This window comes from Variovorax sp. OK605, assembly GCF_900115445.1.
Lineage (GTDB): Bacteria > Pseudomonadota > Gammaproteobacteria > Burkholderiales > Burkholderiaceae_C > Variovorax.
This window is the reverse complement of record NZ_FOWL01000005.1, coordinates 169722-225080: the sequence shown is the minus strand read 5'-3', so window position 1 is coordinate 225080 and position 55359 is coordinate 169722. Positions and strand designations below refer to the sequence as shown.

At 69.1% G+C, this 55359-nt stretch carries 55 protein-coding genes (2 of these 55 running past the window's edge); 20 read left to right on the top strand and 35 right to left on the bottom strand.

Annotated features, from left to right (window positions below; all coding sequences use genetic code 11):
• From BM013_RS15335 to BM013_RS15325, 3 genes are all read right to left on the bottom strand, one after another.
• Window positions 1-48: the 5' end (the start) of an aspartate/glutamate racemase family protein gene (locus tag BM013_RS15335; protein WP_093128432.1), read on the bottom strand. Its footprint begins 600 nt before the window's first position; only the first 48 of its 648 coding nucleotides appear in the window; its start codon is at window positions 46-48; its stop codon lies beyond the left edge, outside the window.
• A 24-nt stretch (window positions 49-72) separates the two neighbouring features.
• Complete coding sequence (locus BM013_RS15330) at window positions 73-984, bottom strand: transporter substrate-binding domain-containing protein (protein WP_093128431.1); 912 nt, start codon at window positions 982-984, stop codon at window positions 73-75.
• Window positions 985-1051: 67 nt separating this feature from the next.
• Window positions 1052-2386 (bottom strand): aspartate aminotransferase family protein, encoded by a 1335-nt coding sequence (locus tag BM013_RS15325; protein WP_093128429.1) that lies wholly within the window; start codon window positions 2384-2386, stop codon window positions 1052-1054.
• A 147-nt stretch (window positions 2387-2533) separates the two neighbouring features.
• On the opposite strand from BM013_RS15325, the gene BM013_RS15320 reads away from it, so the two are divergent.
• Window positions 2534-3400: a MurR/RpiR family transcriptional regulator gene (locus tag BM013_RS15320; RefSeq protein WP_093128427.1), complete on the top strand. Its 867-nt coding sequence runs from the start codon at window positions 2534-2536 to the stop codon at window positions 3398-3400.
• A gap of 24 nt (window positions 3401-3424) precedes the next feature.
• On the opposite strand, the gene BM013_RS15315 is transcribed toward BM013_RS15320, so the two are convergent.
• On the bottom strand, window positions 3425-4111 hold the full coding sequence (locus BM013_RS15315; RefSeq protein ID WP_177225477.1) for a GntR family transcriptional regulator: 687 nt from the start codon (window positions 4109-4111) through the stop codon (window positions 3425-3427).
• A 461-nt stretch (window positions 4112-4572) separates the two neighbouring features.
• Here BM013_RS15315 and BM013_RS15310 point away from each other — a divergent pair, with 461 nt between their 5' ends.
• Complete coding sequence (locus BM013_RS15310) at window positions 4573-4938, top strand: SPW repeat protein (RefSeq protein WP_093128725.1); 366 nt, start codon at window positions 4573-4575, stop codon at window positions 4936-4938.
• 94 nt (window positions 4939-5032) lie between these two features.
• Here BM013_RS15310 and BM013_RS15305 read toward each other — a convergent pair whose 3' ends face one another.
• The 4 genes from BM013_RS15305 to BM013_RS15290 form a co-directional block, all read right to left on the bottom strand.
• A complete protein-coding gene (locus tag BM013_RS15305) occupies window positions 5033-6508 on the bottom strand; it encodes an efflux transporter outer membrane subunit (RefSeq protein WP_093128423.1) in 1476 nt (491 codons plus the stop codon).
• Between the two features lie 13 nt (window positions 6509-6521).
• A complete protein-coding gene (locus tag BM013_RS15300; RefSeq protein ID WP_093128421.1) occupies window positions 6522-9782 on the bottom strand; it encodes an efflux RND transporter permease subunit in 3261 nt (1086 codons plus the stop codon).
• A 94-nt stretch (window positions 9783-9876) separates the two neighbouring features.
• Window positions 9877-12993 (bottom strand): efflux RND transporter permease subunit, encoded by a 3117-nt coding sequence (locus BM013_RS15295; protein ID WP_093128420.1) that lies wholly within the window; start codon window positions 12991-12993, stop codon window positions 9877-9879.
• A 37-nt stretch (window positions 12994-13030) separates the two neighbouring features.
• A complete protein-coding gene (locus BM013_RS15290; RefSeq protein ID WP_093128419.1) occupies window positions 13031-14569 on the bottom strand; it encodes an efflux RND transporter periplasmic adaptor subunit in 1539 nt (512 codons plus the stop codon).
• 238 nt (window positions 14570-14807) lie between these two features.
• Between BM013_RS15290 and BM013_RS15285 the strand changes: the two genes are divergently transcribed.
• The 5 genes from BM013_RS15285 to BM013_RS15265 are packed head-to-tail and all read left to right on the top strand — an operon-like array spanning window position 14808 to window position 18725.
• Window positions 14808-15419: a DUF6622 family protein gene (locus BM013_RS15285; RefSeq protein ID WP_371280145.1), complete on the top strand. Its 612-nt coding sequence runs from the start codon at window positions 14808-14810 to the stop codon at window positions 15417-15419.
• Window positions 15420-15464: 45 nt separating this feature from the next.
• Entirely contained in the window at window positions 15465-16484 is a 1020-nt protein-coding gene (locus BM013_RS15280) for a sterol desaturase family protein (RefSeq protein ID WP_093128415.1), read from the top strand.
• Window positions 16481-16774, top strand: a complete 294-nt coding sequence (locus tag BM013_RS15275) for a 2TM domain-containing protein (protein WP_093128413.1) — start codon at window positions 16481-16483, stop codon at window positions 16772-16774. The genes BM013_RS15280 and BM013_RS15275 overlap by 4 nt, the downstream gene beginning before the upstream one ends.
• Before the next feature lie 53 nt (window positions 16775-16827).
• Entirely contained in the window at window positions 16828-17850 is a 1023-nt protein-coding gene (locus BM013_RS15270; RefSeq protein ID WP_093128724.1) for a sensor histidine kinase, read from the top strand.
• A 20-nt stretch (window positions 17851-17870) separates the two neighbouring features.
• Complete coding sequence (locus BM013_RS15265) at window positions 17871-18725, top strand: LytR/AlgR family response regulator transcription factor (RefSeq protein ID WP_093128411.1); 855 nt, start codon at window positions 17871-17873, stop codon at window positions 18723-18725.
• 81 nt (window positions 18726-18806) lie between these two features.
• On the opposite strand, the gene BM013_RS15260 is transcribed toward BM013_RS15265, so the two are convergent.
• Window positions 18807-19151, bottom strand: a complete 345-nt coding sequence (locus BM013_RS15260; RefSeq protein WP_093128409.1) for a hypothetical protein — start codon at window positions 19149-19151, stop codon at window positions 18807-18809.
• A 149-nt stretch (window positions 19152-19300) separates the two neighbouring features.
• Between BM013_RS15260 and BM013_RS15255 the strand changes: the two genes are divergently transcribed.
• Window positions 19301-21127, top strand: coding sequence for a glutamine--tRNA ligase/YqeY domain fusion protein (locus BM013_RS15255; protein WP_093128407.1), 1827 nt, complete (start codon window positions 19301-19303; stop codon window positions 21125-21127).
• A 69-nt stretch (window positions 21128-21196) separates the two neighbouring features.
• Here BM013_RS15255 and BM013_RS15250 read toward each other — a convergent pair whose 3' ends face one another.
• Window positions 21197-21502 carry a hypothetical protein gene (locus BM013_RS15250; protein ID WP_256221516.1) on the bottom strand — a complete coding sequence of 102 codons (306 nt, stop codon included), beginning with the start codon at window positions 21500-21502 and terminating at the stop codon, window positions 21197-21199.
• A 295-nt stretch (window positions 21503-21797) separates the two neighbouring features.
• On the opposite strand from BM013_RS15250, the gene BM013_RS15245 reads away from it, so the two are divergent.
• Genes BM013_RS15245 through BM013_RS15235 form a run of 3 tightly spaced genes read left to right on the top strand, consistent with a single transcriptional unit; the run spans window position 21798 to window position 23680 of the window.
• A complete protein-coding gene (locus tag BM013_RS15245) occupies window positions 21798-22358 on the top strand; it encodes an rRNA large subunit pseudouridine synthase E (protein WP_093128404.1) in 561 nt (186 codons plus the stop codon).
• 44 nt (window positions 22359-22402) lie between these two features.
• The gene (locus BM013_RS15240; protein ID WP_177206425.1) at window positions 22403-23323 is read left to right on the top strand and encodes a M23 family metallopeptidase; all 921 of its coding nucleotides are present in this window, start codon (window positions 22403-22405) and stop codon (window positions 23321-23323) included.
• A 24-nt stretch (window positions 23324-23347) separates the two neighbouring features.
• The gene (locus BM013_RS15235; RefSeq protein WP_093128402.1) at window positions 23348-23680 is read left to right on the top strand and encodes a hypothetical protein; all 333 of its coding nucleotides are present in this window, start codon (window positions 23348-23350) and stop codon (window positions 23678-23680) included.
• Window positions 23681-23704: 24 nt separating this feature from the next.
• Here the strand turns inward: BM013_RS15235 and BM013_RS15230 are convergent, their stop codons facing one another.
• A complete protein-coding gene (locus tag BM013_RS15230) occupies window positions 23705-24106 on the bottom strand; it encodes a DoxX family protein (protein ID WP_256221515.1) in 402 nt (133 codons plus the stop codon).
• Between the two features lie 10 nt (window positions 24107-24116).
• A complete protein-coding gene (locus tag BM013_RS15225; RefSeq protein ID WP_093128399.1) occupies window positions 24117-25052 on the bottom strand; it encodes a M14 family metallopeptidase in 936 nt (311 codons plus the stop codon).
• A gap of 149 nt (window positions 25053-25201) precedes the next feature.
• On the opposite strand from BM013_RS15225, the gene BM013_RS15220 reads away from it, so the two are divergent.
• Complete coding sequence (locus BM013_RS15220; protein WP_093128722.1) at window positions 25202-26371, top strand: Fic family protein; 1170 nt, start codon at window positions 25202-25204, stop codon at window positions 26369-26371.
• Here the strand turns inward: BM013_RS15220 and BM013_RS15215 are convergent.
• Both BM013_RS15215 and BM013_RS15210 read right to left on the bottom strand, forming a co-directional pair.
• Entirely contained in the window at window positions 26361-27563 is a 1203-nt protein-coding gene (locus tag BM013_RS15215) for an ammonium transporter (protein ID WP_093128398.1), read from the bottom strand. The genes BM013_RS15220 and BM013_RS15215 overlap by 11 nt on opposite strands.
• 151 nt (window positions 27564-27714) lie before the next feature.
• Entirely contained in the window at window positions 27715-28674 is a 960-nt protein-coding gene (locus BM013_RS15210; RefSeq protein ID WP_093128397.1) for a LytTR family DNA-binding domain-containing protein, read from the bottom strand.
• A 165-nt stretch (window positions 28675-28839) separates the two neighbouring features.
• Between BM013_RS15210 and BM013_RS15205 the strand changes: the two genes are divergently transcribed.
• A complete protein-coding gene (locus tag BM013_RS15205) occupies window positions 28840-30099 on the top strand; it encodes an acyltransferase family protein (protein ID WP_093128395.1) in 1260 nt (419 codons plus the stop codon).
• Here BM013_RS15205 and BM013_RS15200 read toward each other — a convergent pair.
• Entirely contained in the window at window positions 30020-30457 is a 438-nt protein-coding gene (locus BM013_RS15200; protein WP_093128394.1) for a PaaI family thioesterase, read from the bottom strand. The genes BM013_RS15205 and BM013_RS15200 overlap by 80 nt on opposite strands.
• Window positions 30458-30627: 170 nt before the next feature.
• On the opposite strand from BM013_RS15200, the gene BM013_RS15195 reads away from it, so the two are divergent.
• Entirely contained in the window at window positions 30628-31962 is a 1335-nt protein-coding gene (locus BM013_RS15195) for a WD40 repeat domain-containing protein (protein WP_093128392.1), read from the top strand.
• Window positions 31963-31972: 10 nt separating this feature from the next.
• Here BM013_RS15195 and BM013_RS15190 read toward each other — a convergent pair whose 3' ends face one another.
• The 7 genes from BM013_RS15190 to BM013_RS15160 all read right to left on the bottom strand — a co-directional run bounded on the left by BM013_RS15190 (window position 31973) and on the right by BM013_RS15160 (window position 39878).
• Complete coding sequence (locus BM013_RS15190) at window positions 31973-34153, bottom strand: TonB-dependent receptor (protein WP_093128391.1); 2181 nt, start codon at window positions 34151-34153, stop codon at window positions 31973-31975.
• Between the two features lie 42 nt (window positions 34154-34195).
• On the bottom strand, window positions 34196-35701 hold the full coding sequence (locus BM013_RS15185; protein ID WP_256221514.1) for an ABC transporter permease subunit: 1506 nt from the start codon (window positions 35699-35701) through the stop codon (window positions 34196-34198).
• A 20-nt stretch (window positions 35702-35721) separates the two neighbouring features.
• Complete coding sequence (locus tag BM013_RS15180) at window positions 35722-37122, bottom strand: ABC transporter permease subunit (RefSeq protein WP_177206429.1); 1401 nt, start codon at window positions 37120-37122, stop codon at window positions 35722-35724.
• A gap of 1 nt (window position 37123) precedes the next feature.
• Window positions 37124-37831, bottom strand: a complete 708-nt coding sequence (locus tag BM013_RS15175; protein ID WP_093128389.1) for an ABC transporter ATP-binding protein — start codon at window positions 37829-37831, stop codon at window positions 37124-37126.
• Window positions 37832-37971: 140 nt separating this feature from the next.
• Window positions 37972-38121 (bottom strand): type B 50S ribosomal protein L36, encoded by a 150-nt coding sequence (gene ykgO / locus BM013_RS15170; RefSeq protein ID WP_093128387.1) that lies wholly within the window; start codon window positions 38119-38121, stop codon window positions 37972-37974.
• A gap of 141 nt (window positions 38122-38262) precedes the next feature.
• Entirely contained in the window at window positions 38263-38724 is a 462-nt protein-coding gene (locus BM013_RS15165; RefSeq protein WP_093128386.1) for a Fur family transcriptional regulator, read from the bottom strand.
• A 32-nt stretch (window positions 38725-38756) separates the two neighbouring features.
• The gene (locus BM013_RS15160) at window positions 38757-39878 is read right to left on the bottom strand and encodes a suppressor of fused domain protein (protein ID WP_093128384.1); all 1122 of its coding nucleotides are present in this window, start codon (window positions 39876-39878) and stop codon (window positions 38757-38759) included.
• A gap of 161 nt (window positions 39879-40039) precedes the next feature.
• Here BM013_RS15160 and BM013_RS41225 point away from each other — a divergent pair, with 161 nt between their 5' ends.
• A complete protein-coding gene (locus BM013_RS41225; protein WP_177225476.1) occupies window positions 40040-40906 on the top strand; it encodes a hypothetical protein in 867 nt (288 codons plus the stop codon).
• Between the two features lie 13 nt (window positions 40907-40919).
• Here the strand turns inward: BM013_RS41225 and ylqF are convergent, their stop codons facing one another.
• Window positions 40920-41903 carry a ribosome biogenesis GTPase YlqF gene (gene ylqF / locus BM013_RS15150; protein ID WP_093128381.1) on the bottom strand — a complete coding sequence of 328 codons (984 nt, stop codon included), beginning with the start codon at window positions 41901-41903 and terminating at the stop codon, window positions 40920-40922.
• Window positions 41904-42121: 218 nt separating this feature from the next.
• Between ylqF and BM013_RS15145 the strand changes: the two genes are divergently transcribed.
• The 3 genes from BM013_RS15145 to BM013_RS15135 all read left to right on the top strand — a co-directional run bounded on the left by BM013_RS15145 (window position 42122) and on the right by BM013_RS15135 (window position 43791).
• Entirely contained in the window at window positions 42122-42727 is a 606-nt protein-coding gene (locus BM013_RS15145) for a cell envelope protein SmpA (protein ID WP_093128380.1), read from the top strand.
• A 157-nt stretch (window positions 42728-42884) separates the two neighbouring features.
• Complete coding sequence (locus tag BM013_RS15140) at window positions 42885-43313, top strand: CBS domain-containing protein (RefSeq protein ID WP_093128378.1); 429 nt, start codon at window positions 42885-42887, stop codon at window positions 43311-43313.
• A 118-nt stretch (window positions 43314-43431) separates the two neighbouring features.
• Complete coding sequence (locus BM013_RS15135; protein ID WP_093128377.1) at window positions 43432-43791, top strand: HPF/RaiA family ribosome-associated protein; 360 nt, start codon at window positions 43432-43434, stop codon at window positions 43789-43791.
• On the opposite strand, the gene BM013_RS15130 is transcribed toward BM013_RS15135, so the two are convergent.
• The 6 genes from BM013_RS15130 to BM013_RS15105 all read right to left on the bottom strand — a co-directional run bounded on the left by BM013_RS15130 (window position 43778) and on the right by BM013_RS15105 (window position 48586).
• Entirely contained in the window at window positions 43778-43990 is a 213-nt protein-coding gene (locus BM013_RS15130; protein WP_093128375.1) for a hypothetical protein, read from the bottom strand. The genes BM013_RS15135 and BM013_RS15130 overlap by 14 nt on opposite strands.
• Before the next feature lie 126 nt (window positions 43991-44116).
• Window positions 44117-45049: an SDR family NAD(P)-dependent oxidoreductase gene (locus BM013_RS15125; protein ID WP_093128374.1), complete on the bottom strand. Its 933-nt coding sequence runs from the start codon at window positions 45047-45049 to the stop codon at window positions 44117-44119.
• Between the two features lie 231 nt (window positions 45050-45280).
• Window positions 45281-45664, bottom strand: a complete 384-nt coding sequence (locus BM013_RS15120) for a response regulator (RefSeq protein ID WP_093128372.1) — start codon at window positions 45662-45664, stop codon at window positions 45281-45283.
• Between the two features lie 167 nt (window positions 45665-45831).
• On the bottom strand, window positions 45832-47391 hold the full coding sequence (gshA, locus tag BM013_RS15115; protein ID WP_093128370.1) for a glutamate--cysteine ligase: 1560 nt from the start codon (window positions 47389-47391) through the stop codon (window positions 45832-45834).
• A gap of 165 nt (window positions 47392-47556) precedes the next feature.
• Window positions 47557-47874, bottom strand: a complete 318-nt coding sequence (locus tag BM013_RS15110; protein WP_093128369.1) for a putative quinol monooxygenase — start codon at window positions 47872-47874, stop codon at window positions 47557-47559.
• 40 nt (window positions 47875-47914) lie between these two features.
• On the bottom strand, window positions 47915-48586 hold the full coding sequence (locus BM013_RS15105) for an alpha/beta hydrolase (RefSeq protein WP_093128368.1): 672 nt from the start codon (window positions 48584-48586) through the stop codon (window positions 47915-47917).
• A 186-nt stretch (window positions 48587-48772) separates the two neighbouring features.
• On the opposite strand from BM013_RS15105, the gene BM013_RS15100 reads away from it, so the two are divergent.
• Window positions 48773-49081, top strand: a complete 309-nt coding sequence (locus tag BM013_RS15100; RefSeq protein ID WP_093128367.1) for a hypothetical protein — start codon at window positions 48773-48775, stop codon at window positions 49079-49081.
• 6 nt (window positions 49082-49087) lie between these two features.
• Here BM013_RS15100 and BM013_RS15095 read toward each other — a convergent pair whose 3' ends face one another.
• The 5 genes from BM013_RS15095 to BM013_RS15075 form a co-directional block, all read right to left on the bottom strand.
• Window positions 49088-50098, bottom strand: coding sequence for a Bug family tripartite tricarboxylate transporter substrate binding protein (locus BM013_RS15095; protein ID WP_093128365.1), 1011 nt, complete (start codon window positions 50096-50098; stop codon window positions 49088-49090).
• A 74-nt stretch (window positions 50099-50172) separates the two neighbouring features.
• Window positions 50173-51366 (bottom strand): FAD-dependent oxidoreductase, encoded by a 1194-nt coding sequence (locus tag BM013_RS15090; RefSeq protein ID WP_093128364.1) that lies wholly within the window; start codon window positions 51364-51366, stop codon window positions 50173-50175.
• Window positions 51363-52553, bottom strand: a complete 1191-nt coding sequence (locus BM013_RS15085) for an amino acid aminotransferase (RefSeq protein WP_093128363.1) — start codon at window positions 52551-52553, stop codon at window positions 51363-51365. The genes BM013_RS15090 and BM013_RS15085 overlap by 4 nt, the downstream gene beginning before the upstream one ends.
• Window positions 52554-52579: 26 nt before the next feature.
• Window positions 52580-53560, bottom strand: coding sequence for a tryptophan 2,3-dioxygenase (locus BM013_RS15080; protein ID WP_093128361.1), 981 nt, complete (start codon window positions 53558-53560; stop codon window positions 52580-52582).
• Between the two features lie 99 nt (window positions 53561-53659).
• The gene (locus BM013_RS15075) at window positions 53660-54673 is read right to left on the bottom strand and encodes an AraC family transcriptional regulator (RefSeq protein ID WP_093128360.1); all 1014 of its coding nucleotides are present in this window, start codon (window positions 54671-54673) and stop codon (window positions 53660-53662) included.
• 122 nt (window positions 54674-54795) lie between these two features.
• On the opposite strand from BM013_RS15075, the gene BM013_RS15070 reads away from it, so the two are divergent.
• Window positions 54796-55272 (top strand): Fur family transcriptional regulator, encoded by a 477-nt coding sequence (locus BM013_RS15070; RefSeq protein ID WP_093128719.1) that lies wholly within the window; start codon window positions 54796-54798, stop codon window positions 55270-55272.
• A 33-nt stretch (window positions 55273-55305) separates the two neighbouring features.
• On the opposite strand, the gene zigA is transcribed toward BM013_RS15070, so the two are convergent.
• Window positions 55306-55359, bottom strand: the 3' end of a protein-coding gene (zigA, locus tag BM013_RS15065; protein ID WP_093128359.1) for a zinc metallochaperone GTPase ZigA. The gene runs 1140 nt beyond the window's last position; only the last 54 of its 1194 coding nucleotides appear in the window; the start codon falls outside the window, past its right edge — the gene reads right to left on this strand; it ends in the stop codon at window positions 55306-55308.

Below are 55359 nucleotides of genomic sequence, written 5' to 3'. Positions count from 1 at the left end.
GGGCGCGACCGAGTGCGACAGTGCGTGGATCAGGGCAATGCGGGTCATGGTTTTGCAACAGGCGTCAGGCGTTCAGATGCCCTTGGACGACGGGTTCGCGAACGCGTCCTTCGTCTCGGCATTGAGCGGGTAGTTGATGTTGATGCCCTTCGGCGGAATGGGCGACATGAACCACCTGGTGTACAGCTTTTCCATCTCGCCCGACTTCATCATGCCCGACACCACACGATCGACCAGCGCCTTGAAGGCCGGGTCGTCCTTGCGGAACATGAGCGACTGGTTCTCGGTGCGCAGGCTCTCGCCGGTGATGACGAAGTCCTTCGGGTTGCGCGCGTTCGCGAGCTGTCCGGCCAGCAGGATGTCGTCGAGCACGAAGGCCTGCGCGCGGCCGCTTTCCACCAGCAGGAACGAGTCGCTGTGGTCCTTGCCCGCGAGGTTGGTCACGTCGAGGCTGCGGCCGCGGTCGGCCTCGCGCAGCAGGCGGAACGAGGTGGTGCCGGTGGTGGTGGCCACCGTCTTGCCCTGCAGGTCGGCGATGCCCTTGATGCCCGAATCGGCCTTCACCAGCATGCGCACGTTGTAGCGGAAGATGTCCGGCGAGAACGCCACCTGCTTCTGCCGGTCGACCAGGTTGGTGGTGGAGCCGCACTCGATGTCGACCGTGCCGTTCTGCACCAGCGGCATGCGGTTGGCCGAGGTGACGGCCTGGTACTTGATCTCGATGGCCGGCATCTTCAGCTCGCTCTTCACCGCCTCGACGATGCGGTTGCAGATCTCGATGCTGTAGCCCACGGGCTTGAGGTTGCCGTCGAGGTACGAGAAGCCGAACGACGACTCGCGGTAGCCGAAGGTGATGGCGCCGCTGGCCTTGATCCTGGCGAGCGTGTCGCCTTCCTGCGCTTGCGCGGCGTGCGGCAGCAGCACCGCGAAGGCCACGGCGAGCGCGGCGGCGACAGACGAAAACAACGGACGTGGCTTGGGCATGGAACGCTCCTGTGAAGGACGGTGGAGGGGAAGGGACGCGAAAGAAAGGCGGAAGGAAAACGTGCGCTCAGCGCGCGGCGGCGCGCGTCACCGCATCGATCGATTCGGCAAGGCGCGCGGCGATCAGGCGCAGGTCGTCGCGCGTCGCGATGAACGGCGGCGCCAGCAGCACGTGGTCGCCCTGGCGGCCGTCGACCGTGCCGCCGAAGGGGTAGCACAGCAGGCCGCGCGCCATCGCGTCTTTCTTGAGGGTGGCGTGGAGCTTCAGCGCCGGATCGAACGGCGCCTTGCTGGCGCGGTCGGCCACCAGCTCGACGCCCCAGAAGAAGCCGCGCCCGCGAATGTCGCCCACGTGCGGATGCGCGCCCAGCGCCTCGGCCAGCATCGCGCCGAAGGCCACGCCGTCTTCGCGCACCTTGGCCACCAGCCCGTCGCGCCGGATCACCTGCTGCACCGCGAGCGCCGCGGCGCAGGCCATCGGGTGGCCGAGGTAGGTGTGGCCGTGCTGGAAGAAGCCGCTGCCCTTCGACATCGCCTCGACGATGCGGCGCTGCGCCAGCACCGCGCCCACCGGCTGGTAGCCGCCGCCCAGGCCCTTGGCGACGGTGATCAGGTCGGGCACCACGCCTTCCTGCTCGCAGGCGTGCAGCGAGCCGGTGCGGCCCATGCCGCACATCACCTCGTCGAGGATGAGCAGCACGCCGTACTTGTCGCACACCGCGCGCACCGCCTTGAAGTAGCCCGGCACGGGCGTGAGCACGCCGGCGGTGGCGCCGCCCACCGTCTCGGCCACGAAGGCGATCACGCGGTCGGCACCCTGCGCGAGGATGGCCACCTCGAGCTCGTCCGCCAGCCGCAGGCCGTAGAGCTCTGCGCTCTCGTCCGCGCGCTGTTCACGGTACGGATAGCACGGCGACACGTGCGTGGCCGGCACCAGGATCGGCGCGAAGGGCTCGCGCCGCCACGCGTTGCCGCCCACCGCCAGCGCGCCCAGCGTGTTGCCGTGGTAGCTCTGGCGGCGCGCGATGAAGTGCGTGCGTTGCGGCTGGCCGATTTCGACGAAGTACTGGCGCGCCATCTTCAGCGCCGACTCCACCGCTTCGGAGCCGCCGCTGACCAGGTAGACGTGGCGCATGCCTTCGGGCGCGGAGCCGATCATCTCGTCGGCCAGTTGCTCGGCCACCTCGCTGGTGAAGAAGCTGGTGTGGGCGTAGGCCAGCTTGTCGATCTGCGCGTGCATGGCGGCCATGACCTCGGGGTGCGCGTGGCCGAGCGAGGACACGGCCGCACCGCCCGAGGCGTCGAGGTATTCGCGGCCTTCGGCGTCGCGGATGTACATGCCGTGGGAGCCGGCGGCAACGGGCGGGGTCTGGCGAAGGTGGCGGTGGAAGACGTGCGTCATGGCGGTGGAAGGCTCGGCCTGGCTTGAGCTTGGGATTGGAACTAACGTTTCGACCGAATTATTGTTTGGAACATTTGTTCCGTCAACTTTTCCGGCAAATTGCGTCCGGTACATTTGTTCCAACGACAGCCGAAGAGAGACACCGCCATGGGCGCCCGAGACCAGATCCGCCAGCGTTTCAACGAACTGAGCCCCGCGCTGCAGCAGGTGGCGCGCTACGTGCTCGACCACCCCAACGAGGTGGTCACCGGCTCGATGCGCAACGTGGGCACGCTTTCGCAGAGCACGCCGGCCACGCTGGTGCGCTTCGCCCAGCACCTGGGTTTCGACGGCTGGCCGCAGCTCAAGGAGGCCTTCGCGGCCGACATGGGCCTGGGCTCGGAGACCTACGGCGGGCGCGCCAAGCAGCTCGTCGGCCGCGCCAGGGACCAGAGCCTGACCGGCGAGATGTTCGAGGTGCAGCGCCGCAACCTCGAGGCCACGCACCAGCAGAGCGAGCAGGCGCTGCAGAAGGCCTGCGCGCTCATCGAGAAGGCGCCGGCGGTGCATGCCGCGGGCTTTCGCGCCTGCTTTCCGATCGCCTTCTCGTTCGTCTACGTGTACCGCATCTTCCGCACCAGCGTGCACCTGGTCGACGGCCAGGGCGGCTCGCTGGAAATGCAGCAACGCGCCTTCGCCAAGGGCGACGCACTGGTGGTGGCCAGCTTCGCGCCCTACTCGCGCGAGGCGCTTCAGGTGACGCAGGCGGCCAAGGCGGCCGGCTGCCGCATCGTGGCCATCACCGACAGCGTGACCTCGCCGCTGTCGCTGCTGGCGGACGAGACGCTGCTGTTCACCATCCACAGCCCCTCGTTCTTTCCGTCGGTGGCGGCGGGCGTGGCGCTGACGGAAGCGCTGGTCGAGCTGCTCGCCAGCCGGGCCGGCAAGCCGGTGGTGAAGCGCATCGACCAGGCGGAGGCGCAGCTGTTCGAGTCAGGGGCGTACCTGGCGCCGCCGCCGGCGCGGGGCGGGTAGCCAAGGCCCTCGAGACGATTCGGCTCAGGCCGTCGTGCGGATGCGCTCGGCGTTCTTGCGCAGGTGCAGCACCAGCAGGTCGCGGTTGGACGTGATGTGCTCGCGCATCAGGGCCTCGGCCTCGCCGGCGTCGCGCCGGACCAGCGCATCGACCAGGCGGCAGTGGTCCTCGAAGGCCAGCTGCGCCTGCTCGCGGCGGAACAGCAGCATGGACGCGTCGCGGTTGTGCGGGCGCAGGTTGCTGTCGAAGATGATCGGCAGCTGCCGCGCGCGGTGCACCGCCTCGGCCAGCCAGCGGTTGTCCGCCAGCACCATCACCTTGTCGTGGAACGCCACGTTCTGGTCGTGCCAGCACAGCGCGCGTTCGTCGTCCCATTCGTTTTGCAGCAGCTCGCGCTGCGCGTCCATCATGGCCTGCAGGCCATCCTGCGACTCGGTGTCCAGGCCGCGCTCGGCAATGAGCCGGCAGGCCATGGCCTCCAGGTTGGCGCGCACGCTGAAGGCGTCGAACACGTCCTTGGCGTTGAAGCGGCGCACCTGGAACCCCTTGTTGGGCACGTAGACCAGCAGTCCTTCGTCGGCCAGCCGCGCCATGGCGCCGCGCACAGGCGTGCGCGACACGCCGAGCTCATTGGCGAGCGCGATCTCCATCAGGTGTGAACCGGGAGCAAAGACGCCGTCGAAGATGCGGTTGCGCAACGTCTCGGCCACGGACAACGCACGTGTCCGGGAAGGATCTGGGGGGGTCATCGAAGGTTGGAAACTGGGGGCCACCAGGGAAGTGGCCGCGCGGATGGTACGGCGGCGTATCGTTACTTGATATACCCAATTTCCGTAAAGAGCGCATAAACGGCAGTTTTTGGATAAATACGCAAAATTTCTTAACTGTTGTTAACAGTTGTCAACTTTCAGTTGCACATCTCCAACATGCCGATCCGCATGTTTTCCGATGGTTTGGGCGCCACGCTTCCCTGGGATCCGACGGGCCCAGCTTGTGCGGCACGCATGACGCGCGCCCGCCTCGCGGCCCGGTGCCTCTTCCGCGACCATTTCCGGACATCCCTGCGTCATCCCCGGTTCGGGAAAGCCACGACCCCGGCCACGGAACCCTTGCACGGAACCTGGAGTCGAACCTCTGTCGCGGCGCCTTGTCGCGACAGGAGGTAATGACCATGAAGCAAGTGAAGCATTGGCAAGACCCCGTCAACGCCGTCGCCGGCGCCTGGCTGATCGTCTCGCCCTGGGTTCTGGGCTTTTCGGACATGACGCCCGCCATGTGGACCATGGTGGCAACGGGCATCCTGCTCGGCGCCGTGGCACTGGGTGCGACCTTCGTGCCTCGACAGTGGGAAGAGTGGACCGAGATCGCGCTGGCCGCCTGGCTCGCGATTTCTCCCTGGGTGGTCGGCTTCCGCGGGATCGAGTCCGCACTGGTCAACGCGGTTCTTGTGGCCGCGGTGATCCTGGTGCTCGCGCTGTGGGTGCTGGTGACCGACAAGGACTACCTGGGCCACGCGATCGATCGTCCGGCGCATTGACCACCGATGCGCCGTGACACCAGAAAGCCGGGGCGCCGCGCGCCTCGGCTGAAAGGATGAGCCCCATGTGGGGCTCGTCCGCAAGATCAGCCGATCACTGCGCGCGGGGTGCGGTGGCCTGGTCCGCGTTGATGCTGCCCCCCATCCACCCCGCCTGCCAGCCACCGCCCATCGCCTGGATCAACGCGATGGCGGTGGTCTGGCGGTTGACCTGCAACTGCACCAGCGTGCGCCGCGCACTGAGCGCGGCAGCCTGCGCCGTGACCACGTCGGTGTAGCTCACCTGCGCCGCACGGTAGCGGTTGAGCAGTTGCTGCTCGGTCTTGTCCGCGGCCGCCGAAGCCTCGCGCCGCAGGCCTTCCTGTTCGGCCAGCGTGGCGCTCGCGGTGAGCTGGTCCTCCACGGCCTGGAAGGCGGTGAGCACGGTCTGGCGGTAACGCGCCACGCTCGACTCGTAGCCGGCCTTGGCCGAGTCGACGTTGGCGGCGATCGCACCCGCGTCGAACACCACCTGCGCCACCGAGAAGCCCAGCGACCACAGCGAGTTGGCCGAGCCGAACAAATCCTTCACGCGGCTCGCGTTGCTGCCGACCGACGCCGTGAGGTTGATGTTGGGAAAGTAGGCCGCGCGCGCAATGCCGATCTGCGCATTGGCCGACGCCACCGTGCGCTCGGCCGCCGCGATGTCGGGCCGGCGCTGCAGCAGCGTCGACGGCACGCCCAGCGGCACGCCCGGCACCACCGGCGTCCAGCGCGCGGCCTGCAGGCTGAAGTCGGCCGGCGCCACGCCCAGCAGCGTGGCAATCGCGTGCTCGTAGGTGGCGCGCGTGCGCTGCAGGCCCACGCGCTCGGCCTTGGCGTTCACCAGTTGGGTCTGCGCCTGCAGCACGTCGGTCTGCGCCGAGATGCCTGCCGCATAGCGGTTGCTCGTGATCTCGAAGGCGCGCTGGTAGCCCTGGATGGTTTCGTCCAGCAGCACGATCTCGGCATCGGCCTCGCGCAGCGAGAAGTAGTTGGTCGCCAGCTCGCCGATGGCCGACAGGCGCGCCGCGGCCAGGTCGGCCTCGCTCGCCTGCGCACTGGCCTGCGCGCTGCTCACGGCTTCGCGCAGGCGGCCCCACACGTCGGGCGTCCAACTGGCGCCCAGCGACGCGCCGAACGCGTTCGACGGGCTGGCCGTGCCGTTGCCGCCCACCGTGCCCGTGCGCTTGCCGGTGCCGTCGAACGACACCGACGGGAACAGCGCCGCGCGCTCGCCGCGCACCAGCGCCTGGGCCTGCGTGTAGTTGGCCACCGCCGCGGCGATGTTCTGGTTCGACACCTGCACGCGGCCGGCGAGCTCGTCGAGCGTGGCGTCGCCGAACAGCTTCCACCATTCGCCACGGTCCAGCGCATCGGCCGGCGCGGCCGGCAGCCAGCCTTCGGCGGTCTTCTGCTCTTTCCACGCGGCGGAGGCGGAGGCGGCGGTGGCGGGCCGCTCGTAGCGCGGCCCGACGGCGCAGCCGGCAAGCACCGCGGCCAGCGCGAGCGCCGAGAGTGAAAAGCGGGAGGTGGAAAGCAGTGCGTTCATGGCAGTGTTGTTCTCAGACCGGCGTTGCACGGCTCAGTTCTTGTTCATTCCTGCCGCGGCGACGCAGCTTGTCGAGCAGCAGGTAGACCACCGGCGTGGTCAGCAGCGTGAGCAGCTGGCTCGCGATCAGCCCGCCGATGATGGCCACGCCCAGCGGCCGGCGCAGCTCGGCGCCCTCGCCGAAACCGATGGCCAGCGGCAGCGCGCCCAGCGCGGCGGCCAGCGTGGTCATCAGGATCGGGCGAAAGCGCAGCAGGCAGGCCTCGCGCACCGCCTCCAGCGGCGTGAGCCCGCGCGAGCGCTCGGCCTCCAGCGCGAAGTCGATGATCAGGATGGCGTTCTTCTTCACGATGCCGATCAGCAGGAACACGCCGATCAGCGCAATGATCGAGAACTCCATGCGGAACATCAGCAGCGCCAGCACCGCGCCCACGCCGGCCGACGGCAGCGTCGACAGCACGGTGATCGGGTGCACCAGGCTCTCGTACAGGATGCCCAGCACGATGTAGATGACCAGCAGCGCCGCCGCGATCAGCATGACCTGCTGGCCCTGCGACTGCTGCGCGCTGGCCGCCGTGCCCGCGAACGCGCCGCGCACGTTGGTGGGCATGGCGATGTTGGCCTCGGCCTTGGCGATAGCCTCGCGCGCGTCGCCCAGGTTGGCGCCTTCGGCGAGGTTGAACGAGATGGTGGTGGCCAGCTCGCCGTCTTCGTGGCTCACCGAGGTGGCCACCGATTGCTCCTCGAACTTCGCGACCGCCGACAGCGGCACCAGGTTGGTGGCCGTGTTGCTCAGCACGTTGCCCGACGAGGCGTTGCGCAGCGCCGGGTTGGCCGACACGGGCACGGCGGCGCTCGAGCTGCTCGACGAAGACGATGTCGACGCCGTCGCGGTCGATGCCGCCACCTGCGTCGTCACCGTCTGCCCCGCCACCACCGAGGTCCTGGTGGCCGGCACGTAGATGTCGCGCAGCGCGTTGGGGCTGCGCGTGTAGCGCGGCGCCCATTCCATCACCACGTGGTACTGGTTCAGCTCGGTGTAGATGGTCGCCACCTGCCGCTGGCCGAAGGCGTTGTACAGCGCGTTGTCGATCGAGGTCGAGGTGAGGCCCAGCCGCCGCGCGCTGTCGGGGTCGATCTTGGCCACCGTCTCCACGCCGTTCTGGTCCTGGTCGGTGTCGATGTCGGTCAGCACCGGCTGCAGCTTCAGTTCGTCGGACAGCTTCACGGCCCAGGTGCGCAGGTCGGCCAGGCTGTCGCTCTTCAGCGTGTACTGGTAGGTGGAGTTGCTCGCGCGCCCGCCCGAGCGCACGTCCTGCACCGTGCCCAGGAACACGCGCAGGCCCGTCACCTCGTTGAGCTGCGGACGCAGCCGCGCGATGACGGCCATGCCGCTGTCCTTGCGCTGGTTGGCGGGCTTGAGGTTGACGAACATGAAGCCGCCTCCGGCCCGGCCCGCGCCGGTGAAGCCCACCACGGTGTCGACCGCCTCGTCCTTGCGGATGATGTCCACCACCTGGCGCAGCTTGGCGGCCAGCGCCTGCGACGAGATGCTCTGGTCGGCGCGCAGGCCGCCGTTGAGCTGCCCGCTGTCCTGCTGCGGGAAGAAGCCCTTGGGCGCGGCGGTGAACAGGTACACGTTCAGCCCCACCACCGCCACCAGGATCAGCATGACCAGGCCCTTGCTGTCGAGCGCCCAGTCCAGGCTGGTCTCGTAGCGCTTGAGCACCCAGTCGTAGCTGCGCGCGGCCATGCGGCCGAACCGGCCCTGCGGCTTGCTCTTGTCGTGCTCGCCGCCGGGCTTGAGCATCCACGCGCACATCATGGGCGTGGTGGTCAGCGAGATGACGAGCGAGATCATCACCGCGGCCGACAGCGTCACCGCGAACTCGCGGAACAGCCGGCCCACCTGGCCGCCCATGAACAGCAACGGAATGAACACCGCCACCAGCGACACGCTGATCGACAGCACGGTGAAGCCCACCTCCTTCGCGCCGAGCAGCGCCGCCTTCATGCGCGTCATGCCCGAATCGATGTGCCGGCTGGTGTTCTCCAGCACCACGATGGCGTCGTCCACCACGAAGCCCGTGGCCACCGTGAGCGCCATCAGGCTCAGGTTGTTGAGGCTGAAGCCCAGCAGGTACATGACCCCGAAGGTGCCCAGCAGCGCCGCCACCGTGGCCACGGCCGGCACGATGGTCGCGCGCACGCTGCGCAGGAACAGGCTGACCACCAGCACCACCAGGATGACGGAAATGACCAGCGTCAGCTCGACCTCGCGCAGCGAGCCGCGGATGGAGTTGGTGCTGTCCGAGGCCACCTGCAGCGTGACGTCGGGCGGCAGCTGCGCCTGCAGCTCGGGCAGCAGCGCGCGCACGCTGTCCACCGTCTCGATGATGTTGGCCGAGGGCTGGCGCGTGATGAGCACGATGATCGCGGGCTCGCCGTTGAACAGGCCAAGCGTGCGCGTGTCCTCCACGCCGTCGAGCACCTCGGCCACGTCCTGCAGCCGCACCGCCGCGCCGTTGCGCCAGGCGATGACCATCGAGGCGTAGTCGCTCGCGCGCAGCGCCGGCGTCTGCGTGTAGATCTGCAGCTTGCGCCCATCGCCCTGCACCGTGCCCTTGGGCCGGTTGGCGTTGGAGGCCTGGATGGCGGCGCGCACGTCGTCGGTGCTGATGCCGTAGCGGTTGAGCGCGAACGGCAGCAGCTCGACGCGCACGGCCGGCAGCGAGCCGCCGCCGATTTCCACGTCGCCCACGCCGTCGACCTGCGACAGGCGCTGGCTCACGATGTTCGACACCGCGTCGTAGATCTGGCCCGGCGTCTTGGTCTTGGACGTGAGCGCCAGGATGATCACCGGCGACGCCGCGGGGTTGGCCTTGCGGTAGGTCGGGTTGCTTCGCAGCGTGGCCGGCAGGTCGACGCGGCTGGCGTTGATCGCGGCCTGCACTTCTCTCGCGGCGCCGTCGATGTTGCGGCTCAGGTCGAACTGCAGCGTGACGCGGGCGGAGCCGACGGAGCTGGTGGACGTCATCTCGTTGACGCCGGCGATGGTGCCCAGGTGCCGCTCCAGGGGGGTGGCGACGCTGGTGGCCATCGTTTCCGGGCTTGCGCCAGGGATCGATGCTCTGACCGAGATGACGGGGTAGTCGACCTGGGGAAGTGGGGAGACCGGCAGGACGAAGAATGCGGCTATGCCCGCGAGAGCCACACCTATCGTGAGCAGTACCGTGCCTATGGGGCGGCGGACGAACGGCTTGGAGAGATTCATTGCTGCTCTCCTTGCGGAGGGCGGGGGCCGGGTCTCGCCCCGGCGGGCGAAACCCGGCCTCGGGAAGCAAGCAAGCAGCAAGAGGCAAAACGATTCAAACCGCCTCCTCCTCGATCACAGCCCGCCGAGACCCTCCACCCAACCGATCGAACGCCAGATAGATCACAGGCGTGGTGAACAGAGTCAGCAGCTGGCTGACGATCAGCCCGCCAAAGATCGCAAGCCCCAGCGGCCGCCTCAACTCCGCCCCATCCCCAAAGCTCAGCATCAGCGGCACAGCGGCAAACAAGGCCGCCAGCGTGGTCATCAGGATCGGCCGAAACCGCAGCAACGCAGCCTGGTGAATCGCCTCACGCGGCGACTTCCCCTGAGTCCGCTCGGCGTCGATCGCAAAGTCGATCATCATGATCGCGTTCTTCTTCACGATGCCGATCAGCAGGATGATCCCGATGATCCCGATCACCCCAAGGTCGTTGCCCGTGATCATCAGTGCCAGCAGCGCACCCACACCGGCGGAAGGCAGCGTGGACAAGATCGTCAGCGGATGCACGTAGCTCTCGTACAGCACCCCCAGCACGATGTACACGCAAACGACCGCCGCCAGGATGAGCCACAGCTGGTTGGACAGCGACTTCTCATAGGCCCCCGAAGCCCCCAGGAACGTCATCGTCACGCTCCCGGGCAACCCGATCTCCTTGGCAGCCGCGCGAATCGCATCCACCGAAGTGCCCAGCGACACCCCCGGCGCCGTATCGAAGTTCAGCGTACTGGCCGGGTACTGCGCCACGTGCGTGATCTGCAGCGGCGCCTGCTGCTCGGAGATCTCGGCAATCGCGGACAGCGGCGTCGCCGTGCCGGAGCCGGCGATCAGGTTCAGCTGCCCCAGCGTCTGCGGCGTGTTCACCATCCCCGGACGGGCTTCGAGAATCACCCGGTACTGGTTGGTCTCCGTGAAGATGGTCGACACGATGCGCTGCCCGAACGCGCTGTACAGCGCGTCGTCCACCGTGCTGGCCGTGATCGACAGCCGCGCCGCCGTGTCGCGGTTCACGTTCACGAACGCCGCCAGGCCCTGCGCGCCGGCATCGCTGCTCACGTTGCGCACCTTGTCCGAGTCCTGCAGCCTGGCCACCAGCTTCTTCATCCACTCGGTGATGGCCGCGCTGTCCACGCCTTCCAGCGACACGCGGTACTCGGTGGGCCCGGTCTCGGCGTCGATCGTCAGGTCCTGCGTGGGCTGCAGGTACAGCGTCACGCCGGCCACCTGGCGCACGCGCTCGCGCAGCCGGTCCATCACGTCCTGCTGGTGGCCGCGGTCCTTCTTCAGGTTGATGAGCATGCTGCCGGTGTGCAGCATCGTGTTGTTGGCCGCGTCCACGCCCACGAACGAGCTGAGGTTCTCGACGTCGGGGTCTTCGAGGATGGCGCGCGCGGCCTGCTGCTGCAACTGCGCCATGCGGTCGAACGACACGTCCTGCGCGGCCTGCACGCGGCCTTGCAGCTGGCCGGTGTCCTGCGTGGGGAACAGGCCCTTCGGGATCGACAGGTACAGCACCACCGTCAGCACCATGGTCAGCAGCGCCACCAGCAGCGTGAGCGGCTGGTGCGCGATCACCCAGTGCAGCGAGCGGTCGTAGCGCACCATCACGCCGTCGAAGAAGCGCTGCGCGCGCGCGCCGAAGCCGTGGCCGGCCGGGTCTTTCCTGGGCTCGTGCTTGAGCCAGCGCGCCGACATCATCGGCACCAGCGTGAGCGACACCACGGCCGAGATCAGGATGGTGATGGCCAATGTCACCGCGAACTCGCGGAACAGCCGGCCCACCACGTCGCCCATGAACAGCAGCGGAATCAGCACCGCGATGAGCGACACGGTCAGCGAGATGATGGTGAAGCCGATCTGCGTGGCGCCCTTGAACGCGGCCTGCAGCGGCTTCTCGCCCTCCTCGATGTAGCGCGCGATGTTCTCGATCATCACGATTGCGTCGTCCACCACGAAGCCGGTGGCAATGGTCAGCGCCATCAGGCTCAGGTTGTTCAGGCTGTAGCCCAGCAGGTACATGAGCCCGAAGGTGCCGATCAGCGAGATGGGCACCGCGATGCTGGCGATGACGGTGGCGCGCAGGCTGCCCAGGAACGCGAAGATCACCAGCACCACCAGCAGCACGGCCAGCACGAGCTCCATCTCGACGTGCTCCACCGACGAGCGGATGCCGGCCGTGCGGTCGCTGAGCACCTCGATCTTCAGCCCGGCGGGCAGGCCGGCCTGCAGGTCGGGCAGCTGCTTCTTGATGGCGTCGACGGTGGCGATCACGTTGGCGCCGGGCTGGCGCTGCACGTTCATGATGATCGCGGGCGACAGCCTGGCAGTGCCGTCGGCCTTGTTGCCGGCCCAGGCGGCGAGCTGGTTGTTCTCGGCGCTGTTGATCACCTGCGCCACGTCGACCATGCGGATCGGCGCGCCGTTCTTGTACGAGACGATGAGGTTCTTGTAGTCCTCGACCGTGAGCAGCTGGTCGTTCGAATTGATGGTGTACGCGCGCTTGGGGCCGTCGAAGCTGCCCTTGGCGCCGTTGGAGTTGGCCGCCGAGATCGCCGTGCGCAGCGTGTCCAGCCCGATGCCGTTGGCCGCCAGCGCCTGGGTGTTGGCCTGGATGCGCACGGCCGGGCGCTGCCCGCCGCTGAGCGACACCAGCCCCACGCCGGAGACCTGGCTGATCTTCTGCGCGAGGCGGGTGTTCACGAGGTTCTGCACCTCGGTGAGCGGCAGCGTGTCGGACGTGATGGACAGCGTGAGCACCGGCGCGTCGGCCGGGTTCACCTTGGCGTACACGGGCGGCGCCGGCAGGTCGGCCGGCAGCAGCGAGCCGCCGGCGTTGATGGCGGCCTGCACCTCCTGCTCGGCCACGTCCAGCGTCTGGCCCAGCGAGAACTGCAGCGTGATGATCGACACGCCCGCGGCGCTGGTCGAGCTCATGCGGTCGAGCCCCGACATCTGGCCGAACTGGCGCTCCAGCGGCGCGGTGACGGTGTTGCTCATGACCTCGGGGCTGCCCCCGGGGTAGAGCGTCTGCACCTGGATGGTCGGGTAGTCGACCTGCGGCAGGGCCGACAGCGGCAGGAAGCGGAACGCCACCAGGCCGGCCAGCACGATGGCGACCATCAGCAGCGAGGTCGCCACCGGTCGAAGAATGAACGGGCGAGAAGGACTCATCGGGCGCGGCGCTTGGAGGAACGGGTCGGCGAACGGATCAGCGGATCGCGCCGCCCTGGACGGGTGGCGGCGAGCCGGGCTTCAGGTCGGGCGCGGCCGGCGGCACCGAGGTGGCCGGCGGCGAGGTGGGCGACTCGGCCGGCGGGGCGCTGCGGGCACCGCCTGCACCAGCACCTGTACCCGCTGCACCCTGGCCACCTTGGCCGCCCTGGCTTGCGGCACCTTCGCGGCGGCCCGCGCCGCGTTCGCCGCGCTCGCCCCGGTTGCCACGGCGCGCACCCGATGCGGCGCCCGACGCCGGCACCGCCGGCCGGTCGGCCATGGTCTGCACCCGCGCGCCGTCCTTCAGCCGGTCGCCGCCTTCGGTCACCACCTGCTCGCCGGCTTCCAGGCCCGACATGATCGCCACGTTGTCCACGCTCGACTCGCCGCGCGTCACCGTGCGCTGCGACACGGTGCTGTCGGTGTTCAGCACGTACACGTAGTCGCCGTTGGGGCCGTGGCGCAGCGCCGTCACCGGCACCACCACCGCGCCGCTCACGGTGCGCAGCAGCAGCCGCAGGTTGACGAACTGGTTCGGGAACAGCGCGTTGTCGGCGTTGGTGAAGCGGGCCTTGGCCTTCACCGTGCCGGTGGCGGTGTCGACCAGGTTGTCGAGCGTGGCGAACATGCCGCCGGCCAGCCGGCGCGTGCGCGTGCGGTCGAAGGCGGTGGCGTCCAGCTTGGCGCCCTGCGCCAGGCGCTCCTGCACCTCGGGCACGCGGTCTTGCGGAATGGAGAACTCGACGTCGATCGGCGCGATCTGCGTGATGGTCGCCACGCCGTTGGTGGTGCCGGTCGAGATGTAGTTGCCCGCGTCCACCGGCCGCAGGCCGATGCGCCCGCTGGCCGGCGCGGTGATGCGGCTCCAGGTCAGGTTGAGCTTGGCGGTGTTCTCGTTGGCGCGGTCGATGGCCACGGTGCCTTCGAGCTGCTTGACCAGCGCGGCCTGGGTGTCGACGTCCTGGCGGGCGATGGAGTCCTGGCCGAGCAGGGTCTGGTAGCGCTGCAGCGTGACGCGCGCCGCGGCCAGTTGGGCCTCGTCGCGCTGGCGTGCGCCGGCGGCCTGCGCCAGCACGTTCTGGAACGGCTGCGGGTCGATGGTGGCGAGCACGTCGCCCTTCTTGACCATCTGGCCTTCCTGGAAGAGCACCGCGGTGAGCACGCCCGAGACCTGCGGCTGCACGATCACGTTGGCCACCGGGGTGACCGTGCCCAGCGCCTCGAGCTGCACCGGAATGTCGGCCTGCTTGGCGGTGGCGATGCCGACCGTGCTGGAGGCCGCGCCGCCGCCGCGCCCGCCCGGACCTCCAGGGCCGCCTGGACCTCCGGCGCCTCCCGGCCGCCCGCCGCCCGGCCCCGCACCCGGACCGGCCGCCGGCGTCTTCGAGCGCTGGATCAGGTACCAGGCGCTGCCGCCCAGCGCCACCAAGAGCAGCAAGGTCAGCAGGCCGCCCACCCAGCGGCGCCTGCGCACCGGGGGATGTGTCGGCGACACGTTGGAAGGCAGGGGCTCGGTTGGTTTTTCTTGTTCCATGGGCGGTGCGTGCGGAAGGTGCAGGGGTGCGAACCAGCGTAGTACACGCGGAATGGTAGTCGGGCTGTTTGCTGGGCCGTAAAGCGACGGTAAAGCTGTCACATGTTGCCAGCGCCGCCGCCCGCGGGCCGTCAGCCATTGGCGCTGTTTGGCGGCAACTCGCGCCGCCGGCGCGCATTCCGTCGCACGCCGGTGGCGGGTGCGTCCGGGCGCCGGCACAGTCCGCTCCATCGATTCGATGCCTGAACGTCCCCTCTTCGTCCCCTGTTCGTCCCCTCTTCGTCTTCCCTTCCAGACCCCTACAACCTTCTGTCACCGGAGCGCCACCATGCTGATGCAAATCGTCCTTCACACGCCCAAGTGGGTGTTCGCCGTCTTCTTCCTGCTGCTGTGGATCGGCGCCAAGCAGCTGCTCACCAACAGCGTGGGCCTGAGCCGCGTCACGCTGATGCCGCTCGCCATGGGCGCGCTCTCGGTCTACGGCGTGGTCTCGGTGTTCGGCGACTCGTTCGGCGCGCTGCTGGGCTGGGCCGCCGCCGCGGTCGCCATGCTGGCGCTGGTGCTGCAGCGCCCGCTGCCCGCCACCACCCGCTACGACGCCGCGCAGCGCCGGTTCCACTTGGCCGGCAGCCCGGTGCCCCTGATGCTGATGATGGGCATCTTCCTGACCAAGTACGTGGTGGGCGCCGCCCTGGCCATGCACCCCGAACTGCGCCAGCAAGCCACCTTCGGCCTCGTGATCCCGGTGCTGTACGGCGCGTTCAGCGGCGTGTTCGCGGCCCGCGCGGTGCGCCTGTGGAAGCTCGCCATCCGTACTGACGCCATGTCGGGCGCGGTTCGCGCGGCCTAAGATTCCCCGGCCACCCGCCGCCAGGCTCCTCACGACACCACCGCCATGAACGCACTCCTGCTGATCCTCAAGATCTCCGTGACGGTGGTGCTTGCCGCCTCCATTGCCGAGGCGCTGGTGCTGTCCTGGCGCAACGGCTGGCGCAGCTATGACTGGAAGGCGGCCGGCATCTCGGTGTTCGACTTCCTGGTGCGCGAATACCCGCTGCGCTGGCTGCTGCCGCTGGCGTTCTGGACCGGCGCGATGGACTGGTTCTACGCCCACCGCCTGTTCACCCTGCCGATGGACCACTGGAGCGGCTGGGCCGCCTGCTTCCTGGGCCAGGAGTTCTGCTACTACTGGTACCACCGCGCGGCCCACCGGGTGCGCTGGTTCTGGTGCACCCACTCGGTCCACCACTCGCCCAACCAGCTCAACCTGTCGGCCGCCTACCGCTTCGGCTGGACCGGCCGCCTGACCGGCACGCTGGCCTTCTTCATGCTGGCGCCGCTGCTGGGCATGCCGCCCAGGGTGGTGCTGCTGATGCTCACGCTGAACCTGCTGTACCAGTTCTGGATCCACGCCACCTGGATCCCGCGCCTCGGCCCGCTGGAATGGGTGCTGAACACGCCTTCGGCCCACCGCGTGCACCACGCCTCGAACCTCGAGTACCTGGACGGCAACTACGGCGGCGTGCTCATCGTGTTCGACCGCCTGTTCGGCACCTGCATTCCCGAGCGCGCCGACCTGCCCTGCCGCTACGGCCTGGTGGACCCGATCACCTCGCACAACCTGCTGGAGATCGAGTTCGGCCAGTGGCGCGCCCTGCTGCGCGACCTGGCCTCGGCCCGCTCGCTGCGCGCCTTCGCCGGCTACCTGGTGAAGCCGCCCGGGTGGAAGCCCGACGGGCCGGGCGATACGACCGAGGAGCTGCGCCAGCGCGCGGCGTTGAACGTGGCACCGGCGCACGCGCAGGCCGCGCCAGCCGCAACGGCCACGCCAGCCACAGCGGCGGCAACGGCAGCAACGGCAGCAGCGGCCGCCTCCGATTTCATTCCCGTGCAGTACAACAAGGAGTTGTCATGAACTACACCTCGCCCACCCCCTCCGCCTCGGACATCGAACGCCGTGCCCGCCGCCGCGCCGGCGCCAAGATGGGCTGGTACATCCACGCCTTCGTCTACGTGCTGGTCAACCTCGGCCTGGTCACGATCTCGGCCGCCCGGGGCCACACCTGGGCCATGTACCCGCTCATGGGCTGGGGCCTGGGGCTGCTGATCCATGGCGCGGTGGTCTGGTTCGTGGCCGGCGGCGGCTTCTACGAGCGGCTGGTGGAGCGCGAACGCCGCGCGCTGGGCGCCGGGGACCGCGGATGAAGGTGGGCCCGCCTGCAGCCTTCCCCAGGTTCGGGGGCGAGAACCTGCGGGACATGCTGCGGCATGGCCTGATCACCGCCGTCTTCTGCTGCCTCATTGCCTGCGCGCTCACCATCACCGACGGCGGCGGCTGGGCGGCGCACCTGGTCTATTCGCTGTCGATCGGCCTCATCAGCTGGCTGTTCATCGACACCACCCGGCTGCTGATCACCGGGCACCGCGACATCCGCTGGCCGCTGGGCGGCCGGGGCTACGTGGTGGTGGTCGTCGGCGTGACCTTGGGCTTCATGGGCGGCAACTTCATCGGCGACGCCTGGACCGGCGCGCCGGCCTTCGACTTCCTGGCGTTCGGCGGCCACAAGCTGGCCACGGGGGTCGTCATCACCGTCGTCGCGACGATCGGCATGTGCTTCTTCTTCTACAGCCTGGGCAAGAGCAAGCACCTGCAAAGCCAGATCGACCTGGCGCAGCGCGACGCCACCGAGGCCCGGCTCAAGCTGCTCGAGACGCAGCTGGAGCCGCACATGCTGTTCAACACCCTGGCCAACCTGCGCGTGCTGATCACCATCGACCCGCCGCGCGCCGTGGCCATGCTCGACCGGCTCAACAGCTACCTGCGCGTGACGCTCAGCGGCTCGCGCGCGCTGTCGCATCCGCTGTCGGCCGAGTTCGACCGGCTGGGCGACTATCTGGAGCTGATGTCGGTGCGCATGGGCGAGCGCCTGCGCTACACGCTCGAATTGCCGGACGACCTGCGCGACGTGCCCGTGCCGCCGCTGCTGCTGCAGCCGCTGGTGGAAAACAGCATCCGCCACGGGCTGGAGCCCAAGGTGGAGGGCGGGCGCATCGCGGTGCGCGCGCACCGCGACGCCGACCGGCTGGTCATCGAGGTGAGCGACACCGGTGTCGGGCTCGGTGCGGCTGCGCCGTCGGACGGCGGCAGCGGCTTCGGCATGGAACAGGTGCGCGAGCGCCTGGCCACCGTGTACGGCGAGCGCAGCCGCATGGCCCTGGCACCCTCGCCCGACCCGGCCGGCGGCACCTGCGCCACGCTGAGTTTTCCGCTGCCTGCCTGAAACCCCCTCACAAGAACAAGATGCAAGCCACCGCCCTCATCGCCGAAGACGAACCCCTGCTCGCGCAGGCCCTCAAGGCCGAACTGGCCGCCGCCTGGCCCGAACTGCAGGTCGTGGCCACCGCCGGCGACGGCCGCAGCGCCGTGCGCGAGGCGCTGCGCCTGCTGCCGCAGGTGCTGTTCTTCGACATCCGCATGCCCGGCCTCGACGGCCTGGGCGCCGCCGCCGAACTGGCCGACTGCTGGCCCGCCGACGAGGCGCCGATGCCGCAGCTGGTGTTCGTCACGGCCTACGACGAATACGCCGCCCGCGCCTTCGAGGCCCAGGCCATCGACTACGTGCTGAAGCCCGTGCAGCCCGAGCGCCTGCGCAAGACGGTCGGCCGGTTGCAGCAGGCGCTGGCGGCGCATGCATCGTCGCCATCTCCTTCTTCCCCCGTGCCTGACGAGGCGCTGGAACGCACGCTCGCGCAATGGCGCCAGGTGCTCGGCGCCGCGGGAGGCGGCGCAGGAGGCGGCGCGGCGGCGTCCACGCCCGCTGTCGCCCCGCTGCGCATCATTGCCGCGAGCGATGCCGGTGGCAGCACCGTGCGCATGGTGCCCATCGACGAGGTGCTGTATTTCGAGGCGGCCGACAAGTACCTGCGCGTGCTCACCGCCACGCACGAATACCTGATCCGCACGCCGCTGAAGCAGCTGCTGCCCCAGCTCGACGCCGACACCTTCTGGCAGGTGCACCGCGCGGTGGTGGTGCGCAGCGCGGCCATCGAGTCGGTGCACCGCGACGAGGCCGGCAAGATGCACCTGACGCTGCGCGGGCGGCCTGAGAAGATTCCGGTCAGCCGGCTCTACGCACACCTGTTTCGTGCGATGTGAAATTCCAGGGCCTTGCGCCCACAAAAAAGCCGGCCCTTTCGGAGCCGGCTTTTTTCATTCAGTCACGAATGCTGTGGCAATTTAACGCCAGTGGCCGTGGCCGCGGTAGTAGCCGCGGTTGTAGTAGCGCGGGCCGTAATAGGCCGGCGGGCCGTAGTACACGGGGGCCGGACGGTAATACACCGGCGGCGGAGGTGCGTAGTACACCGGGGCCGGCGGGTAATAAGCCGGAGCGGGCGGGTAGTACGCCGGAGCCGGCGGGTAGTAGGCGGGAGCGCCCACGCCCACCGCCACGCCCGGCACCCCGACACCGATCGACCAGCTCACGTCGCTGCGGGCGCTGGCCGAAGTGGCTGCAAACAATGCACCGGCTGCCACGGCTGCGGCGGCGGCCCATTTGAAGAAATTGGAACGTGTGACGCTCATGATGTTGGACTCCTTGTTTCGGTGGGCCGGGTTCGGGTCTGAACCGCCCATGTGTGTATTGAACGCGGCAATTGCAAAGGGGGTGCACCCGGCAATGTGAAGAACGTTGCCAAAGGTAACGTGAAGGGGGTGCCCTCTAGAATGAGGCAATGACCTCCCCGACCGACAAAAACGGCGCCAAAACGACCGCTGCACCGAGCAATTTCCTGCGTCACGTGATCGAGAACGACCTCGAACAGGGCGCCTACGCTGGCCGCAAGTGGGGCGGATCGCCCGGCAGCGCCGCCCACCACGCCCAGGGCATGGCCGACCCGGCCAAGGTGCGCATGCGCTTCCCGCCCGAGCCCAACGGCTACCTGCATATCGGCCACGCCAAGAGCATCTGGCTGAACTTCGAGCTGGCCAAGGAATACGGCGGCGTGTGCCACCTGCGCTTCGACGACACCAATCCCGAGAAGGAAGACCAGGAGTACGTCGATTCCATCCGCGACGCCGTGAAGTGGCTCGGCTACGAGACCTACCTGGCCGACCGCCCGAGCGCGCCCGGCACGATGCAGCCGCACGAGTACTTCGCGAGCAACTATTTCGACTTCATGTACGAGGCGGCCGAGTACCTCATCGGCGCGGGCCTGGCCTACGTGGACGAGCAGACCGCCGAGGAAGTGCGCGCGAACCGCGGCGACTTCACCACGCCCGGCAAGGACAGCCCCTTCCGCACCCGCAGCGCGGAAGAAAACCTGGCGCGCTTTCGCGCCATGCGCGACGGCCAGGTGGCCGACGGCGCGGCCATCCTGCGCGCGAAGATCGACATGGCCAGCAGCAACATCAACATGCGCGACCCCGCGCTGTACCGCGTGCGCCGGGCCCACCACCACAACACCGGCGACAAGTGGTGCATCTACCCGATGTACACCTACGCGCACCCGATCGAAGACGCGCTCGAGCAGATCACCCACAGCATCTGCACGCTGGAGTTCGAAGACCAGCGCCCGTTCTACGACTGGCTGCTCGACCGCCTGGCCGAAGGCGGCCTCATCGCCAGCCCGCACCCGCGCCAGTACGAGTTCGCGCGCCTGAACGTCACCCACGTGATGACCAGCAAGCGCAAGCTGCGCCAGCTGGTCGAAGAAAAGCACGTCGACGGCTGGGACGACCCGCGCATGCCCACCATTGCCGGCCTGCGCCGCCGCGGCTACACGCCCGAGGCGCTGCGCCTGTTCTGCGAACGCAGCGGCACCACCAAGTCGGGCGGCTGGATCGACTACGCCAGCCTCGAAGCCGCGCTGCGCGACAGCCTCGACCCCATCGCCCCGCGCGCCATGGCCGTGCTCGACCCGGTCAAGCTGGTCATCACCAACTGGGGCGAGCTGATGGGCGGCCCCAACAAGGATGAAGGCGTGCTCGACGACTGCTCCGCGCCCGTGCACCCGCACCACCCCGAGATGGGCAAGCGCGAGTTCAAGCTGGGCCGCGAAGTGTGGATCGAAAGCACCGACTACGAAGACGTGCAGCCCAAGGGCTTCTTCCGCCTGTTCCCGGGCAACAAGGTGCGGCTGAAGTACGGCCACGTCATCGAGTGCACCGGCGCCACGCGCGACGCGAACGGCAAGCTCGTCGAAGTGCAGGCCACGCTGGTGCCCGACACCAAGAGCGGCACGCCCGGCGCGGACGCGATCAAGGTCAAGGGCAACATCACCTGGGTGGCCGCGGCGGATGCAGTGAAGGCCGAAGTGCGGCTGTACGAGCGGCTGTTCTCCGAAGCCAACCCGGGCAGCGGCGAGCTGCTGGAAGAGCTGAACAAGACCAGCCTGGAAGTGTGCTCGGCGTTCGTGGAGCCGTCGCTGGCAAAGGCCGAACCCGGTGTCGGCATCCAGTTCGAGCGGCACGGCTACTTCGTGCGCGACACGAAGGCCGGTGCGGATGGCAAGCCGGTGTTCAACCGCGCGGCCGGCATGCGGGACAGCTGGGGCAAGTAAGCCCGCCCGCACCTTCATCCGGAAAGCCGGTGCCGTGATGGCGCCGGCTTTTTTGGTTTCAGCCCTTCGTCATTCCGGCCGCTTGTAGACCACGCCCAGCACCGCGCTGTTCTCGTCGGTCGTGCACACGGCCGAACGGCCTTGCGGCCCGACCTTCAGGTTGATCGTGTAGACGCCATCGCGTGGCGTCGAGCCGCTGTCGACAGCGATGGTGCCCGGCGGCACCCGCAGTTCACGCGCGGCCGCGGCCACGCAGTTCTTGACGCTGGCCTCGGGCGCGCCGCCGACGCGAAGCGAGGTGCTGTTGCATGCGGCCAGCAGCAGCCCTGCGGACGCAACACATGCGAAACACGCGATATTGATGGAGCTTCGCATCGTCATTCCAGTCCCAGGTTGTCAAGCCAGTCTTCATTGAGGCGCACCACGCTCCGGTCCTGTGCAGGACAGGTCCTCCCCTGCATGTGGCCCGTCGCCGTTTTCTGAACTGAAGCAGGACGTTCTAGCTTTGGCGCTTTCGATAACGCTTTGATCTACAGAAGCTTTCCGCATGGATCGGAATGGCCGGGATTTCCTGAGAAATCTCGGCGCCTGCGACGACAGTGAACAGCGTGCAACTGGTGCGAGACTATCGGCCGCGGTTGGCCAAAGGGCCACGCGACGCTCCCATTCCATGAACCAGCCCACCTCCCAGCCCACCTCTTCCCGCCTGATCCGCTTCAACAAACCCTACGGCGTCCTCAGCCAGTTCACGCCCGAGGGCCGCTGGCGCGGGCTGAAGGATTTCATCGACATTCCCGGGGTCTACGTTGCCGGCCGGCTCGACGCGGACAGCGAAGGCCTGCTGCTGCTCACCGACGACGGCAAGCTGCAGGCGCACATTGCCGATCCGCGCTTCAAGATGGAGAAGGTCTACTGGGTGCAGGTGGAAGGCGTGCCCACCGACGCGGCGCTCGAGGCCCTGCGCAACGGTGTGCAGCTCAACGACGGCCCCACGCGCCCGGCCCGGGCCCGCCTGCTCGATCCGCCGCCTGCCGTGTGGAACAGAGAGCCGCCCATTCGCGAGCGCAAGAGCATTCCCACCGCGTGGCTGGAGCTGGCGATCAGCGAAGGCCGCAACCGCCAGGTGCGGCGCATGACGGCGGCCGTGGGCCTGCCGACGCTGCGCCTGATCCGCGCCGCCATCGGGCCGCACACGCTCGACGGGCTGGCGCCCGGAACCTGGCTGGACTGACGGGGCATCGGCACCGCTCAAGAACCTTCATTCGAATTCTTCCCATGCACAAATCACTTCCCTTTTCCGGTCTCGCCTCCCTCGCCTCGTTCGACATGACCCGCCGCGGCGCCGTGCTCGGCACCCTCGGCTGGCTTGCGCTGTCGGCCACCAACGCAGGCGCGGCAACACCCGCCAGGACGAAGAAGAAGCCCGCTGCCCCCGACGTCTGGCCGCATGCCTCGCAGGTGCCCGGCGGCGTGGCGCGCCTGTCGCTCGGCCCGTCTGCCAAGCGGCCGCAGGCCTTTGCGGGCGACGTGCCGCTCTTGGTTGTCGGCGACCCGATCGAGTGGACCGCGCTGGTCGGCATTGCGCTCGCGGCGGAACCCGGCGAGGCCGGCATCACGGTGCGCGCAGAAGGCAAGCCCGAACGCCAGGTCGCCTACACCGTGGCGCCCAAGCAGTACCGCGAACAGCGCCTGACGGTGGCGCCGCGCACGGTCGACCTGTCGCCCGAGGACGAAGCCCGCTACGTCAAGGAGCGCGACCACCTCACCGGCGTGATGGCCACGCTCACCGACATGCGCGCCGATGCGGCGCTGCAGATGCGCGTGCCCGTGCCGGGCCGCCGCTCCAGTTCCTTCGGCCTGCGCCGCGTGTTCAACGGGCAGTCGCGCAATCCGCACAGCGGCATGGACATCGCGGCCGGCACGGGCACGCCGGTGCTGGCGCCGCTGCCGGGAAAGGTGATCGACACGGGCGACTATTTCTTCAACGGCGGCACCGTGTGGCTCGACCATGGCGGCGGCCTGCTGACGATGTATTGCCACCTGAGCCGCGTCGACGTGAAGGTCGGCGACGTGCTGAAGACCGGCGAGGCGCTGGCCGCGGTCGGCGCGACCGGGCGGGTGACGGGGCCGCACCTGCACTGGTCGGTGATGCTGAACCGGGCGATGGTCGACCCGGCGCTGTTCGTTGCGGCCTGAGGCCATCGGGCACCCACGTCTCTCATGGCCAGCAACGCAGCACCGCCCCTGTTCGACGAGACCTGCCTCGCCGCGCCCGTCGCGCGCGCCACGTACGGCGGCATCCTCGCCCTGCTCAACGCCCGCCTGCACCCTGCCCTGCAGGCCATCGTGGCGGCCGAGGTCGCCTCGGGCAACCGCGTGATGGATGCCGGCGCCGACTGGCCCGATGCGGGCTCGGTGCACGTCACGCTCGCCAAGCGGTTCGACGACCGCCACGCGAGCACCGAGGCCATCTTCAGCCCGTGCGACGACCCGCATTACTGGCACGCCGACTACAGCACCGCAGCCAAGCCGCGGCACCTGCTCATCTGCTAGCCGTTACCCGTTAGCCGTTACCCGTTAGCCGCCAGCCGGCTTCGGGCGCGCCGTGCTCCACGCAATCAACGCGAGCAGCGCCACCTGCACCGGCAGCCGCGCCACCAGCGCCCAATGCGGCACGTTGGCGAACAGATCGGCGCGCTGCAGCATGTAGACATTGGCCGGCGTCACGGCCAGGGTCAGCAGGAACAGGCTGATGCCTGCCGCCCGGCGCGTCGGACGCCACAGCAGGCCGGCCGCGCCCAGCAACTCGAATGCGCCGCTGACCCACACGGTTTCGCGCGGCCATGGAATCCACGGCGGCACGATGCGCATCTCGGCATCGGTCGCCACGAAGTGCGCGACGCCGCCGATGGCGAACCACAGGAAGACGAACGCCAGGCCCGCCACGCGCCAGCGGCCCATGGCAGGGGCCTGGTTCAAGTCGCGAGCCTCAGAGCGGCTTGGTGAGGTACACCGCCTCGCGCCCGACGATCGTGCGCTGCGCGGGCATGAAGATGGTGCAGTCGTCGCACAGCGCGCGGATTTCCTCGTCGCTGTTGGTCGCGATCAGCTCGCCCTTGGCGAAGGTCTCGAAGCCGATCAGCGGGCGCACGAAGGCGAAGTCTTCCGACTTGATGACGTACGTCTGCAGCAGCTGGAAGCTGCGTTGCGGCTCGGGTGCGGGCGTGGCCGGGTCCTTCTCGACGAGGCCGAAGTACGCGAGGAAGTCATAGGTCACGGCCGTGGCCAGTTCCGACGCGGAGCGCAGGAAGTGCTGGCCGCACTCGACCACCATGGCCACGCCCTTGCCGTCCGGCCCGCCGTGGCTGCCGTACTGGATCAGCGGCGTGCCCGAGCCCAGGCCGTCGGGCATCACGAGGTGCACGGAAGGGCGGCCGATGGCCAGCGCCACCTTGGCGTTGCGCTCGAACGCCGGGTAGACCCAGAACGGCACCACGGGCTGGCTGGTCGAGTGGATGTCCAGGATGTGGTCGGCCGCGTCCACCACCGGGCGCAGGATGCGCGCGCGGCGCAGCTCGGGGCTGTCTTCGCTGCCGTCGAGCCACTCGGGCGACCAGATGCGGTTGAGGTTGTGCACGATCTGGCGGCTGTCGTACGGCGACTCTTCCTTGAACGACTCGTAGGCGTCGATGTTGGCGAAGGCCACGGTGAGCGTGCCGATCTGCGGGCGCACGTTGTTGTCCAGCAGGTGCGTGGCGGCCGTCATGCCGCAGATCTCGTTGCCGTGCGTGAGCGCGTTGATCAGCACGTGCGGGCCGGGCTTGCCGGACTCGAAGCGGTGCACGTAGTCGATGCCGGTGTTGCCCTCGCGGTAGGCGGAGAGGTCGCGGGGGAGGACTTCGAGGGCGGGGGGCGATTGGGTCATGGATTTGCAGGAAGTGAATCGGTCGTGGTCCGGTTCGGAAGTTTGCTACAGGTAACCAATCTGTGCATTTCTTCCCGGAAGCCCGGGCATGCGCTGCAAATTCACATTTGCGAATCATTTATTGAGCCGATTCTTCTAAGATGCGGCTCATGACCTCTTCAGCCCCGCTCTACATCTGGCAGCAGCCGGACTGGCCGGCGCTGCGGTATGACGCCGTGGCAGCCGGCCCCGCGCTCTCGCGCGCTCGAGAGCTCAAAGGCGAAGTGAGCGGTCTGGGCCGGGCCATCGGGCTGGACGGGCTGGTGGAGGTCGAGCAGGCACTGTGGATGCAGGAGGCCGTGGCCACGGCAGCCATCGAAGGCGAACGGCTCGACCTCGCGGCCGTGCGCTCCTCGGTGCTGCGCCGCCTGGGTGCAAGCCATGCGGGTCCCACCGACCGGCATGTGGACGGGCTGGTCGAAGTGATTCACGACGCCACGACGCGTTTCGACGAGCCGCTGGACGCAGACCGCTTGTGCCGCTGGCAATCGGCGCTCTTTCCGGGCGGCACCTCGGGCATCCAGCGCATCGCCGTCGGCCGGTACCGCGACCATGCCGACGCCATGCAGATCGTGAGCGGCCTGCCGGGCAGGGAAGTCGTGCACTACACCGCGCCGCCTTCTGCCACGGTCGCACGGGAAATGGATGCGTTCCTGGCATGGTTCGCTCAGACGCGGCACTGCGCGATGGACGGCATTGCACGTGCCGCCATCGCTCACCTCTGGTTCGAAACCATCCACCCGTTCGAAGATGGAAACGGCCGTGTCGGCCGCGCGGTGGCCGATATGGCACTGGCACAGGACACCGGTGCGGCAACGCGGCTCTTCAGCCTTTCGCGCCAGATGCTGGCGGACCGCAAGGGGTACTACGACGCGCTGGCAGCGGGCCAGTCGGGCGGCATGGACGTGACGGCCTTCGTGCAATGGTTCGCCGGGGCCTTCGGGCGTGCATGCATCGCGTCCGGCAACACGATCCAGTCATCGCTGGAACGCTCGCGCTTCTGGGCGCGGCATGCACAGCACGACATCAACGAGCGGCAGCGGCAGTTGCTGCAACGGCTGCTCGAGGCCGGCGACGGCGGCTTCCTGGGCGGCCTCAACGTAGAGAAGTACCTGAAGATGGTGCGCGTCTCGAAGGCCACGGCCACGCGCGACCTGTCTGACCTCGTGCGCAACGGCATGTTGTATGCGGCGGGTCAGGGCAAGGCGGTGCGCTACTACGTGAACATGCCGGGATGGACACATGGAGTGGCAGGGTCCGGCAGCCGGATCACCAGTTGACCTCCCGCTCCGGCGTGGCCGAAATGTGGTGAATCGACAGGTCCGCCCCGTCGTATTCCTCCTCCTGGGTCAGCCGCAACCCGACCGCCTTCTTCAGCGCGCCGTACACCGCCCAGCCCGCCAGCCCGGCCCACGCCACGCCCATCAGCGTGCCGATCAGCTGCGCCCACACATTCACCCCGCCGATGCCGCCCAGCGCCTGCGTGCCGAAGATGCCCGCCGCAATGCCGCCCCAGGTGCCGCACAGGCCGTGCAGCGGCCACACGCCGAGCACGTCGTCGATCTTCCATTTGTTCTGCACCAGCGTGAACATCTTGACGAAGATGGCGCCGGCCACGCCGCCCACCACCAGCGCGCCCAGCGGGTGCATCAGGTCGGAGCCGGCGCACACGGCCACCAGCCCGGCGAGCGGGCCGTTGTAGACAAAGCCGGGGTCGTTCTTGCCCATGGCCAGCGCCACCAGCGTGCCGCCGACCATCGCCATGAGCGAGTTGACGGCCACCAGGCCCGAGATCTTGTCGATGCTCTGCGCGCTCATCACATTGAAGCCGAACCAGCCCACGCACAGCACCCACGCGCCCAGCGCCAGGAACGGGATGTTCGACGGCGGGTGCGCGCTGAGCGAGCCGTCGCCGCGGTAGCGGTTGCGGCGCGCGCCCAGCAGCAGCACGGCCGGCAACGCGAGCCAGCCGCCCACGGCATGGACCACCACCGAGCCCGCGAAGTCATGGAATTCATGACCCGTGAGCGAGGCGATCCAGCCCTGGATGCCGAAGTGCCTGTTCCAGGCAATGCCCTCGTACAGCGGATAGACGAAGCCCACGATCACCGCGGTGGCGATGAGCTGCGGCCAGAACTTGGCCCGCTCGGCGATGCCGCCCGAGATGATGGCCGGGATGGCGGCGGCGAAGGTGAGCAGGAAGAAGAACTTCACCAGCTCGTAGCCGCTTCTTGCCGACAGTTCGGTGGCGCTCACGAAGAAATGCGTGCCGTAGGCCACGCCGTAGCCCACCAGGAAGTACACGATGGTCGATACCGAGAAGTCGACCAGGATCTTCACCAGCGCATTGACCTGGTTCTTCTTGCGCACGGTGCCCAGCTCGAGAAAAGCAAAACCGGCGTGCATGGCCAACACCATGATGGCGCCGAGAAGGATGAACAGCGCATCTGCGCCCTGTTTGAGTGCGTCCATGGAAGCTTCTTGCAGTTTTTGATTTGAATTGGTGCGTCGCACCCGAATCAGTCGGAGCGGCGGCCAAAGAAAGCAAAAATGGTGCCTAAAGCTCGTTGATGGTGCGGAATGAACCAAACAAGGGCCTTCCAGAACCCTTGCGCGCACCGGTTCAGCCCGCGCCGGCGCCCAATGCGTCGCGGTAGCGGCGGCTGCAGGGCACGGTGGTGCCGTCGTGCATGTGCAGCCGGGCGTCGCCACCGTCCAGCGGCTCGATCTCCTTGATGCGCCCCAGGTTCACCGCATGGCTGCGGTGCACGCGCATGAAGGTCGCGGGGTCGAGCTGGGCCAGGAAGTCGGTCAGCGTGGCGCGCAGCAGGTAGTCGTGGCCGTTCACGTGCAGGCCGACGTAGTTGCCCTCGGCCTGCAGCCAGTCGATGTCGCCGGCGGCGATGAGGAATTCGCGGCGCAGCTTGCGCACCAGGAAGCGCTCGGGGCGGGTGGGCGGCGGCGGTGGGGCCGGTGGAGGTGCCTCCGGCATCGCGGATTCGACGCCCTCCGGTTCCGTCGAAGTCTCCGGTGGCGACAGTGGCTGCAGCGGTGCCGCCCTTTCCTCCGGCGCATCGAGCACCCGTGCCTCGCCCTGCAGCCGCAGCATGAACAGCCGGTAGGCCCAGATCCCGAACACGATCGACGCGTACGCGCGCACGTCCTTCAGGTATTCGTAGCCCCACTGGCCGCTCCAGCCCGCGAAGTCGTAGCGCTCGCCGACCGCCGCGTAGGCCAGCGCACGCAGCGCGAACATGGCCACCACGTGCACCACGCTGAAGGCCACGCTGGCCAGCGCGTGACCCGCGAGGTAGCGCAGCAGCTGCCGGCGCGGCAACGGCGAGAGCCAGCGCTCGACCGCCACGATGGCCGGCACCAGCGCCAGCAGCACGAGGTGGCTGGAGCCTTCCCAGACCAGGATCTGCCAGGTGGCGGGCGGCTCGGCGCGGGTGCGCGCGTCGACCAGCGCCACCGAGGTGTTGAACACGGCCTGCAGCGCCATCACAGCGATCCAGAAGCCCACCTCCACGTAGCGGCGCACCGGCTCGTAGCGCTCGTACAGGTTCTTGCGAGGGTCTGCCATGGCGGGAATTCTCGCGAAAACAGCCCCTGGGACGGCCTGCTTTCGCGCTTTTTCGTCCCTCCGGGCCACCGCTCGTCACAAACCGGGGGCGATCCATCCCCCGGCCGCGCCGCGCCGCCCGCGCCAGGCCGAGCATCGCGGCTTCTTTGCTTCGAGGAGCTTGCGATGAGCACCACCACCACTGCCACCACCAGCGCCACCGCCACCCCCGGCCAGCGCCGCCACGACATCGACGCCCTGCGCGCGCTCGCTTTCCTGTTCGTCATCCTCTATCACGTGGGCATGTACTACGTGGCCGGCTGGCACTGGCACCTGAAGAGCCCGCACGCCGCCGAATGGCTGCCGTGGCCGATGGTGGCGCTCAACCTGTGGCGCATGGACCTGGTGTTCCTGATCTCGGGCGTGTCGCTCGGCTTCCTGAGCCGCGGCCAGGGCACCTGGGGCCTGTTGCGCAGCCGGGGGCTGCGGCTGCTGTTGCCGCTGGCCTTCGGCATGGCGGTGATCGTGCCGTACCAGGCCTATGCGCAGGGCGTGGCCAACGGCCACGTCGCGCCGGGCTTCGGCGCCTTCCTGCTGCGCTACCTGTCGATGAGCGCGCCATGGCCCAGGCAGGCCTTCGACGGCGCGGAGTTCGGCATCACCTGGAACCACCTCTGGTACCTGCCCTACCTGTTCACGTACACGGCGCTGGTCGCCCTGACGCTGCCGCTGTGGAATTCGGCCGCCGGCCAACGGCTGCGCCGCGCCTTCAACGGCCTGCGCGGCTGGAAGCTGCTGGTGCTGCCGGTGGTGCCGCTGCTGCTGTGGACCCTGCTGCTGGCCGCGCGCTTTCCGGCCACGCACAACCTGGTGCGCGACTTCCACCTGCACAGCCTCTACTTCACGCTGTTCCTCTACGGCTACTGGATGGGCGTGGACACGGGCGTGTGGAGGGAACTGGAGCGGCTGCGCCGCGTGTCGCTCGCGCTGGCCGTGGCGGTCATCGCGGTGTTCTTCGCGCTGCGCGCCGGCGCCAGAGTGCCGGCCTCCGGCCTCCTGATGGACACGCTGCGCGTGCTCTACCTGTGGCTGGCGGTCGCGGCCATCCTGGGCCACGGCCACCGCCACCTGAACCGCCCATGGCCGTGGCTGCGCTGGGCCAACGAGTCGGTGTACCCGTGGTACGTGCTGCACCAGACGCTGATCGTCGCGGGCATCACCGTGCTGGCACCGCTGGCGCTCGGCCCGGTCGCCGAGCCCGTGCTGCTGGTGGCGCTGACGCTCGCCGGGTGCTGGCTGCTGACCGACGGGCTGATCCGCCGGGTCGGCATCCTGCGCCCGCTGTTCGGCCTCAAAGGTCTTCGGGTCAGGCAGGCGCCTTCACCGGCGTTGCCGCAGCCTCTTCCACCGGAACCAGGATGGCGTTCCCCGTCGCCACGAGCTTGAGCGCACCGCCCCCCTCCGCCTGCGCGTAGAGCTCCGCCGTGGCGAACACCTGCTTGCGCCCCGCCTTCACCACGCGCCCGCGCGCCACGAACGCGCGGCCCACGGCGGGCGAGATGCAGTTCACCGAAAAGTGCGACGCCAGCACGCGGCCGGCCACCGTGGCGGCCGCGAAGCCGCTCACCGTGTCGAGCAGCGCGCCGATCAGCCCCGCATGCAGGAAGCCGGCGTACTGGCCCATGTCTTCCTCGCGGAAGTCCATGCGCAGTTCGGCCTCGCCCTTGGCGGCGCTGGTGACTTCGAAGCCGGCCCAGCGGTTGAAGCCGGCGGTCTTGTTGATGGCCTGGATGGTGTGGAGCATGGCGGTATGTTCCGGAGTTTTCCGGCGTTGAAGCGATGCGGCCCACTCTAAGAAGCGGCAACCGCATTCGTCGTCGCGCGCGTGACCGAGCGCGCGCCGCCAGTTGCCTTGGCGACAGCCGCGTGCATGCGAAACTTTGCGGCCACCATGCAACTTCGACGAAGGGCCCGATGACCGATCTGACGCCGCAACAGGAATGGAAACTCAAGACCACCAGCTACGCGGAGGCCGTGAACCGCTACGTTGAAACCGGCCTGCGCGACGGCTGGAACACGGCGGGCGAGGAGCCGCAGATGCTGAAGACCGCGCACCTGCTCGCCCCCTTGCTCGCGGCACTGAAGGCCCACAACGCCGCCGCGCCCGACGAGGCCGCGCGCGCCGCGTTCCGCGAAGACTGGCCACCGGCACACGAGCCGCTCATTCCGCGGCTCCAACAGCACGGCCAGAGCATCCCGACGGTCGCGCTGCTGGACGACGGCTCGATCCTCGCGCGCATCGGCGCCGCGCACGAAGCCGGCCACGTGGTGCGCCTCGCGGGCGACAAGGTCGAGCGTGTCGAGGGCATCGAATTCTTCGGCCGCTGCCCGGCGCGCCGCTTCTTCGCGGTGGCGCAGGCCGATGGCGTTCGCATCACCGACGGCTGGCAAGGCCCCACCACGGCGCTGTGCCTGTGGCCCACCGGTCTCGAAGATCTGCCCGCCTTGCCCGACAGCGTGGCCTCGCCCCGCTTCGCCGCGCCGCCCAAGCCGACGCAGCTCGTTCCCTTTCCCGACGGGCAGCGCGTGCTGCTGGTCAGTGCCTCGGGCACCTTCGTGTTGTCCGCGCAGGGCGCGCGCCGCCTGATGCCGCGCATGGAAGAGCTCGCGGAGCAACTGGCCGAGGAAGACTTCGACCCCGAGTACTTCGGCCTCGACCTGTCGATGGAGCACGGCGCCGTCTCGCCCGACGGCCAGTGGATCGCCGTCGGCGGGCAGGACGGCCGGCACCTGGTGTTCGACGCGGCGCTGAAGCTGCAGGCGCAGATCGGCCCGGTCGGCGAGTACCCGCACTTCGCGCTCTTCAACCAGCGCAGCGACCGCCTCGTGCTGAACGCCTGCCACTTCTACAACGGCGCCACGCTGGGCGTGCAGATGAAGGACGTGCCCGGCCTGGACACCGAGTACTACGCGAAAGATCCGCGCACGCCCACGCTCGAGGACGGCGCGCGCGTGTACGCGGGCGTGCATCGCGGCGACGAGTTCATCGTCGGCGACGCGCACGGCTACCTGCGTGCGTTCGGTGAAGACGGGCAGGCCCGCTGGCAGCACTTCATCGGCTCGACCGTCGGCGCGCTCGACCTCTCGGCCGACGGCCAGACGCTGGTGGCGACCACCTGCGCCGGCTTCGTCTGCGTGATCGCGCTGGACGCCGGTCGCCAGGTGCCCGGCCAGATCGGCACGGGCGGGCACTTCGAGCAGCGGCGCTGGCTGCTGTGGAAGAACAGCAAGGGCCCGCTGCTGTGGTGAGCCCGATCTTCTAGAAGTCGAACTTGGCCGACAGCTCGAAGGTGCGCCGCGGCGCCAGCAGCACCTGGCTGGTCGCGCGGCCGGCCCAGGTGGCGTAGAGCTTGTCCGTCAGGTTGCGCACGCGAAAGCTCAGCAGCGTGTTGCGCATGCGGTAGCTCACGGCCGCGTCGAGCGTGGTGAAGCCGTTGATGCGGATCTGGTTGGCGTTGTCGGTGTACATCGGCCCCGTGTGGTTCAGCGACGCGAAGTACTCGAACTTCGAGCCGTCGGGCCGGTAGGTGGCGAACACGTTGGCCACGCGCTCGGGCACGTTCGGCGGCGTCTTGCCCACGCGCGAGACGTTGCCCGCTTCCACCAGCGTGTCGAAGCGCGCGTCGAGCACGGCCAGGTTGCCGGCCAGCGTCCACTCGCGCGCGGGCCGCCACACGGTTGACAGCTCGATGCCACGCGACGACTGGCTGCCGTTGTTCACGGTGTTGGCGGGGTTGTTCGGGTCGCGCGAGAGCACGTTGCCCAGCTCGATCCTGTAGGCCGCCGCGGTCCACTCGAGGTTGGCCGCGGGCAGGCTCTGCTTGAAGCCCACCTCGGCCTGCCTGCCGCGCGACATCGGGAACGCCGCGTTCGAGGCCGACAGCAGGAACAGCGAGTTCACCGGCAGCGTGGCGTTGGTGTACTGCGCATACACGCTCGACTGGGGCGTGATGTCGTACACCGCGCCGATGCGCCCCGAGGTTGCGCGGTAGCTCGCGCCAAAGCGCGTGTAGCTGCCCAGGTTGAGGTCGGCAATGCCGCGCTCGACCTCGGTGCGGTCGTGCCGCAGGCCGCCCACCAGCGTGAGGTTGCGCAGCGGCTTCAGCGCGTCTTCCACGAACACCGACGTGACCTTCACGTTCGACGTGGTGTTGGTGCGGTTGCCGCCGCCCGTGCTCAGCGCGGGGTTGTCGTCGAACGGCGCCAGGTAGGCACCGAACACCGGCACGCGCAGCAGGCTCGCGGTGGCCGCGCTGCTGTCGGAAAAACGGCGCTGGCTGCCGAAGCGCGTCTCGCTGTATTCGCCGCCCACCACGAAGCGGTTGTCCATGCCGGCAAGCGTGCCCTTGTGCGTGGCGTCGAAGCGGTCGAGCCAGAAGTCCTGGTCGTGCGTGATGAGCGTCTGGTCGCGCGCGATGTTGGCCGGCGCCACGAACACCGCGCTCTCCGAGTTGCGGAACACGCGGTTCGACCGGTTGGCCGAGAACTCGTTGCGCCACGACCAGCCGCCGCCTGCCTGCCCCGTGAGGCGCGCGCGCAGCCAGTAGGTCTCGGAGCTGTTGTCGTCGTCGGGCACGTTGTAGTTGTTGCGCGCCAGGCGCTTGTCGATCACACGGCCGTCGGGCGTGCGCACCACGTTCGTCGGCTGCGTGGCGAAGCTGCCCGGCACCAGCGGCGTGCCCCAGTAGGCCTGGTTGTCGTCGCGCAGGTAGTCGAAGGACAAATCCAGCTTCACCGAGCCGCCGAAGTCGACCGTCAACCCGCTGGTGAAGTGGTCGATGCGCTCGCCGTTACGGTCGATGGTGCCCACCTTGCTGTCGTTGCGGCTGTAGTCGAGCCGGTAGGCGCTGGCATCGCCCAGCGCGCCGCCGAAGCCGAAGGCCGCGCGCGTGGCGCCGTAGCTGCCGTACGACAGCAGCGCCTCCTTGTGCGGGTTGTCGCGGTCGGGCCGCTTGGTGACGAAGTTGACGACGCCGCCGATGGCGCCCTCGCCGTCCACCACCGAGGCCGGGCCCTTCAGCACTTCGATGCGCTCGTAGTTCCAGGTGTCCTGCACGCGGTTGGTCACGCCCGCGCCGGAGCCGCGCACGCCGTCGTACAGGTACATGAGGTTGCTGAAGCCGCGCGTCGACAAGGTGGTGGGCGCGGACGGCGGCCCGCCGCCCGACAGGCCCGCCATGCCGCGCAGCGCTTCGCTGAAGGTGCGCGCGCCGCGCTGCTGCATGGCGTCCTGCGACAGGATCTCGACCGAGGCCGGCGTCTCGCGCACCGACAGTCCGAGGCGCGACGCGGTGCCGCTCGGCTCCTCCAGGTGCAGGCTGTTGGCGTCGCGGCTGCCTTCGACGGTGACGGTGCCGAGTTCGGCATTGCTTTGTGCGTAGGACGCCTGGAAGGCGGTGGCGGCGGCCACCGCCATGGCCGTGCGGATGAACATGGTCATGGGATTGCTTGAGGAGAAAGTGCGAAAGAAACGGGGGGCCGCCTACGCGACGGAAAAACGGCGCAGGCGCCATGCGGCCAGGCCGAACAGCAAGAGGCTGAGCGCCAGCAGCTGCAGCACCGCCCACGCGGCCTGCCCGCGCACGAGGCCGGGCGGCTCCTCCTGCCATGCGAAGGCGGGAATGCGGTCGAAGTCCGCCGGCGCGAGCGCGTCGCGCGCGTCGATGCGCGGGAAGAAGAAGCGCTTCCACGCCTCGTGGTGCGCCACGGTCTGCGCCTCGAAGCGCGCCTGCCGCCGGCTGCCCGTGCCGGCCAGCGCCGTCATGCCTTCGTAGGCCACGGCCGCGGGCGACACCGCGCTGAAGCGGCCCAGCAGCGCCTGCTGCTTCGCTTGCTGCACGTCGAAGCGGTCGAGTTCGGGGCGAATGGCGTCGTCGACGTCCTTCTCGATCAGGTAGTTGCCGAGCAGCCGCCCCGCGATCTCGATCTTGCCGTCGCGCGGCAACAGCAGCGCGCCACGGCCGACGTGCTGGTAGTCGGTGCTCATGAGGGCGGCATGCCTCTTCATGGCCTCGGCCGTGACGATGCGCTGGCGCGTGGCCAGCTCGGTGCGCGACGGCGCGGGGCTGGCCTGCGTCACGGCCAGGTTCAGCAGCACCGGCGCGACCAGCACCAGCAGCACCCATGCGATGACCAGCACCATGGCATTGGTCGCCGACGAGGCGCCGAAGGCGTTCACCGCCACCACCAGCGCGAACCAGAAGAGCGCGTAGGCTCCGACCAGCAGCGCCCACCACAGCGTGGCGCCCGACGCGCCGGCAAGCCCCGCCTGCCGCGCGACCAGCAGCACCGCCACCGGCAACAGCACCGCCGGCCCCAGCAGCACCGCCGCGCGCACCGTGAGCTTGCCCGCGAGCAGCGTGCGCAGGCGCAGCGGCTGCGACAGCAGCAGCCGCAAGGTGCCGTTCTCGCGCTCGGCCGACAGCAGGTTGTAGCTGAGCGCGAAGATCAGCAGCGGCAGCAGGTAGACGATGACGAAGGCCAGGTCGAAGTGCCCGCTCAGCAGGTGCCACGGGCTCTCGATGTCGCTGGGGTTCATGAACACCACGCGGCTCTGGCCCGTGACCTGGAACTGGCTCGGGTACAGGTCGCTCTGCCCCAGCGCGACCGGGCCCAGCGGCGCGGTCGGCAGGATGGCGTGGTGCCCGCCGTAGCCGCTGGCCATGCGCGAGGGGTCGGCCGGGTTCTCGAAAGGCGTGGGCTGCGCGGTGCCCGCGAGGATGCCCTCGAGCAGCACGCGCTGCGCGGCGCGGGTGTCGCGGTCGGCCTGCGCGACGGCGGCCTGCGCGCGATCGCGGCTGGCGGTCTGCACGAGGCCGTTGCCCAGCGCATAGGCCACCAGCAGCACGAAGAGCGCACCGACGGCCCACAGCGCGCGCTCGGCGAGCATCAGGCGGCACTCCTGGCGCATCACGGCCAGCAGGCGGCGGCCTTGCGGCGGCAAGGCGGACCGGGACCAGGACTGGGATGGGGATGGGGATTCGTTCATTGCCATGTCTCCTCGGGCGGTCAAAGCGCGCGCTGCCGCACGGTGGCGACGGCCGCGAACGCGATGGACAGCAGCAGCCCCGCGCACAGCACGGCCAGGCTGCGCGCCTGGTGGCGCAGCGCCCATGCCGCGCGCGGCGGGTGGTAGTCGAACGGCGGCACGGAGGCCCACAGGCCCGGCGCGGCCTGGTAGGCGAAATGCCGGTCGCCCATGGGGTCGGCATGCGCCACGAGGTCTTCGCTCATCAGGTCCTGGATGTGGCGGCGGTGCAGCTCGGCCGCCGTGGTGAAGCTGCGGTGGTGCGCGAAGTCGGTGCCCGCCATGCCCATCGAGAAGCTGCGGATCGCGAGCAGCGGCATCAGCAGGCCGCTCCACTCCTGCACCTTCTGCTGCTGCTCCCACGTGTCCCACAGGCGGCCGTAGTGGCGGTCGTACACGGGGTACGAGGCCTGGTCGTCCAGCCGCAGCGCAATGCCCCACTTGCTCAGCGGCACGTCGCGGCCCCAGCGCTCGGTGGTGCCGAAGTTCTTCTGCCAGGTCCGGTCGGACACGGCCTTGAGCTCCGCGCCCAGCGCCTGGTTGAACTGCAGCCGCGTCGGACTCGGGAACCATGCGCGCGACAGCTCGGACAGCACGCGCGGCGCCATCACGGCCTGCGCGATCCACAGCGCCAGCAGCAGGGTGATCGCCATGCGCGAGGTCGACGAGGCGGCCGACACGCCGAGCACCAGGAACACGAAGATGCCGAGGTACACCGCGTAGCCGAGCGACCACGCGCCGAAGCGCAGCAGCGCGTCGATGCGCTCGCCCTCGCCCGCCCCGGCGGTCACCGCAACGGCGGCGACGACGGCCGCCGGCAACAGCAGCACGCCGAGCGAGCCCGCGAGCGCCAGCGCCTTGCCGGCCAGCAGCCGCAGCGGCGACACGCCCAGGCTCAGCGTCTGGCGCAGGATGCCCTGCTCGCGCTCGCCCGCGAAGGCGTTGAAGCCCAGCACGATCACCAGCAGCGGCCCGAGCACCTGCAGGATCCAGCCGACCGACAGGTTGCCGAAGCGCTGCAGGCCGGTCGCGTCCTGCGCGGCGTTGAACTTCACCTCGCTCTGGCGGTGCGCCTGCAGCCACACGGTGCTGCCGATGAAGGGGTTGATGCCCGAGTCGATCATGGCCAGCGCCGCCTCGGGCTTGAAGGCATGCATGCCCTGGTGCGCGGCGTCGTGCGGGTGGCGGCGGTCCTGGTGCAGCCAGTCGCGGTAGTCCATGGCCTGCGCGGCCTGCTGCTCGGCGCGCGCGTCGCGCTGGTGCGCCCAGCCGACGGCCAGCGCCGTGAGCAGCAGCACCACGACCAGTCCGCCGGCCCAGTAGAGGCGCCCGTCGCGCAGGCGTTCGAGAAATTCGCGTCTTGCGATCCAGCCTTGCAGCATGTCAGCCCCTCATGTGTTGCAGGTAGAGCGACTGCAGGTCGGTGCGCGCGATCTGCGCTTCGCCGTCCAGGCTCTCGACGAGCCGGCCGCGCTTCATGATCCCGACGCGCGTGGCCGTCTGCTGCGCGTGGAACAGGTCGTGCGTGGTGGTGAGCACGGCCACGCCGTTGTCGGCCGCGCGGCGCAGCAGGTCGGAAAACTCGGCGGCGGCGTGCGGGTCGAGCCCCGAGGTGGGTTCGTCGAGCAGCAGCGCCTTGGCCTGCTTGGCCAGCGCCACCGCGATCCACACCTTCTGGCGCATGCCCTTCGAGTACGCCGACACGCGCTTGTCGGCCGCGGCGTGGTCGAGCCCCACCTCGGTCATCAGCGCGAGCAGGCGCTCGCGCGGCAGCTCATGGCCCAGCGCCAGGCCCGCGAAGAAGCGCAGGTTCTCCAGCCCCGACAGCGTGCCGTACAGCGTGACCTGCTCGGGGATGTACGCCACGTCCTGCTTGGTGGCCACGGGGTGGCGCGTGACGTCGGTGCCGTTGATCTCGACCGTGCCGGCACTCGGCGCGATGAAGTTCAGGAACAGGTTGATGGTGGTCGTCTTGCCCGCGCCGTTGGCACCCAGCAGGCAGTAGATGTCGCCGGCGCGGATGTCGAGGTCGAGGCGGTCGAGCGCGGTGTGCGCGCCGTACTGTTTGGTGAGGCCGATGGCTCGGAGCATGGAGAAGACCCAGGTTGGAAAAAAGGCGCGCGCAGGCTTGCGCCGGCGCGGGTGCGCCGTGACGTTCGTTCGGTGGTGGTGGTGAGGTCGAAAAAAGCCGGCGCTGTGCGTGGGGAACGCGCGCCGGCCGGCGCTTCGGCTCAGCGCTTGTTCTTGTTCTTCGCGCCGCCCTGGCGCGCCTTGAAGCGCGGGTTCGACTTGCAGATGACGCAGGTGCGGCCGCGCCGCGTCACCACCTGGCAGTCACGGTGGCGCTTCTTGGCTTCCTTGAGCGAGGAAAGGACTTGCATGGCTGGACACGGGCCTCGGAGTTTCGGGACCCGCGACTATACGTTATTGAGAATTCATTCTCAATAAGATCGACATGAAGGCCGACAGGCTGCTGGCCGTGCGCTTTCGGCGGCCGACGGGGTGCCGGCCGCGCTGGTTCCTCAATGCGCCTTCGAGGAACTCCGCTTCGGCGCTGCATCGGCGCAGGTTGCGCACAGGCCGTGCAGCGTCACCTCGTGGCTCTTCACCTGGAAGCCCTTGGGCACGAGGTCGGTCATCGGGCCCGGGCAGGCGTGCAGCAGGAACACCTGGCCGCAGCTCGCGCAATGGAAGTAGTGATGGTGGTGGTCGGCCTCGTGTCCGTCGTGCTTGGACTGCCTGTGCCCGTCCGCCTGCGTGGCGGGCTTGCAGGTCACCTCGTAGCGCGCCGGCTCGCCCGGCAGCTCGACCTTGGCGATCTCGCCGTCCGCCAGCAGCAGCGACACCTGCCGGTACACGGTCGACAGGCTGATCTCGGGCACGATCTCGCGCGCATGCGCCAGGATTTCCGGGGCGGTCAGGACGCGACCGGTGTCGCTGAAAGCAGAGAAAACGGCGTTGCGTTGGCGCGTGAGACGTTGCATTTTTCGATGATAGTGGGCTGCCCCGAAGCGGGTCAGCCGATGGTGCTGACAACCTTGCCGGCAGCGTCCTTGATGGTCGTCTGCTGGACCTGCCAGCGCACGTTGTCCAGGCTGTCGAGCGTGTAGGTGCCCGCCAGCGGCTTCAGCGCGCGGGCCAGTTCGCGCACGGCGTCGTCGCTCAGGCGCAGCGTGAGGCTGCCCTCGCCTTCTTCACCCTCGCTCACGCCGTTGGCGTCGGCGCGTTCGAAAAGCACCGAGCTCTCGCGCCCGGCCAGCCGGAAGCCGCGCCCGAACGGCAGACGCAGCGGCAGCAGCGTGGCAAGTTCGCCGACCTGCCGCGCGCCGAGCGTGATCTCGGTGATGGGCGAACGCAGCAGCCGCTTGTGCACCTTCCAGCCCAGCACGTCGGTGAACAGGTAGCCGCTGGAGGAACCGTCGCGCTGCGCGCCGGCGTCCACCTGCGCGCGCACTTCGGCGTCGTCGAGCAGCGAGGGCCGCGCCAGGTCGGTCACCCACAGCGGCATCTTCGGCAGCAGCGCGTCGAGCAGCTGGCGTGTCTGCCACTGCTTGGCGGCGCGCTCCTCGTCGACCGTGAGGCCGACCACCTGGAGGAAGCTCATGCGGCCGTTGGGCGTGTCGATGGCTGGCAGCTCGGGGTCGAAGGCGAAGCCCATGGAGCAGATCAGCGTGTCGCGCTCCAGCGCGATGGGGCCGTTGGCGGTCATCCAGTGGCCGTCGTCGAACACGTTGCCGCTCTTGAACACGTAGCGCGCGAGATTCTGCAGAAAGTTGACGGCCCAGGCCGGCGGCTCGGCATCGGCGGGTTCGTCGGGCGCGCAGGCCAGGCGGAAGGTCAGCTCGAAGCCGTAGCCGCTGGTGTCCGCGTCGTCCGACTCCTTGGCGTACAGCTCGCTGAGCCCGTAGGTCACGAAATGCCAGTGCGGCACGGGCGCCATGCGCTTCCACGCGCTCACGCCGTCGAGCGGGTCGGGGCCGCCGAGCATCCACTTGACGAGCGTGCCGTAGTGCTTTGGTTCTTGTCCGGGGTACAGGCGGTCGAGCGCGGCGCTGATGGCATCCCAGCCCGGGGAAAGGTCTTCGTCGGCATCGGTGTCGGCGCTGGCTCCGGGCAGGTCTGGCGTGGCTTCGGTCATGCGGCTCCTGGCAATGTTGCGATGTATTGGGCAATGAAATGAACGCACGAGCCTACACGCCGCGAATGTCCTTCCTTGTGCGCCATGTCCTCAGGCGGGCGTCAGGCCCGCATGGCATCCTCGGGAGCCCGATCGACTGCTTACCCATGGGAGAAAAGAACGTGAGACGGATCCATCGGCGAGGCGCACTGGCCTTCTCGGCCGCCTGCGCGGCCTCCGCCCTGCTCGCTGCCTCGGGCTGCGGGCAACGCAGCACACCCGCATCCTCGGCGGCTTCGGCGGCTTCTTCGGCTTCGACCACCCCCGAAGCCGCCGCGCCGCCCGCCCCCGGCAGCATTGCCATCACGCAGGACGACATCGACTGGTTCCGCCGCAGCACGGCCGAATGGATTCCCTGCGAATCGGGCGCGCCCGCCATCGTTCCGCCCGACCTGTCGCTCGAGCAGTTCGGCGACGCGCTCGACGGCGGCGGCTCGACGGCCTCGCCGGTGTTCGACCGCTTCGTGAAGGTCACCGCCGCCTTCTTCCTGCACGCCAGCTTCGCGCCCGGCCACTACGGCTTCCTGCCGCCGTTCGCCAAACGCGACGCCTTCGACGTGAGCGCCGAGCACATCCGGCTGCTGCAGCACGCGAACTGGCGCACCTTCATGATCGACTGCAAGCGCCCCTACGGCGACTTCACGCACTACCAGATCGACATGGCCGACATCCTGGGCCTGAAGGTCACGAAGGACGCGAAGGGCTACGCGCAGATCGGCGCCGATGCCGAGAAGCGCATGGACGCCCTGCATGCCGACATGCTCTACGCGCTGCAGGCCTACATCCGCTTCGCGCGGCTGGGGCCGGGGCGCTACGTGGTGCCCGAGCGCGGGCTGTCGCAGACCGTGGGGCGCCCGCTGTGCCGGCCGGTGTCGGCCACGCGCATCGCGATGTACCAGCGGGCGCTGGCGGCGGCCGGGCCGCACCCGGATTCGCGGCGCACCGCGGCGCTGAACGAGGCCGCGGCGGCGCTGTTCGCGCTGGACTGAAGCGCGGCCCTGTTCAGGCTGCGCCGGCGTCCTCTGCGGGCTCACCTGCCGGCTTGCCATCCGACTTGCTGCCCGGCTTCTTCTTGCGCGCGGCCTTCTTCGCCGCGCGCTCGGCGTCGGCGCGCTGCCCGTCGGCCAGCCACTGCGCGAACTCTTCGGGCGTCTCGAGCGTCACGCGCCCGAGGTTGCCCGCGCGGAACTCGTGCATGACGATTTCGGCCGCCTTCTGCAGGTTGACCTTGCCCTTGCCCAGCAGCGCGCCGCGCTTGCGGCCGATGGTGTCGAGCAGGTCCTCGTCCTTCATGCCGGCCATGGTCTGCGCGTCGAGCTCCACCAGCTTGAAGCGCGCCGCAATGCCGGCGGCGTAGTTGGACTTGAGGTAGTCGAGCAGCTCGAGCGCCACCTCTTCCTCGTCGAAGGCGTTGCGGCCCACCGCGCCGCTGGCGGCCAGGTTGTAGCCGCTCTTGGGCACGATGATGCGCGGCCACAGCATGCCGGGCGTGTCCCACAGGTAGAAGTCGTCGGCCAGCGTGATGCGCTGCTCGAGCTTGGTGATGCCGGCTTCGTCGCCGGTCTTGGCCTTGCGCCCGCCGATGAGCGTGTTGATCAGCGTGGACTTGCCCACGTTCGGAATGCCGCAGATCAGCACGCGCATCGGCTTGGCCATGCCGCCGCGGTTGGGCGAGAGCTGGTGGCAGCCCTTCACGAGCTGCTGGGCGGGCGTGGTCAGGCTGGCGTCCAGGCCGATGGCGCGCGTGTCGGGCTGCGCGTTGTAGTGCGCGAGCCAGCGCGCGGTGCGCTCGGGGTCGGCCAGGTCCTGCTTGTTGAGCACCTTCAGCGTCGGGCGGCCGGCCGTGAGCTCGGCCAGCATCGGGTTGGCGCTGGAGCCGGGCAGGCGCGCGTCGAGCAGCTCGATGACCACGTCGATGTCCTTCACCCGCTCGGTGATGGCCTTCTGGGTCGAATACATGTGACCGGGGAACCACTGGATCGCCATCGGTGGGTGCTCTTTCTGCTCTTGCGCTGTCTGGGGAATCGGGGGCGGCCTCGCGGGGAGGCCGGGTGCGCATTGTGGCCCCGCTACCTGAACAGGACCTGCGCGCTACGTTTTCGATAGCTGGAAACGGGCATTCTGCCTTTGTTCGCGGCCGCTTCGATCCTAGAATCCGCGCGCTGCCCGCGCAGCCATTCCAATAAACATTCGAGGGGAAATCCATGTCCAAGCGCCTTGCCGCTGCCGCCCTGCTGGCAGTCACCGCCGTGTCCGCCACCGTCGCCCATGCCCAGCGGCCCACGCCGCCGGCCGGCCCCCTGATCAACGGCTACCTGTGCTGCAACATGCGCACCTACGGCAGCTCGATCAGCGACATCAACTACGACGAGCAGGGCACGCGCATCGTGGCGGTGGGCACGCCGGCGCGGATCACGGCGTACGACTTCCGCTGGTTCGACGCCGACCTCGCGGGCAAGCCGCAGCGCATCAAGAACGACTACAGCCGCAACATCACGTTGCCCGCGTTCGCACAACGCTACGTGGTCACCGAAGACCCGAAGCAGAAGATGGCGGCGTTCGCGCCCGCGGTGCGCGAGGCCATCCTGGGCGTGAAGGTGATGCCCGGCATGACGCGCGAACAGGTGCTGATGGCCATCGGCTACCCCGTGGCCAGCGAGAACCCGAGCCTGGACGCGCCCGTGTGGCGCTACTGGCGCGACAGCTGGTCGGAGTTCCAGGTGAGCTTCGACGACAAGGGCCTCGTGAAGACCGTGGTGGGCGACCCGGTGGCGCTGAGCCGCGTGCTCGCCGCACCAGCCCAGCCTTAAGTTCTCGCGCATTGCGCCCGTGTTGCACACAGGCGCAATCCCCTAGAAGCTTTTGCATCGCGAAGGGGCATTCCGCACGGTATCGCCCCTATCATTTGACCGAGTGCGGCGCCCGAGCGTCGGTCGAATCGACAACCCTTTGATGGAGTGACCCGCGATGAAACCCGTCTCCGAACTGCTCAAGCGCCATGATTCCGCAGCATGGCGCACCTCCCCCGACACCAGCGTGTTCGACGCGCTGTCCACGCTGGCGCGCTTCGAGGTGGGCGCGCTGATGGTGATGGACGGAGACAGGCTCGTGGGCTTTCTCTCGGAGCGCGACTACACCCGCAAGGTGGCGCTGCAGGGCAAGAACTCCAAGGAAGTGAAGGTGCGCGAGATCATGACGCCCGACGTCATGACCGTCACCCCGCAGACCCGCACGCGCGCCTGCATGACGCTCATGAGCCAGCGCAAGTTCCGCCACCTGCCGGTGGTCGACGGCGACAAGGTGGTGGGCATGATCTCCATCCAGGACTTGATGGACGACATCATCTCGGACCACGAGGCCACCATCGAGCAGTTGACCACGTACATCCAGAGCTGAGCAAATCCGCCGCATTGCGGACCCTGCCCGGCGCATGGGTAGGGAATAGACCTACGCGCACCCGCACCCTTGTGGGCGCACAGTGGGCTTTCGTTCATCCATCCAGCAGGGACATTGCATGCAGATTCAGGTCAACACGAGCAACGGCATCACCAACAAGGACGCGCTGGAGCGTTGGGCCGACACCGAGATCAAGCAGCACCTGAGCCGTTTCGTCGAGGACGTGACACGCGTCGAGGTGCACCTGAGCGACGAGAACCACGACAAGACCGGCAGCGGCGACAAGTGCTGCGTGATGGAAGCACGCCTCGCGCACCACCAGCCCCTGGCCGTCACGCAACATGCCAGCAGCCTCGACGAGGCCTTCCGCGGCGCCGCCGAAAAACTCAAGCGCCTGCTCGACAACACGCTGGGGCGCCTGCACAACCACCGCGACCGCGGCTCGATCCGCACCGACCCGAGCTTCATCGCCGAGTAACCCCCGAGGCCCGCGCGCCGCGCTTGCGCTTAGGCGCTTCGAGCACGGGTGCTTCGGGCCTGTCGATGGGAACCCCCACCGGAATCAACGGCGGCCGGTGCCCGCTGGCCATCCACTCATCGTAGAAACCGATCTTGCGGTCGACCAGCGACAGCGCCGTGTATTCGCGCATCTCGGCCATCGACACGATCGTGTTCATGGCTCGATTTCCTTCGGTTGAATGACCCGCTAGCCCCGATCGGGCCTGCGGTGGATTCATTGGAAATGCTCGAGTGCACTCGAGGTCAAGCGAGGTCGAGCCGCCCTGAACGCAGGCCGCGCGGGGTCAGCCGCGCTTGGCGTTCGCCATGGCCTTGCCGACCTCGTTGGTGCCCTGCGCCGCGCCGCTTTGCGGCACCGTCTCGCCTTCGCGCGAGGTCACCTCGGCCAGTCGGGCCGCCAGCTGCTCGGGCGCATCGGGGCCGATGCCCAGCCAGGCGCCCTGCGTCATCGTGATGTGCGCGGCCTCGAAGGTGCCGGCACCGGCGCAGAGGATGGTGCGGTTGGGCGCGTCCTGCGCGGCCAGCACCAGCATCGCGGGCACCACGGCCTCGGGCTTGAGCGCGTCCAGCACTTCCTGCGGCATCAGGCCTTCGGTCATGCGGGTGGCCGCGGTGGGCGCCAGGCAGTTCACACGGATGTCGTTCTTCGCGCCTTCCAGGCTCAGCGTCTGCATGAGGCCCACCAGCGCCAGCTTGGCCGCGCCGTAGTTGCTCTGGCCGAAGTTGCCGTACAGGCCGGACGAAGACGTGGTCATCACGATGCGGCCGTACTTCTGCTCGTTCATGAGCGCCCAGACCGCCTTGGTGCAGTTGACGGCGCCCATCAGGTGCACGTCGACCACCAGCTTGAAGTCGGCCAGTTCCATCTTGGCGAAGCTCTTGTCGCGCAGGATGCCGGCGTTGTTGATCAGGATGTCCACGCGGCCCCAGGTGTCCACCGCCTGCTTGACCATGGCCTGCACCGCCTCGAAGTCGGTCACCGAGGCGCCGTTGGCCATGGCCTCGCCGCCGGCCGCCTTGATCTCGTCGACCACCGCCTGCGCGGCGCTCACCGAGCCGCCGGAGCCGGAGCCGTCGCGCGCCCCGCCCAGGTCGTTGACCACCACCTTGGCGCCGCGCGCGGCCAGGGCCAGCGCATGCTGGCGGCCCAGGCCGCCGCCCGCGCCGGTCACGATGGCCACGCGGCCCTTGAAGTCGATGCTGCTGTTGCTGCTCATGTCTCTCTGTCGCTTTCCTAGGGAGTTGCCGTTGTTTCGGTGCCGCCGGGGGCGGCAGCGTGGCGTTTTAACCCAGAAAGGGGACAGTGCGCAGTCCTCCGCGCGGGGGACAAGTCGCGGGCGCGTCAGCCGCGGTGCATCGGCGGCTCTGCAGCGATGCGGCGGCGGTATGGCGGCGGTGTGGCCGCAGTACGGCCGCAGTATGGCCGCGGTATGGCCGCGGTACGCCAGCTATCGGCCGTGGGCGGCGCGCACCTGCTCGCAGTACGCCACCAGCTGGTCGAGCTCGGCCGACTTGTCGAAGAACGCGTCGGCACCCAGTTGCTGCGAACGCTCGCGCATGTCGGCCGTGGCGTAGTTGCTCAGCACGATCACCTTCTGCTTCGGCGAGCGGTTGCGGCAGGCGTGGATCACGCCCAGGCCGTTGCCGCGCTTGAGGAACAGGTCGACGATCGTCAGGTCCCAGTCGTTGGAATGCAGCCGCAGCCAGGTGATGGCTTCTTCCTCGGTGCTGGCCGAGGCCACGACCTGCGCGTCAGCCACGTCCTCCAGGAAACCCACCAGGTTCTCCCGGATCACCGGACTGTCTTCGACGAGGTAGGCCTTGAATGTCATGGTTGCCATCCTCGCCCCGCACCGCGGGCGTGCGGTGGGCGATGCGGGTCAATGCCTGTAGGCCATCGGCCCCCGCGCCTGTCGTCACGCAAAAGCGCGTGGCCGGCGGCGCGCCACGAAGGCCGAACGAAAGTCCTAAGCCGCCAACAGGCAGGAAGCGAGCCGCCTCAGGCAGCGACAGCCATGCGGCCGCGCGCCATGCCCAGGCGTGCGGGCGACACGTACTGCTCGCGGTAGATCTCGAAGGGCATGGTGTCGGCCGCCTCGATGCGCTTCTGCTCCTGGATGGACTCGGCCGTCATCTGCTCGAACTCGGCCTGCTGCGCGGGCGAGAACGGCAGCGCGAGCAGCCCGGCGCGCGTCTGCTCCGAACGCTCGCGCACGAAGCCGACGAAGGAGTTGCCGTGTTCCTGCTCGATGGCGGCGAGCACGCGCGCCGAAGGCAGGCTGTCGGGGTTGCGCAGCGCGGCCAGGGCGGCCTGCACCGCGTCGGCGTGCAGCGTGCCGCTGCCCTGCGCGGCGTCGAGCGCCACGGCAATGGGCAGGCACTGCTCGACCAGCTCGGTGCCCCAGTCGGCCAGCGCCACTTCGCGCCCGCCGCGCAGCAGCTGCAGCCCCGGCTCGCGGCCGCGCGCGGCCGTGAGGTGCTGGTTCTGCGCCAGCTCGGCGATTTCCTGCGGCGTGTCGTCGGCGCTGTCGCTGAGCAGGCAATGCAGCAGGAACACGTCGATGAAGCGCATGGTCTGCGCGTTGATGCCCACGGGCTCGAAGGGGTCGAGGTCCATCAGGCGCACCTCGACGTACTCGACGCCGCGCTCGCGCAGCGCATGCAGCGGGCGCTCGCCGGGGTTGATCACGCGCTTGGGGCGGATGGTGCCGTAGAACTCGTTCTCGATCTGCAGCAGGCTGGTGGCCAGCTGGTTGTAGTCGCCGCCGAGGTTGCGGATGCCGATGGCCTCGTAGGCCGGCCACGGGCGCGTGAGCGCGTCCTGCAGCGAGGCGCCGTAGCCTTCCAGGCTGTTGTAGCTCACGGCCAGCGAGGCCTGCGCCTCGCTCTGGTAGCCCAGGGGACCCATGCGCAGCGAGGTGCCGTGCGGCATGAACATGCTGCCGTCGCCCAGCGGCTGCAGCTCGTGCGGGCGGCTTGCCACGAAGCTCGAACACAGCGCCGGCGAGGCGCCGAACAGGTACAGCAGCAGGAAGGCGTGGCGGCGGAAGTTGCGGATCAGCGCGAAGTACTGCTCGCTCGACACCTCGGGCAACGACCAGTTGTAGTGAATGCCCGAGATGGTCTGCATGCGGCGGCCATAGCGGTGGCTCAGGCCCATGCGGTACACGCTCTTGGCGCGGCCCACGTTCGACGAGCCATAGCGGCCGATCGGAATGGTCTCGTCGGTCGGCAGGCCGCAGGGCATGCTCGACACCCAGAGGCGCTCGTCGCCCAGCGCGTCGAGCACGCGGTAGGTGAACTGGTGCACCTGCGTGAGCTCTTCCAGTGCCGATTCGACGCTGGCGTGCACGCCCGTGATGAGTTCGAGCTGCGATTCGCTGAAGTCGGTCGTGATGTGCGGATGCGTGAGCGCGGCGCCCAGGGCGAGCGGGTGCGGCGTCAGCGCGAGCTTGCCGTCGGGCAGCGCGCGCAGGCTTTCCTTCTCGATGCCGCGGCGCATGGCTTTCAGTCGTGCGGCTGAAAGTGCACCCAACCTCTCCTGCAATCTGTTGCTCATATTGTTATGACCCATCAATCTTCTGAGGGGCTGGAAGGTAGCACGGGCGCGCGGGCACTGCTTGCGCAGGGAATCCCGGCCTTCGCTATTCTGTCCAGTGCTATTTTTTTGATAGCTACTTGCATAGAGTGCATGCGCGTGAGCGCTACAAATCGCTTGCGAAATTCAGGCTTTGGCGCGGCCCGCCGACAGGTCGATCTCTTCCGACTGGTAGACGTGGATCTCCGGCATGCCGTCGGCCATGGCCGCCAGCGCCTTGCCGAACGCACGAGAGGCTTCCACGCGAAAGTGCAGCTGCAGCGCGGCCATGTCGCTCCATCGCTCCACGAAGGTCAGGCGCAGCGGCTGCTGCGCGTCGGTGCTGACTTCGTGCGAGATGCAGCCGGGCTCGGCGCGCGAACGCAGCACGTGCTCCACGCTGATGGCCAGCATCGCCTGCAGCGTGTCGGGCTTTGCCAGGGCGTGTCCGATGACCAGAATCATTTTCTTGTCTCCTTCAGTTTCCAGCGGCCCCGGCGGCGAATCAGCCGAGCACCCGCAGCAGGAAGCGGTTGAGGTCCGCGATTTCTTCCATGCACACCGAGTGCGCCATCGTGTATTCGTGCCACTCCACCGGATGCCCCAGCGTGGCCAGCGCGTCGCGCGAGCGCTGGGCCGCGGCCAGCGGCACCACCGGGTCCTGCCGGCCATGGGCCAGGAACACCGGGGTCTCGTGGTTGGCCGCATGCCGCTCGGCCGCCGTGGTGGCGGCAATGGGCAGGTAGCCCGACAGCCCGACGATGCCGGCCAGGCGCTCGGTGTGGCGCAGCCCCGTCATGAGCGCCATGGCGCAGCCTTGCGAGAAACCGGCCACCACGATGCGGCCGGCGGCGATGCCACGGGCCTTCTCGCTGGCGATCAGCGCCTCGATGGTGGCCTGCGAACGGCGCAGGCCGGCCTCGTCTTCCTGCGCGGCCAGGTCGGGCACGGCAATGTCGTACCAGGCGGGCATCTGGTAGCCGCCGTTGATGGTCACGGGGATCACGGGCGCGTTGGGGAACACGAAGCGCACCGGGCCCACGGACGACAGGTCGAGCTCGTTGGCGATCGGCACGAAGTCGTTGCCGTCGGCGCCCAGGCCGTGCATGACGATCACCGTGGCGGTGGGGTTCGGGGCGGTTTCGAGCTCGATGGGGGCGTTGGCGGCAAGGGACATGGTCGGGCAAAGGTATTCAGGAACGCGGATGGCCAGACCTTAGCGCATTCGGGGCCTGCCAGAGGCAAGGAAACGGCCGGTTGGCTGACTTGCACATGGTTGCGCCATGCCCAACATGGGCTGAGAACACCCCTGCGGCTACCCCGACAAATACCCCGACGAACCAAGGAATCAAGGAAACCCCGCGTGAGCCATTCCCCTCCCCTTGTCGACACCAAGCTGGCCGGCGTGGTGCTGGTCTGCGGCGACTGCGAAGAACGCAAGGACGGCCCCACCAGGCTGCGGGCCCGGCAGGTCCGCAAGGACCTGAAGCACGACCTCTCGCACCTGCCGGTGCGCCTGCGCGTGGTGCAGTGCAGTTGCCTGGGCCTGTGCCCGAAGAAGGCGATGGCGCTGGCGGCCGTGGCGCAGGGCCATGCGCCGCTGGCCGCCGAGGTGTGCCACGACGACGACGTGCAGGCCTTCGCCAAGGCGCTGGGCCGCTCGGTCAAATGACCGCAGTCATTCGGGCTTGATGCCGACCGCCTTCACGATCTGCGCATAGCGCTCGTACTCGGCCGACACCCGCGCCTGGAACTGCCGCTGCGGGTAGCCCGTGGCCTCGATGCCCTGCGCCGCGAGTTCGCTGCGCGTGGCCGGCGCCTGCACGATGCGCCCCGCGTCGACCGCGATGGCGTCGAGCACGGGCTGCGGCGTGCGGGCCGGCGCGAACAGGCCGAACCACGTCCCCGAGCGGTACCCCGCATAGGTATCGCCCACGGTCGGCACCTCGGGCAGCAGCGCATGGCGCTTCTCGCCGCTGGTGCCCAGCGCCACCAGCCGGCCGCTGCGGATGTGCTGCAGCGCGGGGCCCACGGCGATGAACATCACGTCGACCTGCCCCGCAATCACGTCCTGCATGCCCAGCGGGCCGCCGCGGTAGGGAATGTGGGTCACGTAGATGCCCGCCTTCTGCTTGAGCAGTTCCATGCTGAGCTGCTGCGGGCTGCCGTTGCCGGCCGAGGCGTAATTGATGCGGCCCGGGTGCGCCTTGGCGGCGCGCACGAAGTCGGCCACGGTGCGAAAGCCGGTCTTCGGGTTGGCGACCAGCACGAAGTCGATTTGCCCGAGCGACACCACCGGCACCAGGTCGCGCCGCGCGTCGTAGGGCAGGCCGGGCTGGATGTTGGGCAGGATGGTGATGGGCCCGTCCGCGCCCACCAGCAGCGAGTAGCCGTCGGGCTGCGCCTTGGCCAGCCCGTCGGCCGCCAGGATGCCCGCCGCGCCGGCGCGGTTGTCGACCACCACCGGCTGCTTCCACTGCTCCGACAGGCGCTGCCCCAGGTAGCGCGCCAGCACGTCGGGCGAGCTGCCGGGCGTGTTGGCGACCGTGATGTGCACGGCTTTCGAGGGGTAGGCCGCCGCGGGCTGTGCTTGGGCCTGGGCCTGGGTTTGCGCAGCCAGCGCGAACGAGGCGCCGGCGCACAGCACAAGCACCGGCTTCAGCAGCTTCGACAGGGAGGGCACGCGCATGGTGAACTTTCGATTGCAGGAGGCAAAGGGCGCGATTCTGTCGCGCCTTCTCCCGCAAGCGAACGACCCATTTGTCAGATGCTTAGCTGCGTTCGGGCATATGGAGCGATATGGAGCGCGTCCAGCTGGCGGTAGAAGGCGTCGACCTGCTGCTGCGCACCGTCGCGCATCGCCGCGTTGCGCCGTGCGCAACTGGCGGCGTCTTCCACCGCGCCGGCCTCGCCCACCTTGCGCGAGGCGTCCTGCACGAAGCGGCACATCGGGAAGCGGCGCTCGCCGAAGGCCCGCAGCGTGGCCGCGGAAATGCCGCCGTGCGCCAGCATCTCGGCCAGCACCACCGCGTCTTCGACCGCCATCGCGCCGCCCTGCCCCATGAACGGCGTCGAGGCATGCGCCGCGTCGCCGATCAGCAGCACGCGGCCCGCGTGCCAGGGCAGCGGCGCCTGCACTTCCTCGACGGCGGTGTAGAGCACCTCCGAATCCGCGCCGAGCTGGTCCAGGAACTGGCGCGCCGGCCCGCCGAACTCGGCGAAGCGCTCGCGCATCTGCCCGGGCCACGTTTCCTTGGGGTACCAGCGGTCGGCCGGCTCGCTGACCGTGCCGAAGATGTAGAGCCGGTCGTCGCTGATCGGCATGATGCCCAGCCGCTTGCCGATGCCCATCAGCATGATCTTGGCGTCGAGCGTGCGCGGGCGCTCGTGCACGCTGCGCCACACGCCGAAGCCGGTGTGGCGCGGCACCACGGACCCGCAGACGGCCTCGCGCAGCTGCGAACGGATGCCGTCCGCGCCCACCACCAGGTCGAAGCGCTGCCCGGTGCCGTCGGAGAACACCACCGACGCATGCGCGCCGCCGGCCGGCGCATCGAGCGCCGCCACCGTCGTCGCCAGCCGGATCTCGACGCCCAGTGCCTCCAGCCGCGCGGCCAGGATGCGGTGCATTTCCGCGCGCTTGATGCCCACGATGGGCGCCGCGCCGCCGCTGGAGCGCGGATAGAACACGTCGACGATGGGCGCGCCGTGGTGGTCGAGGTAGACGTTGCGCCCGTCCTCGATGGCAAAGCCCGCCTCCAGGATGCGCGGCAGCACGCCGACCCGGCGCAGCGCCTCGAGCCCGTTGCCGTAGATGAAGATGCCCGAGCTCTGGAAGCGCCATTCGGCCTGCTTCTCGACCAGGGTGACGCGAAAGCCCTTGCCGGCCAGCGCGATGGCGGCGGAACAGCCCGCGATGCCCGCGCCGACGATCAGCACCGTGCCTGCGGCCTTCATGGCGCCCCCTCGTTCGCGCACACGTCGGCCAGCGCCGCGCACACATGTCCGATGTTCGAGGCGTTGAGCCCCGCCACGCAGATGCGCCCCGACGACACCACGTACACGCCGAAGCGCATGCGCAGCGCATCGATCTGCGCCGCCGACAGCCCCGAATAGCTGAACATGCCGTGCTGCGCCATGAGGAAGCCGAAGTCCCGGCCCGGCAGCGCGTCGGCCAGCCCGCGGTGCAGGCTGGCCCGCACCGCGCGCATGCGCCCGCGCATGCCGTCCAGCTCGGCGCGCCACTGCGCGTTCCACGCCGGGTTCGACAGCACCGCCGCCACCAGCGCCGCGCCCTGGGCCGGCGGGCACGAGTAGCTGCGGCGGATCGCGAGCTTCAGCTGGCCCAGCAGCCGCGCCTTGTCGGCCGCCGGCGCATGCACGCCCAGCGCGCCCACGCGCTCGCCGTACAGCGAGAAGATCTTCGAGAACGAGCTGGCCACCAGGCAGGCGATGCCGCGCCGCACGCACTCGCGCACGGCCCAGGCGTCTTCGTCCACGCCGTGTGCAAAGCCCTGGTAGGCCATGTCGAAGAACGGCAGCAGGCCTCGCTCGCCGATCACGTCGAGCAGCGCGCGCCATTCGGCCTGCGACGGGTCGGCGCCGGTCGGGTTGTGGCAGCATGGGTGCAGCAGCACGACGCTGCCGGCCGGCAACGTGCGCAGCACGGCCACGGCGCCGTCGAGGTCGAAGCCGCCCGTGGCGTTGTCGTAATAGGGATAGCTTTCCACCCGCAGGCCCGCGCCGCCGAAGATCGCCGCGTGGTTGGCCCAGGTCGGGTCGGGCATCCATACGGCGGCATCGGGCTGCACGCCCTTGAGGAAATCGGCGCCGACTTTCAGCGCGCCGGTGCCGGCGACGGTCTGCACCACGACCACGTCTTCGACCGCAGGGCCGAACACCAGCTCGCGCACCGCATGGCGATAGGCCTCGCCGCCCTCGGTCGGCAGGTAGACGCTGGGGCCTTGCACACCCACGCCCTCGGCACGCGCGGCGCGTACCGAATCGAGCACCGGCACGCGGCCCGCTTCGTCGCAGTAGATGCCGATGCCCAGGTTGACCTTGTGGTCGCGCGGGTCGGCCTTGTAGACCTCGAACAGGCCGAGGATGGGGTCGTCGGCGTACGCCGGCAGCTGATCGAACACGCAAGCTCCAGAAGTGGAAGAACGGCTCACAGCTGCGTCCGCACGGACCACAGCTCGGGAAAGAAGCGGTGGTCGACCACGCTGCGCAGCCAGCCCACGCCGGCCGAGCCGCCGGTGCCGGGCTTGAAGCCCAGGATGCGTTCGACCGACACGAAATGCCGCCAGCGGTACTGCGAGAACACGTCGGCGATGTCCATCAGCGCCTCGCCGAGCCGGTACAGCTCGTTCTCGGGCGCCGGGTCGCCGTAGACCCACAGCCACGCCGCCTCCACGCCGGGGTTCGGCGCATAGGGCGCAGACCAGTCGCGCGCCAGCGCCTCGGCCGGCACGGCGATGTCGCGGCGATGCAGCAGCGCCAGCACGTCGTCGTACAGGCTGGGCGAGTTCAGCGCGCGCTCCATCTGGGGCCACACGTCGGGGTTGTTGGCATGCGCGCGCGCCAGCGGCACCGACTTGTTGCCCAGGATGAATTCCACGTGCCGGTACATGTACGACTGCTGGCCCGACGCAATGCCCAGCGTGTTGCGGAACTGGTTGAACTCGTGCGGCGTGATGGTCGAGAGCACGTCCCAGGTCTTGCCCAGGTACTCGAGCAGCGCCCGCACGCGCGGCGCCAGCTGCAGCGCGCCGGCCACGTCGTCGGCGCGGATGCGCGCCTGCATGTTGGCCAGCTCGCAGTGCGTGGCCTTGAAGGTCAGCTCCTTGCAGTGCGTGATGCACATGAAGACCATCTCGTCGTGGCCTTCGCTGCGCATGTGCTGCAGGCTCAGCAGCAGGTCGTTGCGCTGGTGCTCCAGGTAGGGGTTGCTCGCGCCCTCGAAGGCCACCAGCGGCTCGCCGTCGGTGCTCTGCACGGTGGCGGCGCGCTGCTGGTTGTCGCCGCTGGCGATGGGCCTGACCAGCGACAGCTCGAGCGCGGGGTTGCGGACTTCGGGGATGACGCGCTTGCGGGATGTGCGTGGCGTGCGTGGCGTGCGTGGTGCGCGCGGTGTGCTTGGGTTGGCCATGCGCCGATTGTTCGGTTCGCGTGCCTCCGCCTCAACCTCCGGCACGCCGGATTTGGTCACCGTTCGTCCGCAAGGAGCGCCGACCGGTGCGCGATGGTCTCAACCCGCGCCGTGCCGCCGCGCGTAGGCGCTGGGCGTGAGCCCGGTCCAGCGCTGGAAGGCGCGCGAGAACGCCTTTTCGGACGCATAGCCGACCGACTCGGCCACCTGGTGCAGGCTCAGTTGCCGGTTCTTGAGCTTCTCGGCCGCCAGCGTCATGCGGTAGGAGCCCAGGTAGTGCATGGGCGTCACGCCCACCAGCGCGCGGAAACGCTCGCTGAAGACGGTGCGCGACAGGTAGCTGGCCTGCGCCAGCGTGGCCACCGACCACGGCTGCCCGGGCCGCTCGTGCATCAGCGACATGGCGCGGGCGATGCTTTCGTCGTCGAGGCCGCGCAACCTGCCGACCTGGCCGACCTGGCCGACTTGGCCCGCCTGATCGGCCTGATCGGCATGCAGGTCGGCCGGCACCTGCGGCTGCGCATACAGGTGCTCGCACAGGATGTGCACCAGCAGCAGGTCGGCCATGCGCGCCGCCGACAGCTGCCAGCCCGGGCGCTGGGCCACGGTCTCGTTCACCAGCGACTGCATGGCCTGCGCGAGCGAGGCGGTGGTCGGGATCTGCGCCTGCCGCAGCACGATGAGCGCGGGCAGGCTCGCGATGATCGAGCCCAGCCCCTGCGCCGGCATCCACAGGTGCAGCGAGAACAGCTCGGTGGCCGCCCCGCCGCCGCCGTGCGCGAACACGATCGGGTGGTCGCCGTGGCGGCCGACCGAGTGCGCCTCGATCAGCGCGCGAAACGGCAGCGGCTCGAGCCCCGGCGCCGAAGACACGGTGTGCGCCACGCCCTGCGGCAGCATGGCGATGTCGTGCGGCGCCACCTGCACCGGCTCGGCGCCGTCCACCGCGATCCAGTAGGGGGCGCCGGTGCACATGCGGATCAGCGGGCCGTCCACCCCGCTCGAATGCAGCGCCCACGGGGCCGAGAGCGAGAAACGCGCGGTCACCGCCCGTTCGGACTTGTACGTTGCAAGCACATGGCTGAGTACGTCGCCGCCGCGCCCTGTGTCCATGCTGTGGTTGCCGCCCGGTGGGCTGGGTCTGTCTCGAAGCGGCCGATTATCTGGCATGGCAACCGGGCGATTCGCCGCCGCGCCACCATGGCAGCGCCGGATGCAACACAATGGCGTTTCGCATGAAGACCACGCCCTCTCGCCCGAAGCCCCCCCTTGCCGCCGCCGCGTTCGACAGCGAAGCGCTGCTGCGCGACGCCGGCCTGCGCGTCACCCGCGCCGCGCAGACCGTGCTCGGGCTGCTGGAGCACACCTCGCAGCCGCTGACGCACGAGGAAGTGGCCGCGGCCTACACCACCGCCACCGGCGAGGCGCCCGACCGGGTCACGGTGTATCGCGTGCTCGACCGGCTGGTCGAGGCCGGCCTGTGCGACCGCCGGGTGGGCCCCGACCGGGTCAACCGCTTCTCGCGGCACGTGGAAGCCGCGTCGGGCAACACCTTCGAATGCGACCAGTGCCACAAGGTGCTGGCGCTGCCCTCGGACCCGGAACTGCCCAAGGTCATGGGCCGGCTGGGCCGGGCGCTGCGCAAGCAGGGCATCGACACCCGCCACACCGCCCTCACCCTGCACGGCACCTGCGGCGACTGCGCCCGCTAACCAGCCTCTCGCCAGCCCCTCGCCAGCCGACCCTCAGGCGTTCCACGAAGGAAACGGGTCCGGAAAGTTCTGCCACCACGAGGCGCC

Bases quoted from the DNA above. Each gene is read 5' to 3' on its own strand.
- BM013_RS15200 (WP_093128394.1), bottom strand. From the start codon at position 30,457: ATGCTCCACACCATCCAGGCCATCAACAAGACCGCCGGCTTCAACCGC.
- BM013_RS15095 (WP_093128365.1), bottom strand. From the start codon at position 50,098: ATGCGCGTGCCCTCCCTGTCGAAGCTGCTGAAGCCGGTGCTTGTGCTG.
- BM013_RS15235 (WP_093128402.1), top strand. From the start codon at position 23,348: ATGGCCAGCAACGCAGCACCGCCCCTGTTCGACGAGACCTGCCTCGCC.
- BM013_RS15080 (WP_093128361.1), bottom strand. From the start codon at position 53,560: ATGGCCAACCCAAGCACACCGCGCGCACCACGCACGCCACGCACGCCA.
- BM013_RS15220 (WP_093128722.1), top strand. From the start codon at position 25,202: ATGACCTCTTCAGCCCCGCTCTACATCTGGCAGCAGCCGGACTGGCCG.
- BM013_RS15195 (WP_093128392.1), top strand. From the start codon at position 30,628: ATGACCGATCTGACGCCGCAACAGGAATGGAAACTCAAGACCACCAGC.
- BM013_RS15075 (WP_093128360.1), bottom strand. From the start codon at position 54,673: ATGGACACAGGGCGCGGCGGCGACGTACTCAGCCATGTGCTTGCAACG.
- BM013_RS15310 (WP_093128725.1), top strand. From the start codon at position 4,573: ATGAAGCAAGTGAAGCATTGGCAAGACCCCGTCAACGCCGTCGCCGGC.
- BM013_RS15145 (WP_093128380.1), top strand. From the start codon at position 42,122: ATGTCCAAGCGCCTTGCCGCTGCCGCCCTGCTGGCAGTCACCGCCGTG.
- gshA (WP_093128370.1), bottom strand. From the start codon at position 47,391: ATGAGCAACAGATTGCAGGAGAGGTTGGGTGCACTTTCAGCCGCACGA.
- BM013_RS15180 (WP_177206429.1), bottom strand. From the start codon at position 37,122: ATGCTGCAAGGCTGGATCGCAAGACGCGAATTTCTCGAACGCCTGCGC.
- BM013_RS15250 (WP_256221516.1), bottom strand. From the start codon at position 21,502: ATGCGAAGCTCCATCAATATCGCGTGTTTCGCATGTGTTGCGTCCGCA.
- BM013_RS15305 (WP_093128423.1), bottom strand. From the start codon at position 6,508: ATGAACGCACTGCTTTCCACCTCCCGCTTTTCACTCTCGGCGCTCGCG.
- BM013_RS15190 (WP_093128391.1), bottom strand. From the start codon at position 34,153: ATGACCATGTTCATCCGCACGGCCATGGCGGTGGCCGCCGCCACCGCC.
- BM013_RS15290 (WP_093128419.1), bottom strand. From the start codon at position 14,569: ATGGAACAAGAAAAACCAACCGAGCCCCTGCCTTCCAACGTGTCGCCG.
- BM013_RS15295 (WP_093128420.1), bottom strand. From the start codon at position 12,993: ATGAGTCCTTCTCGCCCGTTCATTCTTCGACCGGTGGCGACCTCGCTG.
- BM013_RS15140 (WP_093128378.1), top strand. From the start codon at position 42,885: ATGAAACCCGTCTCCGAACTGCTCAAGCGCCATGATTCCGCAGCATGG.
- BM013_RS15320 (WP_093128427.1), top strand. From the start codon at position 2,534: ATGGGCGCCCGAGACCAGATCCGCCAGCGTTTCAACGAACTGAGCCCC.
- BM013_RS15110 (WP_093128369.1), bottom strand. From the start codon at position 47,874: ATGATTCTGGTCATCGGACACGCCCTGGCAAAGCCCGACACGCTGCAG.
- BM013_RS15225 (WP_093128399.1), bottom strand. From the start codon at position 25,052: ATGACCCAATCGCCCCCCGCCCTCGAAGTCCTCCCCCGCGACCTCTCC.
- BM013_RS15280 (WP_093128415.1), top strand. From the start codon at position 15,465: ATGAACGCACTCCTGCTGATCCTCAAGATCTCCGTGACGGTGGTGCTT.
- BM013_RS15210 (WP_093128397.1), bottom strand. From the start codon at position 28,674: ATGGCAGACCCTCGCAAGAACCTGTACGAGCGCTACGAGCCGGTGCGC.
- BM013_RS15165 (WP_093128386.1), bottom strand. From the start codon at position 38,724: ATGCAACGTCTCACGCGCCAACGCAACGCCGTTTTCTCTGCTTTCAGC.
- BM013_RS15300 (WP_093128421.1), bottom strand. From the start codon at position 9,782: ATGAATCTCTCCAAGCCGTTCGTCCGCCGCCCCATAGGCACGGTACTG.
- ykgO (WP_093128387.1), bottom strand. From the start codon at position 38,121: ATGCAAGTCCTTTCCTCGCTCAAGGAAGCCAAGAAGCGCCACCGTGAC.
- BM013_RS15160 (WP_093128384.1), bottom strand. From the start codon at position 39,878: ATGACCGAAGCCACGCCAGACCTGCCCGGAGCCAGCGCCGACACCGAT.
- BM013_RS15325 (WP_093128429.1), bottom strand. From the start codon at position 2,386: ATGACGCACGTCTTCCACCGCCACCTTCGCCAGACCCCGCCCGTTGCC.
- BM013_RS15175 (WP_093128389.1), bottom strand. From the start codon at position 37,831: ATGCTCCGAGCCATCGGCCTCACCAAACAGTACGGCGCGCACACCGCG.
- BM013_RS15125 (WP_093128374.1), bottom strand. From the start codon at position 45,049: ATGAGCAGCAACAGCAGCATCGACTTCAAGGGCCGCGTGGCCATCGTG.
- BM013_RS15070 (WP_093128719.1), top strand. From the start codon at position 54,796: ATGAAGACCACGCCCTCTCGCCCGAAGCCCCCCCTTGCCGCCGCCGCG.
- BM013_RS15260 (WP_093128409.1), bottom strand. From the start codon at position 19,151: ATGAGCGTCACACGTTCCAATTTCTTCAAATGGGCCGCCGCCGCAGCC.
- BM013_RS15135 (WP_093128377.1), top strand. From the start codon at position 43,432: ATGCAGATTCAGGTCAACACGAGCAACGGCATCACCAACAAGGACGCG.
- BM013_RS15330 (WP_093128431.1), bottom strand. From the start codon at position 984: ATGCCCAAGCCACGTCCGTTGTTTTCGTCTGTCGCCGCCGCGCTCGCC.
- ylqF (WP_093128381.1), bottom strand. From the start codon at position 41,903: ATGGCGATCCAGTGGTTCCCCGGTCACATGTATTCGACCCAGAAGGCC.
- BM013_RS15275 (WP_093128413.1), top strand. From the start codon at position 16,481: ATGAACTACACCTCGCCCACCCCCTCCGCCTCGGACATCGAACGCCGT.
- BM013_RS15185 (WP_256221514.1), bottom strand. From the start codon at position 35,701: ATGAACGAATCCCCATCCCCATCCCAGTCCTGGTCCCGGTCCGCCTTG.
- BM013_RS15240 (WP_177206425.1), top strand. From the start codon at position 22,403: ATGCACAAATCACTTCCCTTTTCCGGTCTCGCCTCCCTCGCCTCGTTC.
- BM013_RS15285 (WP_371280145.1), top strand. From the start codon at position 14,808: ATGCCTGAACGTCCCCTCTTCGTCCCCTGTTCGTCCCCTCTTCGTCTT.
- BM013_RS15270 (WP_093128724.1), top strand. From the start codon at position 16,828: ATGCTGCGGCATGGCCTGATCACCGCCGTCTTCTGCTGCCTCATTGCC.
- BM013_RS15105 (WP_093128368.1), bottom strand. From the start codon at position 48,586: ATGTCCCTTGCCGCCAACGCCCCCATCGAGCTCGAAACCGCCCCGAAC.
- BM013_RS15130 (WP_093128375.1), bottom strand. From the start codon at position 43,990: ATGAACACGATCGTGTCGATGGCCGAGATGCGCGAATACACGGCGCTG.
- BM013_RS15090 (WP_093128364.1), bottom strand. From the start codon at position 51,366: ATGAAGGCCGCAGGCACGGTGCTGATCGTCGGCGCGGGCATCGCGGGC.
- BM013_RS15255 (WP_093128407.1), top strand. From the start codon at position 19,301: ATGACCTCCCCGACCGACAAAAACGGCGCCAAAACGACCGCTGCACCG.
- BM013_RS15205 (WP_093128395.1), top strand. From the start codon at position 28,840: ATGAGCACCACCACCACTGCCACCACCAGCGCCACCGCCACCCCCGGC.
- BM013_RS15215 (WP_093128398.1), bottom strand. From the start codon at position 27,563: ATGGACGCACTCAAACAGGGCGCAGATGCGCTGTTCATCCTTCTCGGC.
- BM013_RS15265 (WP_093128411.1), top strand. From the start codon at position 17,871: ATGCAAGCCACCGCCCTCATCGCCGAAGACGAACCCCTGCTCGCGCAG.
- BM013_RS15120 (WP_093128372.1), bottom strand. From the start codon at position 45,664: ATGACATTCAAGGCCTACCTCGTCGAAGACAGTCCGGTGATCCGGGAG.
- BM013_RS15245 (WP_093128404.1), top strand. From the start codon at position 21,798: ATGAACCAGCCCACCTCCCAGCCCACCTCTTCCCGCCTGATCCGCTTC.